Here is a 57,125-nt window from a genome sequence, read left to right on the forward strand (position 1 = left end):
AACATAATGATTAAACTGTAAAAAGTCTGTAGGGATTTCTATGCGTGGAAAAATAAGTACAATATTGATACTCTCTCTGCTGGTTCTGGCTGTTGCTTCCTGTGGGTGTGCAGAAAGTACGGGCCAGCAGGCTGTTCCGAACTCAAGCTCCGTGCTTCAGAGTTCAGATACCGTGCAGATTACCGACATGCTGGGAAGGCAGTTAACTGTTCCAGAATATATTTCCTCTGTCGTAGCCACTTCTCCTCCATCTACTATTCTTGTTTATATGCTCGCGCCGGATAAACTTGCAGGCTGGAATTTTAAAAATAATTTTACCCAACCTTTTATGGATGAAAATTACACAAGTCTGCCCGTAATAGGGGGCTGGTTCGGGACCCAGACAGGGAACTATGAAACCATAATCAACATGGATCCTGACATTGTAATTGAAGGGTACACCACTGACGGACAAATCGATGAAGCCATAGAACGCAGGCAGGAAAGTTTTGGCAGCATTCCGGTGGTTGCCATTGATGATTCTATTATCTTCGTGACAAAATCCGATCCTACTATCGAATACGCAGGTAAGCTGCTTGACTGTGAAGCTCAGGCGGAAAAACTGATCGAGTTTCGCAGTTCAATCCTCAATGAGATCAACAGCACTGTAAAAGATATTCCCGAAGATGAAAAAGTACGGGTTTACTATGCCGAAGGCCCAAAAGGCCTGATGACCGACCCATCAGGTTCTCAGCACTCCCAGGTCATTGATATTTGCGGGGGCATCAATGTTGCCGACTGTCCTCTTACTCCGGGGAACGGCATGACCCAGGTTTCAATAGAGCAGGTAATAGAATGGAACCCTGAGGTAATCATCACTTCCAATCCGCAGTTCTATTCAACGGTGTACTCTGACTCTCTCTGGGTAAGTGTGGATGCTGTTAAAAACAAACGGGTGTACCTTGCTCCTCAGAATCCTTTCTGCTGGATTGACAGGCCCCAGGGTCCTCATCTCATTATCGGAACTGCCTGGACTGCAAAAATGCTGTATCCGGACCTTTTCACAGATATGGATCTCTCCGAGCTGACCCGCGAGTTCTACTCGGAATTCTTCCACTACGATCTCACGGATGAAGAACTGAACACGCTCCTTAACCCTGCAGCAGAGGCCTGAACATGGACGAAAAGGGCAAATCTCCGGGTTTTCCTTATATTGCGGAGCATATTTTCGCTCCCATTTACCCCGTAATAGCAGCTCATATCGTCAAAGAAAGCGGGATAAAACGGGGCATTTGCCTGGACCTGGGATGCGGTATCGCATCCCTGGGGATCGCTGTTGCGGAACTCACGGATATGCAGGTTTATGGGGTTGATTTCTCAACGGAGATGTGCAGGCTTTCTAAGGACAAAGCTCACCGCTACTGCCTTTCAGGTAAAGTTATTCCTTTACAGGCTGATGTCCACCTGCTCCCCTTCAGGGAAAACTGTGCAGACCTGATAGTAAGCCGCGGCTCTGTATTTTTCTGGAAAGATCTGCCTGTGGCTTTCAGGGAAATTTCCCGTATCCTTGCTCCGGGGGGGCAGGCCTGGATAGGGGGCGGTTTCGGCACAAAAGAATTGAAGGCCATGATTTCTGAAAAAATGGTCGAAATCGACCCGGACTGGCATACCGCTTCAAAAAAGCGCCTCAGCTCGGAAAATCTTCGGGCTATGCAGGAAGCCGGGAGGCAGACTGAAATTCCCTATCGTGTAGTCCAGGACGATTCGGGCTTCTGGGTGATCCTGAGCAAGGATGAGTAAGGGAGGTTAAAAAAATGCAATGTAATGTGTGTGAGTTCGGGTGCGAAATCAATGAATACAGCAGGGGCAGGTGCGGGACTTATGTCTATACCGGCGATACCATAGTCCAGGACCCTGGCATGGGATATCTTGGAGCATATCCTGTTTCCATAGAAACTATTCCTTTGCTTCATTATTATTCCTCAGGTAAGTTCCTCCAGGTCTTCAGTACTGGCTGCAATTTCCAGTGTTCCGGGTGTGTGGCTCGCTTGCTGGCCTCAGGCAAACCTCTCTCCCATTCCACCTTAACTCCTTCCCAGGTCGTGGAAAGAGCCCTGCAGCAGGAGTGCCTGGGCGTGGTTTCTACACTTAATGAACCTGCTGCAAATTATTACCTCTTCAGGGATCTTGCAGTGCAGGCAAAAGAACAGGGTTTGCTCGCAGGCTGTTCCACAAACTGCTATTTCACAGATGAGACTTTGAACAAGCTTGGGCAGATTGTGGATTTCATGAATGTCGGAATCAAAGGTTATTCTGACAGGAGTTACAGAAGCTGCGGAGTCCCTTCATCAGCTCCTGTTTTCCGCAACATTTCCCGGCTTTTTGACATGGGAGTGCATGTTGAAATCTCAGTTGTTTATTCCAGAGGAAATGAGGAAGATGTGATAAAGGTTGCAGAAGCAGTATCAGATATCTCCCCTACCATTCCGGTTCAGGTCATGAGGTTCATTCCCTTCGGGGACGCTCCTATTGAGCTTGAACCTTCCATCGGAGAGGCGGAGAGCCTGTGCACCTCTCTGCGTAAACACATAGATCATGTCTACCTCTTCAATTCTCCTGGTACGGAACTATTGAACACATACTGTCCTGAATGCGGAAGCCTCCTGGCAGAGCGGGAATTCTACGGGCCCATGGGTTCAAGGCCTGTAAAACCCTGGGTAACTTACACATGTGATTGCGGGAAGACTGTGCCGGTTAAAGGGATAACTGCAACCGAATGCTTCAATGAGGAAGGTTTCATGGGCGGGTACAGGATAAGCCGGGCTTTCGGAATGGTCCATGGAGTGCTCACATGTCTGGAAGTATTGGACGATTCCAGGTTAATAGACACATGGGAGAAAATCTCCGATTCCGGAACCCTTATGCAGGTTCACCATATGATCCAGCAGCCATACGCTTATCTTGAGTTTGTCAGGCTTATCGCTGAAAAGGCAGGCGAGCCGGAAAAAGGAGAAGAACTTATTTCTTTTATCCGTACGCGTCTGGAGCTTGTCCATGCCCTTGCAGCAAAAAACAGTGGTCATAAGGTGTATTATTGTATGGGCTCTCCTCTCTTTGCCCTGAACGCTGGAAGAATGGAAAACAACCTTGTGACATTCTCAGGGAGCATGAGCATCAATAAGCAGCTTCAAAAGGAAGGAAAGCCGGGTGTAAATGTTTCTCCTTCTTTTATCAATGAAAATAACCCGGAAACCATTTTCATCTCCGGCTTCCTTTCCCGACCCCTTGACGAGTTCTATGCCCTGTGCAGGCAATACGGCATAGAGGCGGATGCTGTAAAACAGAAGCGAATTTATGCAGTCCCGCCCTCCTGGGATTTCGGAAATCCTCGCTGGATACTGGGGCTCATGTACATAGCAGATAAACTATATCCCGGAGATTCAGGAATCGACCTTAAAAGGGAAGCAGATGAATTCTACCTGCAGTTCTACAGGATGCCGTTTGGGGAATCCAAATCTAACAGGTCTTTTCACAGGCCAACTTCCGGGATCTGGCCCCTACATGTGACGAGGTGCACTCATGCCTGAATGCAGGTATCCCCGCATTGCTCTTGTGTATATGCTGCCAGTAGCCTTACTCATAGGCTCCCTTTTTGTAGGGAGATATCAGACTCCTGTCTCGGCGGTTGTGGATGAGAGTATGAAAGCTTTTTCATCTCTCTTTTTTGGCACTCCTGCTTCGGTTTCCACTCAACATACCGTACTGTTCAATGTAAGGCTGCCCAGGATACTTGCGGCTTTGCTTGTAGGAGCTGCACTTTCTACAGCAGGGGCATCTTTTCAGGGGATTTTTCGCAATCCTCTTGTCTCTCCCTATATCCTTGGAGTGGGCGCAGGTGCGGGTTTCGGAGCCTGCCTGGCAATACTGCTCTGGAACAATTATCTGCTTATACAGCTGATGGCTTTTGCTTTCGGACTGCTGGCAATGTTTCTTGCCATAAGTATGGGTAAAGCCAGTAAAGGTACGGGAACTCTGGTCTTCGTACTTTCAGGAGTAATCGTGAACTCTATTTTCACGGCGCTTACTTCACTGGTAAAATATGTGGCAGACCCTTATGATGAACTTCCCGCAATAGTATTCTGGCTCATGGGAAGCCTTGCTGCTGTCAGGTACGGAGATCTGCTCTACATACTGCTACCCATGTTTGTTGGGGCTCTGGTGTTGTTTCTTCTCAGGTGGCGTCTCAATATCCTGTCCCTGGGAGATGAGGAAGCTAAAGCCCTCGGGATGAACGTGGAAAAAATGCGCCTGATCGTCATTGTTTGTGCAACCCTTTTGACTTCAGCGGCGGTCAGCATCAGCGGTGTGATTGGCTGGGTAGGGCTGGTCGTACCTCATATCTCAAGGATGATAGTTGGTCCGAATTACAGCCGCCTGCTGCCAATGAGCATGGTTATCGGGGCCTCATTTATGCTGCTTGTGGATGATCTCTCAAGGACGATTGTTGCTACGGAGATTCCCCTTGGGATTCTCACTTCCCTTGTAGGTGCTCCTTTGTTTGCATATCTAATTCGAAGGGGGCGCATGGGATGGAACTGATGCTGGAAGTGAATTCACTTGCCTTCTCCTATGGAAACGGCCCGGTGTTTGAGAATGTATCTTTCTCGCTAAAAAAAGGCGAGGTTATGTGCATCCTGGGCCCGAACGGGGCGGGCAAATCTACACTGATCAAGTGCATTGCGGGAATTTTCAAACCTGCTGCAGGTTCTATCCGAATTCTGGGAGAGGATACGGCTTCTCTCGGAGAAAAGGGAATTGCCCGGCATATTGGCTATGTGCCGCAGCAGAATGAGGTGGTTTTTCCTTTTACTGTGCTGGATTTTGTGGTAATGGGCCGGGCTCCTCACCTCTCCATGTTTTCATCCCCCAGCGCAGAGGATATGGAGATTGCAAGGGAATCGCTTGAGGTGATTGGACTTTCTGACCTTGCGGAAAGGCCGGTCTCCAGTCTCAGCGGCGGGCAGAGCCAGATGGTACTGATCGCCCGGGCTCTTGTCCAGAAACCTTCTCTGCTTTTGCTGGATGAGCCTACTTCCCACCTTGATTTTGGCAACCAGGTCCTTGTACTGGAGGCCGTTCAGAGACTTGCTTCCCTGGGGATGTCGATTGTGATGAACACTCATATGCCGGACCACGCTTTCCTGGTAGGCAGCAGAGCTGCAGCCCTGACAGGGGGCAAGCTGGTTGCGCTGGGAGAAGTTGAAACGGTTGTAACCGGCAAGATAATGTCTTCGGTTTACAGGGTAAAGGTAGCTGTCCGGGAAATCGAAGATATGAAAAGGAAAGTGTGTCTGCCCTTACGGGGGAATCAGTATATTGAAACTGAATTAATACATTGAGAATAAATCAATAAACTTAGCAAGTCTTGTGTAACAGAAAAAAGGTGTGCAATCGCCTGAATTTTACTTTCACGATAAAAGTCCGAACATAGAAAAACAAAAATTAAAAGTTAGTGGAGAATTTTTATGACCTTAAAAAGATTTAACGCTGTAGCTCTGGCTATCTTTGTGCTAACGCTTATTCTGGCGCTGGCAGGAACGTGTACGGCTGCGTCGGTTGAGATAAGAGGCAATCCCTTTGATACCGGAAGTACGGATGCGCAGAATATTTCCTGGGATTTCAGAAGCTTCGGAGCTTTTTTCTTCAGTGCAAATAAGTACAGTAATTTCCTGAACGGGTCAGGAGAGCATCTTTATTTTGAGGATAGCGGGAACAGTCCTTCCATCGGGAAAGATAATCCTTCAGCCAGTACAATCGATGAAGGTGAATTGATTTACACTACCAGACAGCTCCCTTCGAAGTATAAGGTATTCTCTGAAGAAGAAAACGTTACAAAGGTATCTTTCTTTTATACGCTGCCACTGTTTGGTAAGTCGTACTGTGCTATTGACAATGATGCAACAAATCTCGCCAGGATACTGTACCAGCAGGATGAGAGTGAAAAGAAAACACTCAGGGCAGGAGAGACCTGGGATATTGCCGGAGGGTACAGCCTTACTCTGAACGGGATTGATATTGAAGGCGATAAATGCTATTTTTCGCTTTACAGGAACAGTACGGAGCTGGAAACTGCGGTAATCTCCACTGATGGCACTATAGATGACAGGATATTTACTGCAGAAGATGAATTCGGGGACAATGCTTCACATATTTATTTTTTGACCCTTGTAGATTCCGTTTTTGCAAGTGCTGATGCCGATTTTGCAGTGTTCAAATACACCTGGCTGATAGATAAGGACAAGCCTCTTTCCATCGACTCCGGGGATGAATTTGGCAGTTTTGAAGTAGACCAGGCTCTTGAAAACCTGATAGTAATGTCAAACGCCGACATAATAACAATCAATGTCGATGCTGATAGGAAGACCAACATAACAGACGAGTGGTATTTCAAGACCTCTGATGCGGGAAAAGGAAGCAATGGAGGATACGTAATCTACCCCGCAAAAACAATTATTGTCGAAGAACAAAAGCCCGGAAGTTCAGGAACCGGAGCTGCAGGAACTAATACTTCAGCCAGCACATCAGACGGCGTTCAAATGCAGGAGGGAAATAGCACTCAGACAAAAGCAATAACCGAAAACACCAGTGAGAAAAGCGAAGAGGTTTACAGCACTTCGTCTGAAGTCCAGAATGAAGCAGAAATGCCTGTAGCAGCCAGCAGTGAAGCTGCAGCAAGCTCTGGTTTCGGAGGATTTCTGGCTGTCTTCTCTCTGGGAAGTATAGCTTATTGTTTCAAAAGGAGTCGGATTTAAAAGAGAGCAGTAAGTTTCAAAGTCCTCTAACCTCTTCCTTTTTATTTTTTGATAGATACTTTATAGGTTTTTGATAGTGCTTTGATAGCGCTTTAAGTTAGTTTTTTTCAGGTCAATCCCCTATCGTGAAGTGAAACCTTTTTACCTGTATTTGTAGTCGGAACTTTATGTTCGTCTTTCTTAATCCGGACAGTTTCGGTCTATTTTTCCGGTAGTTTTGTCATATTTGAATACTCACCTCTTGTATGAGAAAACTATTTATACTTAAATACGGTAATAGGATTCCGTGTTCCTATAAGAACATAAGGAATTGCAAAACCAGAAAAGGAGATTCGGAATATGAAAGAAAAAAGACAGAGAAAGACTCCGGAACCCGTTTTGCATGGGTTTTTGTTTGGCAACGGAACTTTTATCACTCCCGCGGAAATGAGAATCATGCAAAGTCTCGGGGTTATTCCGGCAACAAAAGCATAAACTCAAAAATTGAACTGGGAAAGAACACATTTAACAGGGTCAGATAACTTATCCGTAAAAGCCAATCAACCTTCAGAATATCCAGCTGCCTATTAATTAACCTCCAGTATATTCAAATCCAATAAAACAACCTCCTAAAAGTTAAACCGATCTTCCAATAACCATTGATTTGCTCCAGACCTGACTTAAGCTCAAAAGAAAGAGATGGAAGCAAATCAATAAAGAAAGAACAGATTTAAAAACAGATTTAAAAACAGATAAAAAAACAGATGAAAATTTATCGATGGTTACTCTATTGACCTGTTAAACTTTGTGTTTCTTCTGAGTTCAAGTTCCTTTATTTTATATTTTTACTTTTCATTTTCTGTTTTTAGCATGTCTTTTAGCAGAATAGATATGTATACTTGCATAAATTGGCATCTGCTTATCAAGCCTCATCCTTCTTAAAGGAGTAAGTACTTTTACCTTTCCTTTTCAGCTTGAATAACCTTTTCCGGGTAGCTCCTTCCATTATTTCTTCTTCTCTCATGTAATGGTCTCTAAAAGAAAGAGTGCCTTCCGGTTTCAGGATCCTGTGCAGTTCTTTCATAACAAGTTCCGGTTTATTCAGGGCATGATAGGTGTCATAGAATAGAACTACATCCACGCTCGCTGCGGGCAGGCCCGTATCGTAGTCAGTAAGGATAGTCTCTACATTTTTAAGGCTCCTTAAAGCAGCCAGGTGCCGGACCATTTCAATAGCAATGGGATTGATATCCAGAGCATAGATTTTTCCTGAAGGACCTACCATTTCGGAAGCATCACGGATATAAGAGCCAGACCCGCAGCCGTAATCCAGAACTTTAAAACCAGGTTTTATCCCTACTTCTTCAAGGATTTTTCTGCGGGGAAAGAAGAAGTCCCGGAACTTGAAAATGAGGGCATTTGCGTGGAATCTAAAATCAGAATCTGGTTCTTCCATGATATTTTCCTCTTTATGGTCAGTTTTCTCGTCAGTAAGAATTCAGGTTTTTCTCTTAGTCAGCTTCTTCCTTCAAGCTACTTTAAAATTCACATGCTTTATATTTTTGCCTACGGGTTTTCACGATTTTCACTGTTCTATACAAATATTCTGATACATATATAATCAGATTATTGTCTGCAATAGCTATCAGACTTTCTATGGACTTTAATCACAGGTGTTCTGTTCCACCGTAACACAAAACTTTAATCCGGAATCAGAAAGTAGAATACTTACAAAGTATCATAAGTAAGGTAATGAAGTATCTAAATAAGATCTGTATTCTATGAACGGAAGGAATAAAAGTGACAAGCATTAAAGCCGCCTGTATCCAGATGAATATTTCACTTTGTTTGAAACATGAAAACCTTGAGCGTGCCCTTTCCCTGGCAGAAGAAGCGGTTTCAAAAGAAGCCGAGCTGCTTGTCTTTCCGGAGGTTTTCTCAACCGGCTTTTGTTATGACCTCATTGAAGAAGTTGCTGAAACTGCCTCTGGTCCCACACTCGAAGCTCTCGGCGACTTTTCCAGAGAACATGGCTGCATTCTTGCAGGCTCAATGATAGAAAGAAGAGAAATAAAAGATAGGGACACAGCTAATTTAGAAAAGAATGCTCCTTCCCAGTACAACCTCGGCTTCTGCATCGATTCCGGAAAGCTGGCCGGTATCCGCCGAAAAGTACAGCTTTACGGTCCCGAAAAAAAATATTTCGCATCCGGAAACAGCATAGCTCCTATCAGGCTGGAAAAACATGGGCTCTCCCTGGGACTTATAGTGTGCAATGAACTCAGGTATCCGGAAGTTGCCCGAAAACTGGCCCTTGAAGGAGCAGACTTTCTGGTCTCAGCTGCCGATATCCCGGATTTTTATATGTATCCCTGGCGTATTATGTCCATTTCCCGGGCGATTGAAAATCAGCTGCCGCATATAGCCTGCAATAGAGTAGGGAGAGACAGGTATTCGACTTATCCGGGCGGCTCTTTTATCGCTGACGGATGGGGCCGGGTTCTCGCAGAAGCCGGAAAAGAGGAATGTGTCCTCATCGGGGAAATTGATATTGAAGAGGCAAAGGAAATCAGGCAAACCGGCTCTATTCTCGAAGATCGCAGACCTGATCTGTATTAAGTGAAGATTGGAGCTGAGTGAAATCTAGATGTAAACTACTTCATGTCTGAAGGTTCAACAATTCACACAGGGATGTGTTTTCTGTTCTCTAATCATAGCTTCTTTATATGGCGGCAGTCAAGATCGCGCTGAGGTGCTGGATAGAAAAACTACAATTCTCTGTTCCGCAATTCCTGTAAGACTCTACCTGAATAAAGCTCTGGCTCCTGTAAAGGTCAAAAAAGACTTCTCTACCTTCCAAATAAAAAAGAAAAAATCCAAAAATTCAGAAATTCGAAAAACAAAAGATAATTAAAAAAGGTAGCCCTGCCGGGTTACCCTTTAAGTTCCTTTACAATCAGTTCACGTGCTGTTTTTGCATCTGCCGTGCCTTTTGTCTTTTTCATGACCTGTCCTACAAGGAAGTTCAGGGATTTTTCCGTTCCTCCGAGATAGTCCTGTACTGCGGCTTCGTTTTCGGCAATTGTTTCGGTAACAGCCCTGGTGACAAGGTCATCTTCGGCTTTAAAGAGGCCCTTTTCTTCTATGATCTGAGAAGGAGTCTTTTCCTCAGTTCCGTCCAGAATTGTACGGATAACTTCAACTGCAGCCCTGTCACTGATTTTACCTTCAGCAAAAAGGTTGACCAGCTCTACCATATCCGAGACCTTGAAAGAGTTCTCCACCTCAGGGTCTTTTGCATGGATGAAGCCGATTGTCCTGCCGTCATAAGAAGAAATTGCAAGGTCCCTATAGTTCAGCTCCCCGAGGAAGACATCAGCCGTCCATGTGGCTGCGATCTTCGGATCAACTCCTTTTGCACAGACTCCTTCGTAGAAGTCAGCGAGCATGATCTTTGAGGTAAGAGCTCTTGCATGCATATCTGTGATGCCGTACTGCTCCATAAAGCGCGCACGTTTGGCATCAGGAAGTTCGGGCAGGGTTTCTTTAATTGCAGGAATCCAGCCAGTAACGCGCATTGGCATAAGGTCAGGCTCACGGAAGTAGCGATAGTCTTCTGCCTCCTCTTTTGTCCTCATGGAAATAGTTACACCCCGTCCTTCATCGAAGTGGCGAGTTTCCTGCGTAATTTTTCCTCCGCGGCGGATCACATTCTTCTGGCGCATTATCTCGTAGAGGAGAGCCCTTTCCACTCCTTTGTGGGAGGAGATGTTTTTGACCTCAACACGCGTTCCCCAGTGGACCGAGACATTTGCATCGACACGCATGGCTCCTTCAAGGTTTCCGTCAAAGACATCCAGATATTCGAGGATATTCCTGAACTTGTCAAGGAACCTCCTGGCTTCCTTGGGGCTCCTCATGTCCGGCTCGGTAACGGTTTCAATCAGAGGCATGCCTGACCTGTTGTAGTCGATAAGGACACCTTTGGACTTCTCAATGCTACCTATATGCACAAGTTTTCCAGGGTCTTCTTCCATGTGAGCCCTTGTAATTCCAACCACATGTTCCCCATCTTCTCCTTCGATCACTACCTTTCCTTTACTAACAATCGGATAGTCATACTGGGTGACCTGAAAACCTTTGGGGAGGTCAGGGTAGAAGTAGTTCTTTCTGTGGAACTGTGTCTCTTCTGCAATCTCCCCTTCCAGAGCAAGTCCCACCTTAATTGCTGCTTCCACGGCTTTTTTGTTCAGGACCGGAAGTGCTCCCGGAAGGCCAAGACAGACCGGACAGGTATGGGTATTGGGGGGTGCATTGTGGTAATCGGTAGAGCAGCCGCAGAACATCTTTGTCTTGAGTTTGTTAAGCTGGACGTGGATTTCAAGCCCAATCCTTATACCGTCAGGGTTTTCGTAGACCATTTATTCCACCTCCGGAGGTCTCTTTGTGTGATGATCGGTATTTTGCTCAAAAGTATAAGCTGCACGCAGGACAGTAGATTCGTCAAAGGGCTTGCCCATTATCTGAAGTCCTATGGGCAGTCCGTCAGTAAAGCCGCAGGGTACGGAAATTGAAGGTACGCCTGCGAGGTTAATCGGGCAGGTGTTTACGTCCGAAAGGTAAAGGGTGAGAGGATCTTCAATCTTTTCCCCTATCTTGAAAGCAGGGTTCGGCATGGTCGGAGCCATGAGAAGATCTACTTTTGAGAGAGCCTTGTCAAAGTCCTGCTTCACAAGAGTCCTGACCTTCAGGGCTTTAAGATAGTATTTGTCGTGATAACCTGCAGAAAGGGCATAGGTTCCGAGGAGAATTCTTCTCTTGACTTCTGTACCGAAACCCTCGGCTCTGGTCTTTGAAACCATGGCATGCCAGTTCTCGGCATTTGCTCTGAATCCGTAACGTGTTCCATCGAAGCGGGCAAGGTTTGAGGACGCTTCACTCATTGCAATGATATAGTATGAAGCAAGGGCGTACTTTATGTTGGGCATTGAGACTTCTTCCCAGGTCGCTCCGAGGCTTTCATATTTGTGTATTGCACCCCGTACTGCCTTTTCTACGTCAGGATGAATACCTTCTCCGAAAAACTCCTTCGGGACCCCTATTTTCAGGCCTTGCACATCATTAACAAGAGCTTTCTGGTACTCGGTTTTGCTGTCAATTGAAGTGGAATCTCTCCGATCATAGCCGGCTATAACATCCATCAGGACTGCGATATCTTCCACGTTGTTTGCGAGAGGTCCGACCTGCTCAAGGGAATTTGCATAAGCCACGACCCCGTACCTTGAGACTGCCCCGTAAGTTGGCTTAAGCCCCACAACACCACAGAAAGCTGCAGGACAGCGCACAGACCCGCCCGTATCGGATCCAAGGGCAAAAGGAGCTTCTCCGGCTGCAACAACTGCTGCACTTCCTCCGGATGATCCTCCAGGTACTCTTTCGAGGTCCCAGGGGTTTGCAGTCGGCCCGAAATAACTTGTTTCCGTAGAAGATCCCATGGCAAATTCGTCCATATTGGTTTTTCCAAGGATCACGGCTCCGGCAGCAAGAAGTTTTTCAATTACATGGGCATTGAAAGGAGGAACATAGCCTTCAAGAATTTTCGAGCCGCAGCTGTTTGGCAGCCCGACGACGGAGATGTTGTCCTTTATCGCGATAGGTACGCCTGCAAGGGGTCCCTCGTGCCCTTCGGCATCGATTTTTTTTGCCTGCTCAAGGGCTTTATCGGAAACCGTTACATAACCGTTGGTTTTGCTCTTTCCGATAACTTCAAGGTATCTGGCTGTTACTTCTTCGGCTGAGCTTTCTTTGATTTTCTCTTTAACCTGTGCAACACTCATCCATTTTGCCATCAAAACATCTCCTCAGCCGATTTTCGGGACCCTGAAAGCCCCGTCCTGCTTGTGCTCGGTGTTTGCAAGAACAACTTCCTGCGGGAGGCATTCTTCCGCCACATCTTCCCTGAATACATTATAGACCTCAGCAACGTGGTATGTAGGAGCAACATCTTCAGTAGGCAGTTCATCAAGCTGCCCGAAGTACTCCAGAACTGAGTTAAGTTTTTCCATATACTCGACTGTTTCCTGCTCATTTATCTCAATACGGGCAAGCCAGCCGATGTGTTCTACATCTTCTTTTGTGATCATGAAAATTCCTCAAAAACAGAATGATTCTGAATAGAATGCCGTTGGTAATGCATGTTGGTAATGCATAATAGAAACAGTTTATGAAATAAATATATATTCTTCCTATTCTCAAAGATCAGGATAAGCCGAAAGAGTTTTCAACACTATTTAACGCAATATTTTCTTGAATATGAATGCATTATTGAAGTTTTTTAACAAATGCGAGGAGAATATATCTTTTCAATAACTTCCAAGCCCTGATATCCTTCTGGCAGAATTTTATTTTACGTTTTTCCCTGTCCGTTTTTATAACTGTATCCTGGTCACGGATAATCGGTATTTTTTAGGAACGAGATGTATAAATAATCATTAATTTATATTCTAATTGTTTTATATTAATTTATTAATGAAACGGGGAAGGGTCAGATCAGAAGCGGGGTGGTAAATTGATAGTAAATAGAGTAGAGGTAGATCAATTCAATGAAACTCTTCAAAAAGCAAGAGATGATTCTTCAAAAACTAAAAAGGTAATTGAGTTTGAAGGAAATTGGGAAATTGGCAAGATGGGACCTCAATTTTCAGCAAATATAAATATCGAAAGCGGTGGAGAGTTCTTGATTCAATCTGATGAGCCCATGTCTTTAGGAGGTGGAGGAACTGCTCCCAATCCCGTGCAATATGCCCTTTATGGAATAGCAGCCTGTTTTGCAGCTACTTTCGCCAAATGGACTGCAATGGAGGGTATAGTGCTCAACCAGTTTAAGATAAAGGTCAGGGCTGACATGAATTTAGGCGTAAGTTTTGGAATTTATCAGGAACCTGCAGCCCCTATTTATGAACGTATTAAGTTCGATATTATAGTCGATTCGGAAATGAGCCCGGAAGAAATCGAAAAGTTTAAAGAGATCACGAAACAGCGTTGCCCATGCTATTATTGTTTGACAACGTCAATCATTCCAGAAATCATATTTACAAGGGTTGATCGGGAACTTTAATCCAGGGGGTTATTATATTTTTCTTGTAGTTGCGATGTAATCGCAACAGCCCGCTGTCCTTTTCATCCACTTCGCTCGTTAAAGAGGACTATTTTATGGGTACAAACTTCCATCTTCTGCCTAAAAAAAATCAGAAAGATGAGCAAGCCAAAGATATAAAGCTGCTTGCTCAGTGAATGACTTTTGAATTTTTATGCTTTCTGTCTCATGTGCAGTGCGTACATCTGTACCACCCGAATTGCGCCTCGGAAGTACGCAGTCCTTTTCGCTTCGCTCAAGAGGACTAATTTAAGTTATAGAATGAATCTGAGCTCAAGAGGAATATTCTTACATTTTTGAATTTTATGCTTTTTGTCTCATGTGCAGTGCGTACATCTGTACCTTTTTCATCTTGGCCAGGTTGAGGACTCTTTCCAGTTCGTCGTCCGTAAGTTGTCGGGCTTCGATGTAACCGTTGTCTACAGCTTCGTTGAAGATTTCATAGCCTATGGCTGAACGGGCAAGAACTGTGGTGTAGCCTTTGGGGCTGCCAACTCCTCCAAAGGAGATGTCTGAGTTTTCGGCGGTCAGGTCTGTGCAGAAACGGCAGGAGGAGCTTCTATATTCGTCAAAGTCACTGAGTTCGAAGACGTGTTCTTTTCCGTCTTTCAGGGTAACTTCGAATTTTCCTTTTCGGATTTTCATGGCATCTACATTATCTAATGTGATACCGTAGCTTTCCAGCACTGCTTTGATTCCTTCATAGGAAAAAGTGTCCATACAGAAGAGCCCCAGTTTGAGAACTTTTGCTCTCATGAAGAGGTGCAGAAAACCGTAAGAACTTCTTTGCATTTTTGTTACGGCATCGATATTGCAACTTGTCCCTACAAATGCAACGCTGTTCATTCCCTGTTTGACTGCACTCATAAGGGCTTCGAGTGTCATTGAGTGAGAGTAAATACTGCCGCTACTCTTCAGGATTTCCTCCCTGGTTCTTGCAACTATGGGTATTGGTTTCCAGGGTTCTTCTTCTGAACGGATTGTAACCACAGCGCAGTCAATAAGTCCCTCATCCAGAGCATAGAGAAGAAGAGAAGTCACAACTCCTCCGTCCTGGCCCTGTATTTCCGGTATGGCAGATTTTGCAGCATAGGCATATCTGAAGCTACCTATCAGTCCTTCTTCTGTGGTGATGGTTCTTGGGCACTGGTAGTAACAGACTCCGCAGGCTTTACAGGGGCCTACCAATTCAGGTTTTCCATCTTTGATGGTTATGTATTCGCAACTTGCTGCACAGGCTCCGCAAAGAGTGCAGATGCCCGGCTTTATGATATCACGCTTTAGTTTTCCAAAAGAAATCTTCTCTTTTTCGCTCAGGCTGCGCTTGAGCCGAATAACGCTTTTTTCAAGTGTATCGAACTTGTGCTTGCATTCAGTACTGCAGAAATAGTAATGTTTTCCCCCGTAATCCGAAAAGTATTCAGTATTGTCAGATATAATTTTCTTGCAAATAGGATCTAGTGGCATTAAAGTCCTCCGATGATCATTCATCCCAAATTTCAGGACATTTCATATGCGCAATTCCTGAGAAAAATCTATATTGGTTCATCAACCTATAATTATTATATTTTATAAGTATATATTAATCATCGCATATTATTATAATTATGCTCTTTATAATTTATGTTCTTTATAATTACGTACTATAATTTATTCTTATGGGGCGAATAATTTCAGGTTTGATCGAAAATATGAATCGGAGTAGAAATATCTGTTACAAAAATTATGCTGAAGGATGAACGGAGAAAATGAGTTAAAGATGGCTATCGCAATAACAGTGAGTAATATAATTGTGGGTTACGATAAGTAAACATAGAATAGTTTTTAGATGGTAAAAACAGATGTGAACACAATAATCAGGATAGATAGACACAGTACGTAAAGATTTATGACCACTGGTAAGCCGTGAATAAATCAACTATAACAATTAGTGAAAATGAACTGACAATTTGATGCATTTTAGCAAAGGTTATTATAGGCTTTGATTAATACCTTCTTCAAACTTCAGATAAATTGTGTTCTTGTCACGTATGTTTATTGAGTCCTGGAGATAGATCTTCCAAATAGTCCGATATTCAAAATCCGGTTTTTAATTGTTATCATCTCTAAAATGAACTTCATACTTATATTCTATAACATAAACTCAATTAATTCTGTGTCTGCAGATTCAATCGTATAAGATATTAATTCGATCTAATCTATGTATGTAATCTATGTATAGATCCTCAGGAAGGGACAAAAATGGCTCTGAAACCCAGAATTGCAGAATCTCCTCAGGTTCGTTTGATTGACCTCAAGTCAAAACCGTTCTTTATTGTAGCTTCAGTAGAAGTAGGTAATACCACAACCAAAAGTATCCTTACAGCCACAAATATGGATACTGGCAGGACGCACATCATAAACAAGGTTGTGCGCATGACAAGGGACGTCCGTCCTCCAAAACCCGGAGAAGTCGTGTTCGGAAAGACACTTACGGGTGTGGAACTGACACGCGAGTCCGTTGCAGAACTGGTTAAAAGCACACTTACCGAATCCATGGAGAAAGCCAGCCTGGATATCAAAACCGACCTGAATTTCGTGGTACGTTCCACAGGTGTAGTTGCAGGCTTTGATTCCCCTGAAGAAGTCGGCGAATTTATCAAAGCCTTGGCAGACGGATGTCTGATGGCAGGAGTCCCTCCTAAAAATATGACCCCTCCAATGTCTATCTCCAACATTTCTAAAAAACTCCAGAAATACAGCAAACTGGAAAAGGTGATTTTTGATGGGGCTGTAGCTGGCGTTGTGCCTCCGATCGGCTCTACAGGTGTTGAAATTGTTGCAAACGAAATGGAGGGAGAGCTTGCAACAGCAGGAATAAAGGAAGCGGCTAAACTGACGGATGTTGATTTCAGGAATCCCTGCATTTCAATTGATTTCGGGACTACCCTTGACGGCAGGATCACAAGCCCAGACCAACCATATGCAAAAACAATTGGAAACTTCTGCGGATACGCAGGTGCAATTCCTGACGCTATTATTAGGGGCTCGAAGATTGTTGATTCGAAAGTAGGAACTGCTCTGGAAGTTTTTGAAAAACAGAAACCGCCTTCTTTCATCACTCTGAAGATGAAAGCTAAAGCCATAGAAGATTATTCAAGGCGCATTCATGAGCTCATTATCATTGAAAAAGTCCCTGGAGACCGAAAGAGATACGGGAGCGTTCCTGTCAGGCCGGATGCGGCTGAAGAGATAGGTGTAACACTTATAGGCTGCGATGTGGGAGAGAACGGCTCAAATATGGGAAAACTGAGTGCAATAGGCATGGAGATTTGCAAAAGCCATGGATTACCTATTGTTTATGCTGTGATTGATGAGGTAATGGCAGGAGTGGTTTGCAGGCTTATAGAGGTTGCAAAGAAAGAAGGTCTCATTTTTGAAGACAGCACTTTCGGAATCACAGGCAGAGCAGGAATTACCGGGAACAAACCTAAGCTGATTTTGAGCTGCCTGGAGAAAATGAATCTTGCCCCTAAAATCGATGAGAGAGTGGTCTTTGTAGACGATGGGCTTGCCAGAGGTGCAGCTGTTATGGCCCGTTGTATGAACTCTTTGGGTTCACCGCAAAATCCGCTTGGCGGCAGGCACGGTGGAAAATGTATTCTTGCACAGCGGATGAAAATGCAGGAAAAATGAAGGTAGAAATGGATGGTAGTCTGTAATAAACTACCATTTTTCTATAATAAAGAAAGAGTGTTAAAATAAAGGTATTGAAATAAAGGTATTGAAATAAAGGTATTGGAAACTTGAGAAAAAAGTTGTGTAAAGTAAAGGCAGGATAAATTAGCCTCCTGCCCCTCCTCCTCCGGCTTTTCCAAGGTCGAAAGCCTGCATTGTTTCTCTTTCTTTCCTGAACCTTTCTTCCAGTTCTTCGGCAGTAAATTCTCTTTCTTCTTTCTTTTCCGTGGGTTTGAGATCTGTATATTCCAGAGTTTCTTCTTTATACCAGAGATCTGTACTCTCGAGCAGGGCCCAGACTTTTCCCTGTTCATCCTTTTTGATCTCGGTCACACGACTTACAGTATCGCTATTTACGTATTTGACAGCATCTCCCACTTTGATAGTCTTCTTGTTCCGCCCTATCGCTGTGATTTCCTCAGCATCAGCCATGCTTTCACCTCGAGGGCTTCCAGGACGCTGGCATTTTAGGCCCTGCAAGTCCACTCCTTCTTTAATAACTGCTTATAGGTTATTCAGGCCCTTTAATAAAGTTTGTGTGGTTTTACCTTTAAAGTCTCTAAAAAGTCCTGATAGACTTAATATGGATTTTAGACTCAATAGAGACTTCACTGTTTAAGAAATAGAAAGAAAGTTTAAAGTTTATTATTTTCTCAGTAACTGACTGCTTTTTTGTCATCAGTCACTTCTTTTTTTTTAACTACATTTTTACTGACTAATTTCTTTCCTGAGATCTCCCATGAGGGCTACCCTTTCGGCAAATGCATTGTGTCTGTGTATGCTTTCCTCATTGATTTGCTTGATAGTAATTACAGCATTATCGGGAAGGTTCGGGAATTCTTTTACTACATTATCTGCCATTGCTCTTACACAGTCTTCCACAAACTTCGGGTTCTTGTGTGCAGTTTCGACAACAACCTTCTCGTCTGAGCGTTTCAGGACTTCATACACGCTTGAACTCATGGAACGCTCAATAATCTTGATTATGCTTTCCAGGGAAACATCAAAATCGTGAGCTACTTTGATTGAGATAATGCCTCTTCCGCGCTGGTTATGGGTAGCCATCGGGACTCTTTCCAGGAATTTTATTATTGTATCTCTGTCAACCCCAAGGTCGGCAAGTTCATTTGCGGCTTTATCTCTCATAATTTCCTGAGCGCAGGGGCAGGCAGTCATTCCCACAACTTCAGCTCCTATCAGCTTTTTCACATCAAAGTAATCTCTATCGCCATTGCCCCTTACAGCTGAAGCTTCGGCAAAGATATTAACTACTTCCTGACACTTGATCCCTGTGGAAGGAGAGGCTCGCCTTATCATATATTCGCTTTTCATCCTGACTTCAGCCTGATTTGCATATTCATGGCGGCCGAGAAGGTTATGTGCAATATCGCTGCATAATTGTTCTATTTCATACACCGGTGTGCTGAGGACCTTTTCCAGAACTTCGTCTACGGCTTCAAAGTTCCTCGAAAGGTTTGCTCCCTTACGGTCTGAAGGCAGGTCAACAAAGACATCAAAAGTTGAAATCAATACTATTGGACGCTTGTCTTTACGTTTGATTTCAACCAGCTTTTTCATATTTGTTACCCCAACGCGGGTGAGGTTAATAGCTATGCTTGGTTTGCTGGCCTGGACATCCGGGAGATTGAAAGTGCAGTGTTCCATATTTAACCAGATCCGTGAAAAGATGAGTGTGTGCTTGATTTGTTGAGTAAATACTTAGCAAATACATAGTTCTATTATATGCATTTGGAAAAATATAGTGACCATAAGAAGTTATAGCATGTAAAGTTTGTGCTTTCCGGCTCTTTTCCAAAAGTACAATAGAATATATTTTAAAAGAGTATCTAAAAACCCTTTCCTGAATACTATTTTGAGTTACATTTTCAACAAGAAATAAATATTTAAATATTTCCCATTTTGATGACAATTTTGAAAAATTTAGTTTATATACCTGTGCAAATTAAAGGCAATTTTCGATAAACCAATAACTATAGGCAACATCCGAAGAAAGATTTTATATACTTTAAAAATTAATCAGTGTCTAGCAATACAATTTGCGAGGTGACCTTTATGTCCAACACAAGAAATTTTGTTTTACGAGACGAAGAAGGCAATGAACACGGAGTTTTCACTGGAAAACAGCCTCGGCAGGCTGCCCTGAAAGCTGCAAACCGGGGCGCCGGGACCAAATCCAAACCTGATATCATCCGCCTCAGGGAACGCGGGACAAAGAAGGTGCACGTTTTCAAGGCATGGAAAGAACTTGTCGCAGCCCCAAAAAACAGGCCTGACTGGATGCCTGAGAAAATCAGCAAGCCCTTTGTTAAGAAAGAAAAGATCGAAAAACTCGAGTAAGCCTTTATTTTCATATACCCTGGAAAACGGGGTTCTTTCTTTTTATTTTCGAGATCCAGATACGAATTAGCCTGGACGGGTCTTTATTTAATACTATCCGGGCTGGCTTATTTCTACATTGATACTTTATGTGAGCTTTCTATATCGGCCCTTTTGGAGAACCTTTCTTATTTAACTTTTGATATTCAACGATAAGTTTAAAAAGAGATTTTCTGATTCCTAAATCATGGAACTCAAAAGAGAGAATGTGCTTATTGAAGCCCTGCCTTACATGCAGGAGTTCTATGATTCAATCATGGTTATCAAAGTGGGTGGAAACGCAATGGTCAGCGCCCAGATCATGGAGGATATCATAAAAGATATTGTCCTTCTGCGTTATGTGGGAATCAAACCCGTTATTGTACATGGGGGCGGGCCTGAAATCACTGAAAAAATGGAACGCATGGGCAAAAAAGCTGAGTTCTTCCAGGGGCTTCGCATTACGGATGACGAAACCATGGAAATTGCCAGGATGGTTCTGGTAGGAAACATAAACACAAAGATTGTTTCTCTTATTGGAGTATTCGGCGGCAAAGGTGTCGGATTTACAGGTTATGACGGAAGGATGATACTCGGTCATAAACAGGCTGCAAAACGCGTGCTTGTCGATGGCGTGGAGACTGAAGTGGACATAGGCTGGGTTGGGGAAAGTGAGGTCATAAATCCAGAAATTCTCCATATTATGCTTGAAAAGGGCTATATTCCCGTTATTTCTCCGGTTGCTGTGGATGCAAAAGGCAATGCCCTGAATATTAATGCTGATACGGTTGCAGGAGACATCGCAGCGGCTTTGAAGGCTAAAAAACTTATCCTCATGACCGACGTTTCCGGCCTCCTGAGGGATATGAAAGACCCGAACAGCCGCATTTCCCGTGTAAATCTGGATGAGATTGACCCCCTTATCGAGGAAGGAGTTATCAGGGGCGGCATGATTCCTAAACTCAAAGGTGCCGCTGTTGCTGTTAAAAGCGGGGTAGAAAGAGCACATATTATAAATGGTAGTGTTTCCCATTCCATGCTCCTTGAACTCTTTACTGACGGCGGAGTCGGAACAATGATCTACGGGCCAGATCATCCGCTTGAGTAATTGGCAGCACTATAGATCCAGACTTTTGAAAGAAAAGTCCATAATTCCGGAGTGAAGGAAGCCGTGAATTTACTTATCAGACCTGTTAGATTAAACGATTCCGAGGCCATTAATGAGATGAGAAGGCAAGAAGATGTCAGGGCGAATATGCTTGCACTGCCAACTGAAACTATTGCCTTTACCGAAGCTTTTCTCAAAAACATGGGTACTGATGACCTATAATGGTAGCTGAACTTGAAGGGAAAGTAGTGGGGATGGTAGGAATCCATCTCCTCAAAAGTGCGAGGCAGAGGCATACTGCCTGCCTTGGCATGATGGTAAGGACCGAATATCAGGGACAGGGAATTGGAAAGAAGCTGCTGGAAAACATCCTTGACCTTGCAGACAACTGGCTCATGCTTGTAAGGATCGAACTGGATGTAACTTCGGACAATGAAAGGGCTATCCACCTGTATAGCTCATTTGGGTTCGAGATTGAAGGGAAAAAGAAGTATTATAAAGAGAGGGAAGTATTCTGACCTCACTATGATGGCCAGATACAATATTCCCGCTCAGTTTAAATAAAAAACGGATTTTTCTCAAGAGAAATTCTTCCGCGGTTTCAGTCTAAAATGGGCGTTCCGTAGGTGAAGTCTTCAATCTCCAGGACTTTTTTCCAGAGCTCTTTACAGCCGCAGTCTGTTGTGCTGAGATCTGCGGGATTCTGGGTGAGTGAGAAAGTCCTGAGGGAATCGGCAACTTCCGAGCTGCACTCTTTACAGTTATGGGGGCCGCGTTTCGAGCCTGCACCGACCGGATCGGACATCAGGGGAAGATCGGGGTGAGCAGCTTTTGCTCTCTGGAGAATCTCGATTATGCTCCACAGCCACGGTGGGCGGTACTGACCTTTTTCCCATAAAGTTTCTACAAGGGTGCCTTTCTGGACATTGCAGAGGTTGATGGATATGGTGTCTGCATATGGGGCTGCATCGTCTATGGAACGAGTGATGTCTTCCATTGCCTGTTTTTCTGAGAGGAAGAGAGGTTTGAGCATAAGGTAGGCCTTTACTGTTATGCCATACTTTTTTGCAGTTTCTGCTGCGCGGACGAAGTCCTGGAATGTGAAGCCCTTATTGATGGAGTCTTTTCGGATTTTGTCCGAACTCGTCTCGAGCCCGAATGCGAGTTCGAATGGCTTGTTTTTCAGGATGTTCAGGCAGGCCTTCACGTTTTCTTCGGTTACATAATTGGGCCGTGTCTCGACGAGCACCTTGATGACCCTTGGATCTTCTGCAAGGGTCTTAAGAATAGCATCTCTGGCTTCAGGCGGGACTTCTTGTTCGTCAAGGAAACTGCCTGAGGTAAAGATCTTAACCATGAATTCGGAAAACTTTTCAGCTTTCCTCATTGCTTTTGCAAGCTGGGATTCATAGTCTTCAAGGGTGGGTGGCTCACTTGCACAGTCATAGACATAACCGCACATTGTACAGCCTCCGGCTTTTCCCCAGCGGCAACCTGCGCTCCTGAAGATTACGGTGAGGGTTTTTGTTTGAACCCTGTCTACAAGGTCTGTTCCGGTCCAGCTTGCCGCAGGCTCGTCCGTAGGTGAAGGCTTTACTTTGATCCGCTGCCGGATATCCAGTACTGCTTTATTAAGGGACATGGGCTTAAAACTCGCTTTGTGAATTAATGTTTGTGAGTGAACTAATATTTGTGAATTAATATTTCACTTTATGATTTATATTCAATTTGTAAAAAAAGCTGATTGAAGCCTTTTAAAGATAAGGGTTCATTTATCTTGTGTTTTCCTTTGCCTTATCTTTTCGGTTATCCTGCACTTTTCTGTTTTATTCGAACTCGATTGTTGCAGGCGGCTTGGGAGTAATATCATATACTACTCTGGCTACCTTCGGGATCTCGGAAGTGATTCTCGATTCAAGCTGCTTGAGCACATCCCAGGGGAGTTCGAGGGCTTCTGCAGTCATTCCGTCTCTTGACCCTACAGCCCTTACAGCCACAATCCAGCCGTAAGCCCTTATGTCTCCTTTTACTCCTGTGCCTTTGCCGAGCACGGCAGCAAAAGTCTGCCAGGGGCAGAATCTCTCGAGAAGTTCCTCTTCGACTATGAAGTTTGCTTCCCGTGCTACCTCAAGCTTTTCTTCCGTAACCTCTCCGAGAACCCTTACAGCAAGCCCCGGACCAGGGAAAGGCATCCTTTCGCAGATCTCGTCAGGCAGCTGAAGAGCCCAGGCAACTTCCCTTACTTCATCTTTGTAAAGGTCCTCGATAGGCTCAACGATTTTCTTGAAGTCCATTACGCTTGGAAGCCCTCCTACATTGTGATGTGACTTGATGCCGCCTTCGGACTCGATCCTGTCAGGGTAAATCGTGCCCTGGATAAGGTAATCGGCTGCCAGTTTCTTTGCCTCTTCCTCAAACACCCGGATGAAAGTCTCACCAATAGCTTTTCTCTTCTCTTCAGGATCCGTAATTCCTGCAAGGGCTGCAAGGAATTTGTCCTTTGCATAAACAACATCCAGGTTCATGTGGGAGAAAATATACCTTATTCTTTCGGTCTCTCCTTTTCTCATAAGCCCTGTGTCTATATAAATCGGCTGCAGCCTATCCCCAATTGCCCTGTAAGCCAGTTCAGCACAAACAGAACTGTCCACACCACCGGAAAGTGCAATAATTGCCTTCCCATCCTTTATCTCCTGGCTGATTTTCTCAACTGCTTTCGGAATGAATTTTTCGGGTTTTACCATTGAAGTGCTCCTTTGAGTGAATCTTTCCTTTGAAAAAAATGATAGTGATTGGTAACTGTGTGAGAATTATAATGATCTGATTATATTTTGTTGTGATATATGAGTCTGTGCATGGGGGTTTTGATATTTAAAGGTATAGTAGAGAACGTTTATTGAGCTCTTTACTCTTTAATTCAAGAAATTTCCAAAGTAGTCCTGTTTTTTCGAAGATCAGATATTTGTCTTTCTTACTGCTTTTCATAACTTTATTTTACTGTCCAGTAATTTACTGGCTGGTAAGCTCTTTTAGGACGGCGTAAATTTCTGTTTTTCAACAGGCATAAAGAGGATACTATAATTAAAGGATATTAATTGCAATTGGAAATACGGACCCGAGAGCAAAATCGAGCAAAAAGGTAAGTGAAAGAAATTATATGTCAATTTTTAAACCGTGAAATTGCTCCACCTTCTCCAGAAAACCAAAAATTAGAATTATATATTAAGCTTTTCCAAAATATTGCTATTAAAAAGACCGAACAGGAGTTAGTGATAGGAATGGGCAATGAGGATTATGAGATAGTTGATAAACTTGAGAGTATTGCAAAGTCTCTGGAGAGCATGGCAGAGTCTCAGAAGAGAATGGTTGAGGTTATAGAAATGCTCGTACAGGAAAAAGGGGTTATGGATCTAAAGAAATGAAGGCTATTGGAAGTATAGGATTAAGTGAAAAATATCAAGGCCATAAATATCGATTTTATCTGACTTAAAGGCTTCTGCTTTCGACAGTTAGAAGCTTTTTCGGGGGGATATACTGTTAAGCGTCAGGTTTGTTTTAGGGCTGAACAGATAAGAAAACTTAATAAAGGAAGAGTAAACTTCTAGGAAAAATAAACTCCTTACTTATTTTTTCTAGAATGTATGTTTGATATCCAAAACTTTTTCTGGACATCTTTTTTGGACTCTACCTGACTGTTTTGTTAAACAGATTCTCATTACGGAATTAAAAGAGGCTTAAGCAAATCCAATAATTTGATCTAAAAGCTGAAATAATACCTAATATGGCATTATAATATAAAGATGGGACTATAATAATCCAACTCATATGAAATATCTATGTTTCTGAATATTTATTCTTACATTTATAAATCAGTACAGTTCAAATTAAGAACAGGGGACTTGGAACTTTGGATACGGAAAAAGCGCTAAAGTTATGGATGGTTCTGATGTTTTTGCTGATGCTTGGAGTGCTATTTATTCTACTTATGATCGTTGCCGGTTAATTATGAATAGTTCTGAAAACAATTCTGGCTGAAAAATGTTTTCTTATATTAAGGATAAGACAGCGAGTGATATCCTCTTCAAGACGTAATTTCATACCAGTTTCTTTGAATGTTTCTTTAAAATTTATTCCTGAATAATCATATATAGAGGGGCAGTGAATACATAGTTAGCTGATAATTGGCTTGGCTGGATACGATTGACATTCTACATTAAAAACAACCAGCTAAGTAAGGTATTTTGCAAATGATGGAAGTAAAGATTAATACGTGCGGCTATATTTCTTCCCCCTCCTTCTCTTACCTCTAACCAGGTGCTTATTCCCAGGCGCTGAGGATGCCTGATCTTAGAGGCTATAAAACCGCTTCATTCCCCCTTCTTTACCTCCATATTTGCTTTCCCGCCTTGGCGGCCTCACCTTTTCTTCCTAAGTCCTATCAGCTCATGAAGAAAGGTACCATCATCGTTACTTGGGAGTTTTTCCATATTTTAGGGTTTTAAGCGTCAAATTAGCTGGAACAGGAGCTCTTTGTGTTCAGGACTTTTTTGCATAAATATCTGGATCGATAAATCGCCTGATCTGTGGCTGTTTACCGCTTGATCTATGGTTGTTTACGGTTGTTTACTATAGTTATCTTCTCTAATTGCAGCTGTGAAATTAACTGGTTTTAAATTTGGGGTGTTATCCACATAATTTATTTATTAGTAAAGTTAAACATCTTCATTGCATAAATTTCTTTCTAGAGTAAGTATCTCAATCACCGCGGTCAAGCAGGTGGTTTTCATTTAACCATATTTTTTAAAAAGAAGCTTCTATATAATTCAGAAAATTCTTTATAATTTTTTGTTTGGCTGAATATTTTTCTGGATATCTGATTCACAATACTTTCATCCTGCATACCCGCAACTTAAATAAGATGAATCTGAAACATCACAGCATTATGGGTACACAAATAATTCTAGCTATTGTGCAAGTGTTATAATCGACTTTATCGGAATCTTTCATACACACAGCTTCCAGGGAATTCCTCGGAGATTTATTTTATACTGGCGTGTACGAATTCCACAAATTCAGAGATGAGAAAAATGGGTACTGGTTACGGAGCATTGAAGGATAGCAAAAGTGAGCTTGAGTCCAGGGTACTTGTGTCTGCCAGAATGCACTCGGTACTCCACCAGTACTTCGGATATACTGCTTTCCGGCCTCTACAGGAAGAAATCATCAGAGACGTTCTGGACCGAAAAGATGTATTTGTGCTCATGCCTACAGGAGGGGGTAAGTCTATTTGTTATCAGCTGCCCTCTCTACTTCTGGATGGAGTTACTGTTGTAGTTTCTCCTCTGATTTCCCTGATGAAAGATCAGGTGGACGGGCTTGAAGCAAACGGAATTGCCGCAGCCTGTATGAACAGTACCCAGAGTGCCAGAGAAATCCGGGATATTAAAACAGCTTTTCTGGAAAACAGATTGAAAGTACTATATATTGCTCCTGAAAGGCTTATGATGCCCGGAACATTTGCTTTCCTGAAGAAAGGTAAGGTCAGCCTCTTTGCAATTGACGAAGCGCACTGTATTTCGGAATGGGGGCATGACTTCCGGCCTGAGTACCGGAAACTGAAACTCCTGAGGGACTCAAAGACCGGTTTTCCTGATGTACCTGTTATTGCACTCACGGCTACGGCAACAAACAGAGTCAGAAAAGATATAATAACCCAGCTCGGACTTGATATCGACCCTGAGAAAGGACCTTACGTTGCCAGTTTTAACCGGAGCAATCTTTACTATGAGGTAAGGCCAAAGAAAGATACTTTTTCAGAGATAACTGACTACCTGCTCAGGCACAGGGGTGAAGCCGGGATCATTTACTGCCAGAGCCGGAACAATGTGGAAACCCTTACAAGAAAACTGAACCTTGCCGGGTTCAGAGCTCTCCCCTATCATGCAGGGCTTTCAGATTCCGAACGTTCCCGAAACCAGGAGATGTTCATAAAAGACGACGTGGATATAATAGTGGCTACAATTGCCTTCGGGATGGGCATCAACAAATCCAATGTCCGGTTTGTAATTCACTACGATCTTCCCCGGAATCTTGAAAGTTATTACCAGGAAACAGGACGTGGGGGTAGAGACGGCAGTCCATGTGAATGTATCCTTTTCTTCAGCAGGGGAGACCGCTTTAAAATTGAGTATTTCATAGCGCAGAAAACAAACGAGAAAGAAAAGGATATCTCCCTTGTGCAGTTAAGGCAGATGGTAGCTTATTGTGAGGGAAATAAGTGCAGACGTCAGACTCTCATGGAATATTTCGGTGAAGAACTTTCAACTCAATGTGGAAACTGCGATACCTGCCTCAGACCTAAAAATACTTTTGACGGGACTGAAGCTGCCAGAAAACTAATTTCCTGTATCCAGGAACTGAACCAGCGTTTTGGTACTAACTACATTATTGATGTGCTCACAGGCTCAAAGAATAAAAAGATTAAGCAAAACCGCCACGAGAAACTGAAAGCCCACGGCAGCGGCAAAGAATTTTCAAAGGAACAGTGGAGGTCGCTTGCCTCTGAGATGTTGAACACCGGATTTCTTGAAGTCAGTGGAGCACAGTACCCTGTCCTGAAACTGAATGCTATGAGCAGGAAAATTTTAAACGGCTCGGAAAGAATTGAACTTGTCTGTCCTGAGGGTTTCATACCCGGAGCTGAAGAGAGTTTCACGCTGCCAGCACCTGCAGGAAAATCTCCAGGAAAAGCAGAAAATGATGTGCAGACTCCTGCCTGTGAACATTCGACTGTTACTGATATTCTTAAAAAAGAAAAATCCGGAGGACTTCCAAAATCGGGAACAGAGCATGATCCTATCCTCTTTGAGCGGTTAAAAGCCCTGAGAAAACAGATTGCTTTAAACAAGAATCTTCCTCCATACATTATTTTCTCCGATACAAGCCTTAAAGAAATGGCTGCAAAACTTCCACGTACTCCTGAGGAGTTCCATTCGATTACAGGGGTAGGAGATCATAAACTCCGGAAATATGGAGATGATTTCCTCAAAGAGATCAGAGACTACTGTAAGGACTATGACCTGATGCCTGTGGCGGAAGTTGAAGTTGGGATTGAATCCACTTCTCAAGAAGCCGATAAAAAGAAACCATTAGCAGCCTCGTCTTCCGTCACATTTCCAGAAAAACTTTCAGGTGCACACAGCCTGCCAGCAAAGAAAATAAGGTATCTGGATATGAGTATCCAGGACTGGTCGGAAGCAGACTCATCTGACAGTTTTAATAGTACAGGACTTGAAAGAAATTCTCCCGAATTAACTGTTGGGGTGTCCGAAATAGACCTTCCTGAAGACGATTCTCAAAGCTGTTCTCTTGAGGCAGATTTCTTTGAAACAGGTTCTTTTAAAACAGATTCCTTTAAAAAAGATCCAGAAGAAATCGAATTTTCCGAAGTCAGTTCTCTTAATTCGGATATCTTTGAAGAGTTTTCCCTTGAAAAGACTTATTCACTCTATGTACAGGGGCTGAATATTGGTGAGATTGCAGAAATCGAAGGACTGCCTGTAAAAGATGTTTACAGGCAGTTTGAGAAATTAATACTTGACAGGAAGGTCAGTAAAATTGAAGGGCTCGTACCTCCGGAAAGGTATAAGCAAATCTCTGCAGCTATGGAAGTACTGGAAACTGAAATTGACTACCTGCTCAGAGCGAAGCTGGGAGAGGGATGTCAGGAAGATGAACTTAAACTTGTAAAAGCTCTCCTCCTGTCAAAATTGCTTTTTTCAGCCTGAAGCAGGCGAAAGCAGCTCTTTTCTATAAATTATTTTGTTTTTCCTCTCGTTTTTTATGAGGATAACTGCCGAATTTCCCTCTTTCAGTTCAATTTCTTCAGGCAGGGACAGTTTCATGTTATTTGCCACTTCCAGAACAACAGGAGGATCAGGGCTAATTTCATACTCAATCCCATTATACTCGAGATAGATGATCGCGCTTTCCCCAAGTTTAATCGGGTCTCCTCCCTGATGTTCTATTTTCAGGTTCTTTGAATCGAGTATCTGAACATCGAGCTGTGTAAAAGTTCCTGACTTCAGGGCTCTTTCCGTACTTCCCCCAAGGAGAACTGCTCCTCCCATAAGAGCAAGAAGTCCCATGCACATCATCGCGAGGGCGACGACCACAATGCGATTTACGGCTTTCTCATCACACTTGAGTTTATTCACGAATCCGTTAAAGGATTTAATTAAGGACCCATTTGTGAATTCGCCTGAGAATACTGAACCCAAAATAGCTCCCCCGTCTAGAAACAATTTTTAATAATTCTTCACGTTAATTTATTAACATTGTTATGTGTTTTTATATATAAAAAAGTTTCATAACTGTCCCAACCTTTAAGCCGTATACAAATATAGTTTCTTATAACAGTTCTATAAGAGAGTAAAACTGAGTAAGGACCTTTGTCACGAGATAATAAATAAGGTCTCCCAATACCACTGCCAGAACAAAACTCGCTGTCATGGGGATCATAAACGGAAGTCCCGGAGTTACCCAGACAATACTGTCAAGCAACCCCTGCTCTTCGTGTGCTTCAAGCCTGGAGAGAATATTATAGTTTACAATAATTCCTCTGCCTGCAAAAGAAGGGTTTAACTTCCCATTATTCAGCTCAAAACGTTCGGCTAACCGGATATGTTTGCCATTTTCCAGAAGTTTTCTCAGATCCTTAATCTCTATCCTGTATGCGAATAACATATAAAATGGCTTTTTGAGCATCTCAGGAGTAAAATGCAGAAGGTTGTAACAGAAAATTCCTAAAGGAACAGCAGCGGTAAGAAGAAAAGCATTTTCAAGGACGGTAAATGAAAAGAGCCCTGCAGGCGGTACTCCCAGTAAAGGAAAATAGTAATCGTAAATCTTCAGGATAGGGTAAACAGGGAAAAGAGTCCCTATCACTATCAGGGCTTTTGCGTCCGCACCCCCAAAAATTCTGATCCTGAAAAGTAAATAAGCTAGAAAAAAACTGGAGAAAAAGGAAAAAACTAATTGAAAAAGAAAAAAAGTTTCTTTATTCACAATCTCATAAAGCAGGAAACCTGAAAGGGAAAGAAGCATAAGCTTCCATAAATGGTTTGGAACCCTGCGAGTTTTCAGGTCCAGGTAAGAAGAGTAGATAAGAAAAGGCAGGCAAGCTGCCAATTTCAAAACTTCTATCATGTGTAGTGTTCTGCTCTCTTGTTTTCTATACTTCTCCGTTTATAACCTTTTTTTCCTGCTAGTTTTTATTATTTTCTGTAACTTTTTTATTTCAATTTTATTCCTGGGTTTGATCCCGGTTTTTATCTTTGCTTTCATCTTCTGTTTCTGTTTTTATTCTGCTTACTTCTGATTTTCAGAAGTTATCCCGAAAATTTCTTTTTTCAATGTTTTTCCCACTTTTTAAGCTCAAGGATCTCTGAAAGAGTTCCGCCTCTCCGGATCTCATCGAAGAGTCTTTTTTCTGTCTTATTAACTTCCTTTGCCCTTCTTGCGAGTTCATAGCCGCGTTCCTTCGGGACAACTACAACCCCGCTTTCATCTCCTATTATATAATCCCCGGGTTTTACAGCCTGGCCTCCACATGTGATTTCAGCGTTGATTTCTCCAAAGCCTTTTGGATCTCCGGCATTTGGCACTGTATTGCTGGTATAGATCGGAAGCCCGAGATTTTCCACTTCGTCAATATCTCTTACAGCACCTTCTATTACTACACCTGCAACTCCTTTGTTCAGGCTGCTCAGGGTTGCAAGCCCTCCCCAGCAGGCAATATCCTTGCTTTCGTTATAGATTACTATTACATCTCCCGGTTTTGCAATATCAATGGCTTCTACTGTCTTTGCCCAGTCCCCGGCAAAAGCCTGTACTGTAACCGCAGTTCCTACCATTTTTCCTCTTACCAGCGGATGGATGCCTTTCATTGCCCCTTTTCTGTGCATTGCATCCGAGATATTTGAGGTGGAGACTTCCCTAAATATCACCCTTATTTCCTGGTCCACAGTCCCTCGGTCTCGAACATCTACAGACTCCGGAGAGTCTACACTCTGCCTTACTTTTCTTGCAGCTTCGGTTACATTGTCAGAGCGGGTTATGTTTCCTCCCACTATCACAATCCTGGCACCTGCCCTGACTGCCTGAGCTGCACTTTCTGCATCAAGCCCTCCGGCTACTGCAAGCTGTACACTCACTTTTTCTGATATTTCCATTAAAATGGATATAGGGTCTTTTCCCATCATTTGCTGGTCTATGCCTACATGAACATTTACATAGTCCACACCCAGGGCTTCGAGGTCCACTGCCCTTTTTACAGGGTCCGGAGCAGAAATCAGGTCCGCCATCAGCCTGACTCCGTATTTGTGGGCTGAGCGGAGTGCATCAAGAACTGTAGAATCATCTGCACTGCCAAGAACAATAACCACATCTGCACCGGCTTTTGATGCCATTTCTACTTCCATGGCTCCGGTATCTACGGTTTTCATGTCGGCAAGAATTGTTCTGTCAGGAAAAGCTTTCCTCATGGTACGGATTGCGTCCATACCTTCACTTTTGATCAGGGGAGTGCCTATTTCTATCCAGTCCGCACCTCCTGCGACTGCTTCCTTTGCAATCTCCACTGAGCGGTCAAGTTCCAGAAGATCTAGTGCAACCTGAATTATGGGAACGATAGTATCACCTCTATCGGGAAACTGAAAAGTGTAAAAAACTGATTTTTTATCGGTTTCCCTTCTGTTTTTGTTTTTTAAATTTAATTAATGCTCAAATCTGCTGTACTCTTAAATTTTACTGGATATTTATTATCCTTTTTAGCTCATTTATTAATCCTATTCATTTGCTGCTATCCATTTTTTGGTATGTGAGTTCTTCATTATCTATATTACTTTTTATTCCGATTTTTTTCTTTTGAAAGTCTTTGCCTTCGATTCCATCTCAATCGCCGAAAATCCGGGATTAAACAGCTGCCGCAAAAAACTTTTGATCAGGAAGAACAATTTAGTTTTCGGGGATAGATTATGGAAAATAGCTATAAAATAAACGAGAGCGAAGACTTTTCCCAAAAGTATATCACAGAAGCGGAGCGCAAACAGCTGTTATCTGCTTTACACTGCCGCCTCTTCTGGGTAGGGCAGCATATTCCGGATTACGTGGAGTTTGAGGGAGAGAAATATCCACTTCATGACTATGTGTGGGAATTGGTTCAGAAAGATACCCTTACTCCAGGAGAAAAGTCCCGAATAGATAAATGCATCGATATTATTTCGGCAAAAGAAAAGGAGGACGAAAAAGATCTTGAAGAGAAGCCTCTTACAGAGGAAGAGGCAAAATCTCTATACCATGAGACTGCAGGTCTTCTGCGTGCAATAATGGATCTTAAAGAAATTGAAAGCGGAGCTCTTAAAGAGAGCACAAAACGCTTTCAGGAGCAGTTTGTAAACCAGAGGGTCAGGGATGCCAAGCTCTGGCTTGAATTCATCAAGAACGTATCAAAGTAAAACCATACAGCTCAGATGTAACTCAGAGTTACTGCTGCAGTACTGATGCCGAAAATTTCCGGAGCAAAGGTTATATCTCTGGGCATCGTTTATGAAAAACGGATGTTATTCAAGAACCGGCACGTCATCTCAATGAAAGATTTTTCGCGGGAAGAGATTGATTATGTCCTGGATACCGCAGAAAAACTTGAACCTGTAGCCAGGGGCGAAGAAAGGTCCAGGCTGCTGGATGGAAAAATTATTTCTCTTCTTTTTTTTGAACCGAGTACAAGGACAAGGCTGTCTTTTGAGGTTGCTACAAGGAGGCTTGGGGGCCAGGTTCTGAACCTTGGCTCAGTTGAGGCAAGCTCTGTTATGAAAGGGGAAAACCTTGCCGATACTATCCGTGTAATCAGCAAATATGCTGACCTTATCGTGCTGCGTCATCCTCTTGACGGATCGGCACGGATGGCTGCGGAATTTGCAAGTGTTCCTGTAATCAATGGCGGAGACGGGTCTGTCCATCACCCTACCCAGACTTTTCTTGACCTCTATACAATCCGCAGGGAAAGTCATCTTGAAGGCTTGAAAATTGCCATGGCAGGAGATCTGAAGTACGGAAGAACCGTTCACTCCCTTTGCCATGCCCTATCTCTTTATGGAGCAGAAATGACCTTTGTTTCGCCTCCAGAGCTCAGGATGCCTCCGGAAATCGTTCGGGATTTGCAGAAGAAAAAAATTCGGGTAAAGGAAACGGATTCTCTTGAGGAAATAATAGGGGATGTTGAGATTCTCTACATGACAAGAGTTCAGAGAGAGCGTTTTCCTGACCCTGAAGAGTATGAAAAGGTTAAAAACAGACTGAGGGTTACAGGCGAGCTTTTAAAAGCCGCAGATCCCGGACTTAAAATTCTTCATCCTCTCCCCAGGGTAAATGAGATTTCTCCTGAAGTGGATTCAACTCCTCATGCACGCTATTTCGAGCAGGCTTTCTACGGAGTCCCGATCAGGATGGCTCTGCTTGCTCTGGCAATGGGGGTGATTGAGTGAAAGAAAAAAGGGACCTGAAGATCCAGGCAATTGAGAACGGGACCGTAATTGACCACATAAAAGCCGGAGAGGCTTTAAATGTCCTGCGCATTCTGGGAATTTCCAGTGCTTTTCGAGCAACCGTCAGTTTTGTGATGAACGCTTCCGGAGCTCGAGGTAAAAAAGACGTTGTTAAGATTGAAGGCAAGGAACTCAGTGTTAAGGAACTTAATAGAATAGCTCTTATCTCTCCTAAAGCTACAATCAATATCATAAGGGATTTTGAAGTAGTTCAGAAAAATAATGTCGTGCTCCCGTCTTATGTGGAAGGCGTTGTCCGCTGTACGAATTCAAACTGCATCTCAAACAGCAGCGAGCCTATAAAGTCCAAATTTTCAGTGCTGCAGTCCGAAGAAGAAGGAGTTTCCCTTCACTGCCTGTACTGTGAACATGTAATTTCCGAAGAGATTGCGGAAAATCTGCTGTGATTCTTGCAAACTGAGAAAAGGAAAAGTGCTGAGTATCAAGAGCCAGATATTTTCAGCACTTTTCAGCAAAAGGAATTTTTCAGCAGTGCAGTTGTTCTGCCGAGAAACATGAATCTCTTTTTATTGTCAGTTTTTGGTTTCTTTGAATTTCTCTGGTTTTTATCGAGATTATCCTGGACCGGAATAGAAAAGAATATGAGATCGGGCGGATAAATCATAAAAGTACATCTGGATTTGAGGAGAAGTTTATGCTTAAAGATGAGAAAAAAACAAACAAAACCGAAACAGAATATCTTGGTTACCGGGAGCGCAACAAACTCCTCTGGAGCCTCAGGAGCGACTTTGCCTGGGCAGGAAAGAAAATTCCCGAAAGTGTGGAGATAGATGGCGAGGAATACAGGCTGCGCGAAATGGTCCGGGAACTTGGAGAAAAAGAACACCTCAGTCCGGATAAAACTGCTGAAATCAGAGCTCTTATCCCTGAATTGAAGGAAAAAGCAAAAGATAATGAAGAGCTGCTCGAAACCGAAGAACTTACAGTGGCAGAAGCAGAAACCCTCTATGAAGAAGCAACCGGGCTTTTACGGGCGGCAATGGAGCTGAAGGATAAGCTTGAGGGAAAAGGCGGGGAAAAAGGTGCAGATGAATTTAAGAGAATGCTCAATGTCCAGAAGATAATGGATGAAAAACGCTGGCAGGAACTTATTAAAAGTCTGAAATAATGAGTATGTTTATGTTTTCTCCAGATATTTTTAGTCTCCTGAGAATTATAATTTTAGAATAATTCTTCTATTTCTTCTTTATTTTCAATTTTCTACTTATTCTTGTTTTTGAAGGTCGCCATAATTTCTTCCGGTTCGTCAGTGTAGAATTCCAGATTCACGTTTGAGCGTGTAGTAATTTTAAGGACCTGTTGATAAGGCACAGTGAGCTCGAAGATATAAAAATAAATAACAAGGACATATGCAACTATCCAGAAATCTACCATAACCGAGCTGAGTATTACGAAAGTCGGAGCTGCTTCCATCTGCAAATCTCTGGCTATACTTTCTACGATACGAGGTAATTGAATTGCAAGGGTCACAAGAACCAGCAAACGTAGCGGCCAGCGCAAAGAATTGCCTTTGTTCTTCGATACTGAGGTCTGCACGATATCCTCTTTCCTTAACACAAGGGACCTGAACAGATGCCTGCGAATAATTACCTTTTCAGGAGTTAACATCACAGTAGTACGATTATAAAGAATTAAAGCTAAAAGGGTCAGATAAGGAATTAAGGAAGGAAAGAGATGAAAAAAAGAACCTGCAGGACTGCATAATCCCAAAATTAAACTGATTACCAGCGCTGTAATGATTATTTTTACGATTCCGTAGCCTTTATTCAGAAACTTTCCTTTCAGAACTTTACCTTCCTGCAAACCTGCGGAATAGGGTGTTAACTGACTTTCGTTTTCCATTTTGGAACTGGAAAAGCAGTTTTCTTGCTTTTCATTTCTGAGAGAATTTTTCATCGGGCACCAGCCCACCAATTTTCGGAGAGATTCGATAAAAGCCATTTCATAAACCCTCACAATGTCTTTCATTAGACGATTTCAGCTCCACAGCCGAGGCTTCTTACGTGATTACTTTTTGGTTTTGATGTACAGTTTCGTATTCAGATTCTAAAATTGAGAAGCTTTGTAAGCTCTTCCGGTTCTTTAGTGTATATCCAAAGTTTCACGTTTGAGTATGTGGTCACTTTAAGAATCTGTTGATAAGGCGCTCGGAGTTCGAAGTTGTAAAAAAACACAAGGAGAAATGCAGCTACCAAGAACTGCGAAAGAAATAAGCTGAGTTTTGCGGAAGCTGGGGCTGCTTCTTCCAGCTGCAGATCCCTGATAATCCTTTCTATAGTACGAAGCAATATAATAGGAAGAGTAGCTAGGAAAACTAAGCGCATCGGCCAGCGCAGGGAACGGTTTTCGTTCTTCTCTATCGAGATTTGCCTGATATTTTCTTTTTCGATCACAACAGGCTTACGCAAAGGTCTTTTGATTATGATTTTTTCAGGCATTACCGTAACAGTACTGGGATGATGGGAAAGTAATAGCAGTATGAGGGGTAAATACAGAATAAGCTCTGAAAGGATAATTAAAAAAGAGCTTTCAGGACTATATGTCCATAAAACTAAGGAGGTTATTAATGTGAAGACTAAGATTATTACAGCCCACCGTTCTGGAAATAAGTTTATCTGCACCTTGAAAATTCTACTTTCCTGAATGCCTGCGGGAGAGGAACCCGACTCAAGAATCCCATTTTCCAATTTAAACTCAGAGAAGCAGTCTATCTTCGTTCTTTTCCCCAGAGAATTCTTCATCGGACACCAGTCCATCTTTTTTAGGATAGATTCGATAAAAGTCATTTAGATGCCTTCACATTGCTTTTCAATAAACGATTTAACCTCTTCAACCTAGGCTTAATTTGTGGCTATGAAATAGTAAAAGTCTATTCATGCCGTTTTTATTACTTCTCGTTTTTGAGAAATCCTGTGAGTTCTTCCGGTTCTTCAGTATACAACCAAAGTTTCAGGCTTGAACGTGTGGTTACTTTAAGGGCCTGCTGATAAGGCGCTATGAATTCGCTGTTATAAAACATTATAAGGAACATTGTTAGTATTGCAAGCTGTCTCAGAAATTGACTGAGTTCAACGTAGTCTGGGAATGATATTTTCAGGTCGCATAAAGTTGTCATTACCTCTTTTATAAAGTAAAGCGGTATCCAAACGATGTAAATTAAGCGCATCAGCCAGCGAAGGAAATGATTTCCTGTCCTTGTTACCGAAATCTGTATGATATCCTCTTTTTCGATCACAACTGGCTTACGCATAGATCTCTTGATTATGATTTTTTCGGGTGTTACTGCAGCAGCACTTGGACTGTTAAGAAGTAACATGAGAGGCATAAGGAACATTACAAGGCCTGAAAATACGACTAAGTAAGAGCCTTCAGGACTACATACCCAGAAAAACAAGGAGACTATTACTATGAAAAAAGTAATTATTAATGCCCATAGTACCCACTCTCCATCAAAGATGCTAACCCGTACCTTAAGAATTCTACTTCTGTGAGGATCCGTGGGAGAGGACAATAGTTGAATGTTCCTATTTTCTAATTTAAATTCAGAGAAGTAGTCTTCCTGCCACCCTTTCTCGAGTGAATTTTTCATCGGACACCATCCATTAGTTTTCGGAGAGCTTCGATAACAGTCATTTCATAAACCCTCGCAGTGCCTTTCAATAGATGATTTAATCTCTGCAGCCGAGGCTTCATCCGTGACTAAGGAATAGTACGGGGTCCATTCATACCATTTTTTGTGTCTGGTCTTGATATACAGCTGCGTATTCAGATCCCAGAACCGGGTTTTTTGTTTCCTTTCTAAAAACAGTAGAAGAGGAAACAAGGAGACCAATAGCAGAAGTGGTTTCCATTCTCCTTCTGTGACAGCTATGTAAACAAAGAATCCACAAAGGGCAATGCCTCCAATAATCAGGAACAGGGACATTTTCTTTGAGCGCTTTTCAAGCCTGTATGAAGCCACACTTTCAATCTCTTCATAAGGAATTTCAAAATTCTTCAGTCTGAAGGCCTTCAAGTGTACTCCTGATTTGTCTACAAGAACTGCTGCCTTGAGAGTTTTGAGATATAGAAAGTAGTAACAGGTGTTAAGCAGGAAGAGACCTGTCAGGAAGAGTGTAATGTCTTCCGGATATCTCAGAAGCAGGCTGATACTTATATAAACAGGTACAAAAACCAGAGTTGTATTTGCAGGAAAAATCACATTTGAAGTTTGGAACTCCGGGCGATTCTCTGCCTTTCCGGAAACAGGAACTGGGTTTGAATATTTACAGGGCTGTTTTGTTTGTAATGCCATTTTCCTGCAAGCTGGGCACCAGCCCATTAGCTTTTTGACATACTTCAGATTCAGAGCCATTATTTTTTTCCTTCAGTTGTTTGCATTGTAAATTTCTTTCCGATGGAACAGGTAGATTGCCATGGTGATAACCCCGCCTACGGCCGTCACCGCTCCCCATGATATCGGCCGCCAGGTAACGATATCTCCCAGAAAAGTCTCTTTCTCGAAGCTGCTCCCGGCACGAATATTCTGTGCATCACAATACATGGCAGCGGCGCTCAGGATAATGAAGATCGGAAGTAACTCTCGTTGATACGCTATTGGGAGCAGCCAGACCAGGGCAAGGAGAATCAAGAGTATATTCTCCCTGTAACCGGGATGATCTCTTCCTGCAGTACCGTCAGGATTCGGAGAAGGTTCAGGTCCGGGAGCACGGGCCACCTTCCGTGCATTCTCATACTCTGCTTTCGTACTCATGCACCGGGGTGCCTTTGCATAAGGGCACCAGCCCATCAGTTTTTTGACATGTTCAAAAACAATAAGTTTGGAAGTTATTATCTCCCCTCCCTGATGATATACGAGTTTTTCCACTTCCCATACCTTTTATCTAAATAGATTGTTTTATGGTTCTTTTTCTCCCAGTATATTAGCTGGAAATAGCTAAGCCACATCCCAACCATGAGACCTCCCACAAATGAAAACATTGCCTGCAGTGCAGGTTCGTGTTCTTTAATGTAAAGAATATATATCAAAATCAAAAATGCGTACCCAAATGTGTAGTATAGTTTTTTCTTATCCGAATAGTCAATTACCGGATGTTTAACCATAGCATCATATCTTTGCATTTGTTTTTTCCAGTCAAATATAACTATAAACAGGACAATGAAAAGTCCGACAAGTAAATGAATGAGGTTTACACCCAGAATTAAATTTATACCTAGTTGATTAATTACCAGAAAATAAGCAAATGTAAGGGATGTGTTAATTAAAAGGGTTTGGATACTTGTTTTCCGGAGCCATCCCGGATTTTCCAGACCTCCGTTTTCTCCCCCTGCTCTTTCAGGAATATCAGAATTAAAATTCTCTAAGTTAACACTTCGTCTGGCTTCAGCTGCTCGGGCGTCAGGACACCAGCCCATAAGTTTTTTAATGTATTCAGTATTCAGGTTCACAGTTCCCTCTCCTTTTCTCCAAGCGCATACATCTTCTGGAACCCCTTTTCACTTTTTATGTAAATTTTCATTTGTTTTTTCCGTTCCCAGCAAATGAGCTGAAGATAGCTTCCCCACATCAGGATCAAAGCCCCTGCAATGAAAGAATACATTGACTGAGCGTTAAGAAAATGGAGCATATGAGATAGATGAGACAGTAAAACCATAAACAAAATCAAGCCCAAAATTATGACTGAGAGAACCCAGATGAATGTTTTTTTAAAGGAAGAAGCAACAGCAGGTTTTTTTGCCAGAGCATCGTACTTATTCATCTGCTTTTTCCAGCCGAGCAAATAGGTAAGTAAAGAAAGTGAAAGGCCTAGAAGGAAAGCCTCTGAGTTTATACCTTTTTGGGATAGCAAATTTATGAGATAAAAAGTAAAGAATACTGTTGGTAGAAGAATTCTAACGTCAAACCTGGAAAAGAGCCTGGAGAATCGGCTCAGAGCCTCAGGCCCACTGGCTTTTTCTCCTCCGGATTGAGTATATGCTTCAAAATTAGCGGGGCTAATTCGGGGTCCGGTTTCGAACGTTTTTGCATTCGGGCACCATCCCATCAGCTTTTTGATGAATTCTCCTGTCCCATTCATTCCAGTCCCCTCTTTCCCTCAGGGCATATTTCCCTGGAATATGTTTTCCTGAACTCGCCTTCGCTTTTCGTACAAATTCTCATATTGTTTTTCCGCTCCCAGTAAATAATTTGCAGGTAACTGGTCCACATGAAGAATATTGCGCCTGCACCGAATGAATAGAGAGTTTGCATGTTATGGAAAATAGTTCGAACAACATAAGGCAAAAAGACCAGAACTGAAACCATAAGCAGAATTATTGCAAAAAATATTCTGAGGAGCTTATTCTTGCCGAAACTGCTGACCACAGGTTTTTTTGCCAGGGTGTCGTAATAATGCATTTGCTTTTTCCAGAAAAGGGCTGTGAATAGCAGCGAAAGGCCAAGCCCTTCAAGAAAAGCTTCCTGGTTTATTCCCCATCGGGAAAGCAGGGCAAGATAAAGGAGTGTGAGATAAATGCTTACCGTAAGGACCCGGTTTCTCAGCCTGGTAAATTGCCTGATAAATTGAGAAATGGTCCCCTTACTTCCGGTTTTTCCTCCCCCTGATTGGGTAGGCGCTTCAAAATTATCAAGGCTAATTCGGGATCCTGCTCCCGCAGTTTTTGCATTCGGGCACCATCCCATAAACTTTTTTATGTTTTCAACTTTAAGGCTCACATTTCTCCCTCTTTTTCCCCAATAGTATACGTCTTTTGAAATCCGTTTTCATATGCTGTACAAATTTTCATATGATTTTTCTTCTCCCAATAAATTAGCTGAAGACTTGTTCCCCACATAGTAAGAATCCAGATTCCTGCAATAAAAGAATACATTGACTGAGAGTTAATAGAGGGGGGCATATGATAAGACCGGAAAACCATAAACGGGAGAAACGAAAACCAGATTAGAGATAAGAAAACATAGAAAAGTACTATTTTTGAGACATAACGAACATCAGGTTTTTTTACAAGGGCATTGCACTCCTGTATCAGTTTTTTCCAGCAAAGTGAATTTAGCAGTAAAGAAAACAAAATACCCGAAAAGAAGAACTCTGAATCTACACCCTTTCTGGAAAAAAACCTGGAAAATTGGCTCGGAACTTTCGGACTCCCGGCTTCTTCTCCTCCTGATCGAACATATTCTTCAAAATTAGCAGAGCTTATTCGGGGTTCGACTCCGGTGGTTTTTGCATAGGGACACCAGCCCACCAATTTTTTTATGTATCTGGCTTCCCGGATCATAGTTCTCCCCTCTTTTCTCCAAGGACATACAGTTTTTGCTGTCCCTTTTCTCTTCTTACATACATTTTCATATGGTTCTTCTTTTCCCAGTAAATTAGCTGAAAATAGAAACCCCACATTAGAATCAGAGTTCCTGAAACAAAAGAGTCCAGTGTCTGATGTTTAAGAAGATAAGCTACATGAGACGAGATATAAGGCAAGAAAGCCAGAAGCAAAGTAAAACCCAAAAATAGGAATAAGACCACACAGGCTAATGTCTTTCTAAAGGAAGGAGAAATAACAGTTTTCTCTTTCGCGGCATTGTATTGATGTATCTGCTTTTTCCAGCCAAATAAATAGATCGGTAAAGAAAGTGAAAGGCCAAGAAGGAAAGCTTCTGTATTTATGCCTTTTTGAAACAGGTTTATATAAATAGGAGTAAAGAAAAGTGGTAGCAGGAGAAGTTGGGTATCAAGCTTGGAATGCTGACATGGAATATTCGGAATTCTTGATTTTTCTTTTCCCGATAGATCATATGCTTCAATATTAACAGAGCTAATTCGGGGTCCAGCTTCAAGTTTTTTTGCATTCGGGCACCAACCCATTAGTTTTTTTATAGATTCCAGAGTCATGGCCATTACTCCGCTCCTGCATTTATAACGTAGATCTCTGGTGTGTAATACCCTTCCAGAATAACGATTTTTTCATTTTTCTTTTCCCAGTATACATCCATAAGATAATACAGAAAAGCTGTCAAACAAAAGCCGGAGGCACAAGTCAAACTGAACGTTAAAACGAATTCCCATCCAAGTGATGAGGATTTTATAAGTAGTAATGTCAGGCCCAGTATTCCAGCCATAGTTATCGATTTATTTTTCGTCTGAACCTTTTTGTTGGAATTCTTTAATTTATTCAGGAAATGCCAGTTCCAGATGCAAAGAAGCGGGTTAAAAATAATTCCGATAATTAACCCCGGTATAAAAGCTTCATTTCTGAAAGATTCTACCTGGAATCCAATCCAATATATGGAAAAGATAGTAAGCATGGAGGACATTATTAATAGCCTATTATGACGTTTGTTCCACCAGTCGGGAGATGAAATCGGAGAATTTCCTGCATCTTTTCCCCTGGATTGGTTCTCAGCTTCCAAATATTCAGGGCAGATGGAATGCCTGGTTTTAAGTGTTTTTGCATTCGGACACCATCCCATCAGCCTTTTAATGTATTTAGTGTTCAGGTCCACAATTTCCCCTCCTTTTCCCCAATAGCATATATCTTTTCGAGGCTATTTTCAAATTTTATATAAATCTTCATATGATTTTTCTTCTCCCAGTATACATCCGTAAGGTAATACAGAAAAGCTGTCAAACAAGTGCCAAACATAAATCCCATAACTGCCATGATTCGTGAACCGAAGTAAAGAAGCAACACTAGGGGAGATAAATCAAGCTTAAAGTAGTACAGCAAAGCTATCAAACAAAAAGCAGAGATTAAAAACAAGACGAATCCCCAGTTAAATTGTGAAAATAAGAGATACAGTAATGCCAGGAATATTATTAGATTTATAACTCTCAATTTCGACGGTACGGTTATAATTTTTATTTTTCTGCTTGAGTTCTTTATGTCGTCCAGATATGACCAGTTCCAGATACAAAAGAGCAGGTTAAAAAAAATTCCGAAAATTAACCCCGGCATAAAAGCTTCATTTTGAAGAGATTCTCTCTGGAATGCAACCCAATATACGGAAAAGATAGTAAGCACAGAGGACTCTATTAATGATCTATTACGGCGTCTGTTCCACCAACCAGAAGGTAAAAGAGGGGTGTTTCCGCCATCTCTTCCCCGGGATTGGTTCTCAGCTTCCAGATATTCAGGGTAGGTGGAATGTCGGGTTTCAAGTGTTTTTGCATAGGGGCACCAACCCATCAGTTTTCTTACGCTTTTAACTAATACATTCATCGCTTTTCCCCCATTCGCTGCTTATCTCTCTGCTGGGATTGCGAACAAACACTTTTTAGCTCATCACAAAACCTGTGCCTCATAGCTATTGCTCACTCATAGTTGTTGCTTAAGACCTGATGTAGAGGGTGATACCAATTAAAAATAAGAGAGCCCCTATTCCTATCATGAGTCGTGATATCAGGATTTCATTACTGGTTGAGACTACTTGTATTTCCAGGACGAGTGTCAATGCCGAAATAAAAGCACCTATACTTGTAAGTAACAATCCTATTCTTTTCATATGGCTAAGAGTGTTTCCGGTTTTTTCTCCTCTGGATCGATCGGCTTTTTCCCCCTCGGATCGATCATATGCTTCAAAATTTGCAGAGCTAACCTGAGATCCGGCTTTAATAATTTTTGCATTCGGACACCATCCCATCAGTTTCCTTATACTCTTTACGAATACGTCCATCTTTTACCCTTCCTTCAATTTCATCTGCCTTAAGTCAGGCCTGTTCCACCAATTCTTTCAATTTTCCAAACAATTCGTCCGCAATCTTTGTAGGGTCTTCCGTACTCTTGAGTTTGAGCTGCATTTCCTCTGCAAAGTCCCAGAGGAGTTCGATACATTCCCTGTACCGGTCGCAGGACCCACATTCTCCTTCATGTTCGTACCAGACCTGCATCCCGTGTTTTGCCGAAACGAAGATTATTGCGTTAGCTTTGAAAGGGATTGATTTTCCGAAGAGAATTCCTTTCTTTGAGTCCAGCTTTTCTACTTCTATCCGGTTTGCCCTGGCCATCCCAAGCAGGATCTCTTCGATGCGCTTATCCATACTTAGTAGGGCTCTTGAGACTGCCTGCCTGGAGACTCCGAAATGCTTTGCGATATTGATATTCGGGAGCCCGTTTCGACGCAGAACCCAGAATTCAAACTGTTTTTCACCTTCCGGAAGGAACATAAGTAAACATTTCTATGTTGACTATATATAGCTTTCTACGGTCTGAACTTTTTAAGTTCTTTTTCCTGGCAATCTTTGTTTCTCTGGTGGAATTTTTGAGATTCTGCAAGCTTGTTCGATGATCTGGCCATAAAAGATATATTGAAAAACGTTAGACTTAGTTTCCAGGTAAGAATATCTAATGAAAAATATATAAATAAATAATATGCATAGATAAAAATTTCTTAAAATTGGAGACAAATGAGGCCCGATATGCAGAAAGAAGACAATGAAAAAAAGGATTTAGAGGTACTATTTCTTTCAGAAAATTCCAGAAAATTAGTGCAGGCTCTCTCCAATGTAAATTCAATAAAAATTCTGCAGCTTCTGGGGAAAAAAGACATGTCAGCAGGCGAACTTGCAGAAGAGCTTGGTTTAGGCCTGAATACACTCAAATATAATCTTGATTCCCTTATAGAGATAGATATGATCCGGGTCTCAGAGGTAAAATGGAGCCAGAAAGGCAGAAAAATAAAGGTTTACAGGCCAGTTGAAAAAATTATAGTTCTTATGCCGGGTTGCAGGAATAGCTGTAAGGAAGAAATCCTTGGCACGTTCCTGAAAAATACGCAAGGAACTTTTGCGTCGACGGAGACTATTGACAGTAAATTAAATAAAATTGACATGGATATAAAGAGGTTGAGTTTTGACTAAAGGATCAAATTCTCTTGTTAAATTGATAATTTTAGTATTTATTGTGATCTCCCTATTTTTTTATTTATATTTCATGGGCCAGCTCCTCTTGGGTATTATAGCTGCGGGAATAATTATTCTGATTGCAGGTATGCTACTTCTTTTGCCGAGTATTACAGATCCTTTGAGCTCATCCTATTACAGAGGAGATGAAAAATCCGAATCCTTTGGTGTTGAATCCACATGTCTGGGTGATTCCAGAGTTTATGAAAGGCCATCTTTCTTCATCGGTGTGCCTTTCATAATCACGTTTGGAGGTGTGTTTTCTAAGTACGAGAGCATATTTTCCATAGCATACGAGAGTGGAACAACACTAGTTCTTTATCATGGACTCTGTTTTGTTTCAAAAGACGATAAACTTAGCATTAGCGGTAAATGGTATCGGGGGAAAAAACTCGGAATACAGGGAGATATTATTGTTGCAGACAGAGTTGAAAACCTGAGTTCCGGAATTATGTTTGAAAATGTGTGATATTTTGAGTTTCAGGTCATTTTCAAGGTCAAGGTGAACTACCCGCTAAATCTAAGATTTAACGGGCTTCCTGAGTCATCCTCCCAACCAAAGCTGTCAGTAAGGGTGACACTGTAGAGCTGGAATGATTCGAAAAACAATTCAGTACTCGACAAAAAGTACGAGCTTTCAGAAGGAAAGGAAATCTACTATGCCAAACCTTTCAGATTCCATATTCCAGGGTTTGAAATTGGGGCAATTCATATTGTTATAAGTTAATTCCTGAAAAACACACTTTTAGCAGTTTACGGATTAATTAACAAATCTCCAATAATTGTGAGTTCCCCTTTGCATATTCTAAAAACACACACAAGCGAGTGTTTCCAAATGAAATTGGAAAAATATTTCCAACAAGTAAAGGTCTTTTTTTTGGAATTTTTGTCAAAAATCTATATCATCAATGCCATCCAAGAGGAAATTGCCCAATAGGCGGGCTACTTCAGTCTCCCTCTGGCTTGAAGTCTGCAGACAGATGTGAATGAGTGTGAGAAACTGCTTGGAGATGAACTTTCATGAAAAGGACTTTAGAATACACACAAGATGAATGGAAGGACCTCCGTACTATTGTCTGTAGCATACCGACCCTCTTCATGCTGGTCTTCTGGTTTTTGAAAGCCAGACCCCGTACTCTTGCATGTTGCATTCTGGCTCTCTGCTTCCTGCTGCCTGTATCCGCAGGATCTGCCTTTGCAAAAACGGTTACTGTGGATGCGCAGGGTTGGGCCGATTCCCGCAGTATCCAGGCTGCAGTGGACCTGGCAGAAGAGGGAGACACAATTTTCGTATATGCAGGGGAATACAATGAAAATGTGGCTGTGGACAAACGTCTGATGCTGATTGCAGAAGACAGGGCTGTTCCCTCCGAATTCCCGGAGGCTGGGGATTTTGATATTTCAGAGGCCAGCAAAGTGGTGGCAGAGGCCGATAAAATCAAGGAAGAATTTGGCTTTGACCCCGAGTATGAAACCTTAATGTACATTTCCCCCTCAATTAAAGAAGCAAGTTCTGCTCCCCTGCTGCTTATTCTTGACGCTTCCGGGCAGATAGACCTGCTCGGGGAGATCGAAAACGGCCCCTTTTCGGAATCAGAAAAGCTCGTACTCGAAGAATCGGTTCGGGAAATCAGGAGAAAATGCCCCATCGGTTTTGTTAGAAGAGACAGGGTTGTTTACTCTTATCTTATTTCCTCCGACAGAGAGTCTGAAAACAGGACCTATCTCCCTTCAACTGTCAAATTGTACCTGACAGAAGATGAAAACAGCACTTTGAACAGGATTCAGGGAGTAAGTACGGCGTACCGGGATTTTTTTCAGAGGATCAGAGAGGTAGATTTAAAGGGTACAAATTTCGGGCAAGAGGAAGTTGACGATAGGGCTGCCGAATATGAAAACCCTGTACCGGGTGGTAATTCCGGGGAATTTGTAATTTTCCAAACCATGGTGTTTGATAATGTAATCCTTATTCCTGCCGAACCGGATGTCCCTGCTCTTGAAATAAGTGCTGACAATGTAATGGTCCGGGGTTTTGTGGTAAAACCCGATTGGGGAGAGAGGCCTGAGGCAGGTCTTCTCCTGCGGGAAACCCGAAACTGCACACTTTCAAAAAACAGGGTCTCGGGTATGGAATGCGGGATTTTTCTACGGAACTGCACGGACTGCGTTTTGGAAAGTAATCTCCTTGACTCAAACACCGATGCTTTCGTAATCGAAAACTCAAAAAGAAACCATCTCAGGGCCAATAGCATGGAAGGAGGAAATAACGGAATTTATCTTAAAGGTTCGGACGAGAACCGGCTCTTTGAAAACCGGGCCGAGGACTTTTCCTCAGGATTCAGGATAGAGGAAAGCAGGGGAAATACAATAGAATCCAATACCGCTGCCTTCAGCATCCAGGCAGGCTTTTACCTGCTAAAAGCGGAGGAAAATCAGCTTGATAATAACAGTGTCAATAATAATTTCCAGTACGGGATAAGCCTGGAAAACTCTGTCGGGAATACCATTGTCCGGAACGATGTATGGGCAGATATGCATGGAATTTCCCTCGAAGACGCCAGCAGCAAAAATACCGTACATGACAACCGGCTCTTTGAATGTGAAAAAGGGCTTCTTGTGAGCAAAGATTCTACCGAAAATCGCATCTATAACAATACAATCCGCCTCCGGAAAATACGGGATAAATCCTGGATTGAGGAGATCCTGGACCATATCTTTATTCAGTAAACAGGGATAGTGAAAATATGGACAATGATTCCGAAGAACAGTTATTGAAAATCCTTTCAAATCCCATCAGGGCCACAATCATAAAAAAGCTCTATGATGACAGCCTCACATTCACGCACCTTATGCAGCTTACAGGCTGTAAAACCGGGCAGCTCAGCTTCCATCTTAAGAAACTCGATTACCTTGTGGAACAGGACGAGCTGAAACGTTACAGGCTCTCCGAAAAAGGAAAGGAGGACGTAGAAATGATTCTTCCCATGCTTGGAAACGGCGAGAAGGAAAAAAGCAGTTCCTGGGACAATTTCTCCGGAGAGGAAGATGGAGTTCAACTGGGATGCGCCTTTAAACAGTTCTGGGACTCACTTGGTTTACTTATTTTCAGTTCCCTGGTTGCTGTAAAAAGGGGCATCCTGTATGCCCTGGACGGCCTGAAAACAGGGACCCTGATGCTCGCTGAAAAAAAGAACAAGTTTTTCAGTTTTGCAAAAACAAGCCTTACGGGAGAAAGCTCCGGAATCCGTGCTGTAGAGAGGAACGGAAAGGCTGGACTCCGCAGTGTAAAATGGAAAATAGGCAGCTTGTTTTCAATTATTCGAGCTCGCGGGACCTCGGTCCTGAAAGCCGGTCGGAAGTCCTTAAACCCGATTTTTTGCTACTCCTTCCTGATACTGGGGTTTCTTCTCTTTATTCCGGCTGTATTCACCCTTATGCATCCCGCATTTGACTCTACCCTTGATTCTGCGGCCAGGATAAGCCTTAATGAGCTGACTCCTGAAGAGATCAGCCTTGCAAATGAGCTCTATGAAAAGGAAATGCTTCCCAATCAGCGAAATTTCCAGGGAAATTATGATTCGTTAATGTTTGATGCAATATACTATGAGGACACAGTGGGTTTCCCTCTTTCGGCCCAGAAAATCAAATCCTGGAAAGAGGCCAAGGCGTTTGCAAGAGTTCAGTTTGTAAGGGATTCCGTGCTTTCAAGCCTCAGTCTTTCCCTGGTTCTGCTGCTGCTCGGGGGAATCCTTGCCTACGGGCGAAACTCTATGCTCAGGAGAGTTCTTAATTCCGCAATCAACGCCTCAATACTCCTGATCTTGATTGCAGTATTCGTACTCCTGAATATAAATGCGGTTTTTGCATCGGAATACAGCTATCCAGACTCTGTATTTAATAGCGTTCCTCTTATGCTGAAACACCTGATTGGTCTGCTCCTGTTGCTCCTATTCTCATCAGCAGCCGGATTCCTGTTCCTGGTAAAAAAGGAACGTGCTGGCCGCACGGAGGGTTCACCCTCCGGAAGTAATAAGTCCTTTCCCTCAGGTTCCGAAGAAACCCCTATAGTAGAGGCTTTCGATAAGGACGGGAGGCCCAATGGAAAAAGTCAGGCTGATCTGGCAGAGATAAATCCCGAAGTGAGATGGGCTACCTGTCCTGAAGAGGCTCTTGCTGCAAGTGAACTGGAAGATGAAGGTGATTTGTATCGCTGTCACGAAAGAGAAGGGGCTGTAAATAGCTGATGAAAAATGTGCATGTAGACAGGTAAGAAGGTGCTTGTCCTTCCTTTTTCCGGTGAGTCCAAAAAGCTTACCCGACTCCTTTTCAGTGAGACCTCGATAAGGGTACTTGAAGCCCTTGAGGAAAACTACCTCTCTGCAAGCGAACTCTCTGTAAGGCTTGGCCTGAGGCTAAATACTCTCCAGTACCACCTTGATTCTTTGCTCGAAGCCGACTTTATAAGGGTCTCGAGGGTAAAATGGAGACGAACGCGTTTTATATCTATTCCGCAGACATAATCCTTCAGCCTTAAGATCCGGTTTCAAATAAATACCTGAAACTAAAATTAGATTTAACAGATTTAAGAAACTTATAATACAGGTGTCAGCCCTAAAATACTGTTGAATAGAACTTTATGATGATTATGCAGAAGGCCAGCCTCTTCTCAGTGAAGAAGTAACTGTCTAAGATCCATTTAGGTTTGTTTTCAGCAAAAAATAAATTTTTTCGGGTTTTGCAGGACTCCTTCTGGTTCACATGAGTTTATTTTTACTTTCTGTTTTTAGGGTCCTGCATCCCCTGGATGGTGGTCTTATATGGGAACTGCTTGCAGGTAACCGTGTCTGTGTTGTGGGATGATATGGTGTTTCAGACTTCAGGGGCCGGATACATGCAAGCAAGCACCATCCTATTTCCTACTTAATATAATTTATAATTTTCGCTAAAGTTGTTGTAAGTAGTCTCTCAAAAAGACACACTAAGTTCTGATAATCCGAAATTTGCCGAAGAATAGAGGAATAAAGGTACAAAAAATAATGTAAAAAACAGCACAAAATATAATAGATTGAGAGTAAAGGCTGATTGAATAGTTTCAAAGGCCAACCTTTACAAATAATTATTTCAAATCATGCCTTACAAGCCGAGCACATCATCCATAGCATAGATCCCAGGGTTCTGCCCGCAGACCCATTCGGCTGCACGGACTGCACCTTTGGCAAAGATCTGGCGGGAATGAGCCATGTGCCGAACTTCGACTCTTTCGGAATTTCCTACAAAGAGTACGGTGTGGTCTCCGGTTATGTCTCCTCCGCGCACTGCATGAATGCCGATTTCTTTTCCGCGGGGAGCAATCCCTTCTCTTCCGTATACGTACTCTTTGCCGCCCAGAGCTTCACTGATTACATCAGCTGCACGAAGAGCAGTCCCGCTTGGGGCATCTTTTTTCTGGTTGTGGTGAGCTTCTATAATTTCAACATCGTAATCTGCAAGATACTTTGCAGCTTCCCTCACTATCTTGAAAAAGACGTTAACGCCTACGGAGTAGTTAGGTGATATGACTGCACGTACCTCGTTTTCTCGGATAGCTCCATCAATTACTGCCCGCTGTTCTGGAGTAAGGCCTGTAGTACCTATTATAAGGTTTACTCCGCATCTTGCTGCAATAGGCGCGTTTATAACGGTTGCACCGGCTGCAGTAAAATCAATAAGGACATCAGCCTGAGTCTTTTTCAGGACTGTTTCCAGATCTTTGACATCTGAAATCTGGATTCCCAGGTTGCCCACATGGGCAAATTCCCCTGCATCCTTTCCGACATTGCCTATATCAAAAGCGGCAACAAGCTGCATATTTGCGGAACAGGTGATGTTTTCTATGATTAAGGACCCCATCCTGCCACAGGCTCCGAGTACTGCTGCGTTGATCATTCAATTACCCCCAGTTTCCTGAGCTCAGCTACAAGCTTTGTCTGATTGGCATCACTAATAGGAGCGAGTGGAAGCCTCAGGTGTCCGCTTGCAAGCCCGGCAAGCTCTGCAGCTTTCTTAACAGGAATCGGGTTTGTCTCAAGGAAAAGGGCGCGGATCAGCGGAGCTATCTCGAAATGGATCTTTCTTGCAGTCTCGTAGTCTCCTTTAAGGGCTGCATTAACCATTCCCGACATTTTGTCAGGTACAATATTTGCAGCAACTGAAATGACTCCCCTGCCTCCCATGGAGATAATCGGAAGAGTCAGTCCGTCCTCGCCTGAGAGAACTACAAAGTCATCATCTATAGTATTCTCAAGGATCTGAGAAACTTTAGCAGCGTTCCCGCTGGCTTCCTTGATTCCCACGATGTTTTCTACCTTTGCAAGTTTGGTAATCACATCTACAGGCATATCCTGCCCTGTCCGGGATGGGACATTGTAGAGGATCATAGGGATATCTACTGCTTCTGCAATTTTCTTGAAATGGGCAAGAAGCCCTGCAGGATTGGGCTTATTGTAATAGGGAGAGATAAGAAGTACGCCGTCAACACCCGCATCTGCGGCGTGTTTTGTGAACTGGAGGGCTTCTCCTGTGTTGTTTGAACCTGTTCCTGCAATCACAGGAACTTTTGCGCATTCCACTGAAATGTCAATTACTTCTTCATGTTCCACTGCGGAAAGGGTCGCCGATTCTCCGGTTGTGCCGCAGGGCACAATTCCTGAGACCCCTCCCTCTTCAACAAACGCTATGTTTCTCTGTAGACCTTCCCCATCAATCCTGTCATCTTTTGTAAAAGGAGTGATCAGGGCAGGCATTGCTCCTTCAAACATATAGATATCCCTGCCTGTTTCCCGGAAATAAGTTCTTTATCTATTCAGCAAATTTATCAGTAGACTTTCATGCGTGCAACTTTTCTTGTGACGTAGCCTGCAACCCTGTTTCTGATTATTTTGCTCTCAATGGTTGTATACTTTGTCACAAGTGCTTTGTTGGTCTCAAAGTCCTTTGTAAAAACGTCTCCGTAGTTTTCAAGCAGGCTGAATGCTGTTCTTTTGATGTTTGTCTCTCTTATATTTCCCATCGTATCTCCTCTTGGTTTTTTATTTTTTATTCCAGTTATTCAAGTTTTTGCGGTTTGTCCAACCATGTTTCCCTGTGAATTCTGGTTAATGCGAAGTTGGAAAAAGAAGCAGTTCCATCATTTGGGTTTTCTTCTATCTCCGGTTAATGAATTAGCGGAAACTGGATACAAAAATTTGACTATACTGATTTTGTCGACTAATAGGTAACTTGAGATTTATAAGTTTTGGGGTGAAAAAATCTTTTTGGGAAACGCTCCTGCTTTTTCTCTGGACGTTTTTCCTTCCGTAAATTTCTCTTAACCCCTGCCCTCTAATTCTACCTGTTCCTTTTTATCCTTTATTTCTGCTGGGTTCTGCTTTTTTGCTGTTTTTTCTCGACCTGCTGTTTTTTACATAGTCAGTTTTTCCCAGAAAGCGGTCAAGTGTTCCCGCACTCGTGAAAACAGGCTCTCTTGCCCCTTTACGGTTGACAGTAAGTCCGAGTAAAACAATGAGCAGACCAATTTCCGGTTTTGCCTCAACACTAATTGCTCCTAACAGGATCAGGGAAGAAGCTGCAAGCCCCTTGAGGGCGCCCTTCCTGTAGGAAAAATAGCCTGTCCTTTTAAAAATCCGGATATCCCGAATTGTCAGGAAAAGAACTACGAAATAGGCAAGCATTGCAATTTCCAGATACATTCTTTTCTCCATTCTTTTTTGGTCTCTGCACTTTCTGCTCCTATACAGGTTTATTCCAGGAATTTTTCCCCATAATCGGATAGTATAATCGGATTAATAAAATTGACGAATTTTCAGGAGCAAAAGCAAAATAGCCTCACAATAAGATTTTTCAATATTGCGATATGGGTAATAATATTATCTGTGAGTAATATTATTATCGGTATGTAGGATTACGGATGGATATTGTTAGTAACCATAATACATGCAAACATCATGTACTCTAAATAGTATATAAAATTAGGTGACTGCTCCCCTCATTTTAATGAGGGATATCTATCGGTTTTACGAACAGACTGCAATCCCAGTCTGAGAATATTAATAGAAGCATTAAGATCACGGTCAATAGACAAGCCGCAGAAAGGGCAATTATGAATTCTTTCTGACAGATCTTTTTCTACCAGCATTCCACAATCTTCAAAACAGATTATATCGTAATTATCTACAAGATTTTTACTGAGTTTTTGAACAAAATCTTCTCTTTTGTTAGAAATCTTTTCATAGACTCTACGTAAAGTTTTAAGGCATTTCTTTCTTTCAGGAGTTCCTTTTTCCGCTTTTGATAATCTCTTATTAGCTCTCGCCAGTTCTTTTTCTTCTTGAACGTAGAATCTAGGTGTTAGGAACGCAAGTTCCGTTTGATAATGTAGCAAAGGAGAGAATACCAACATCAATGCCTACTGACTTATTAGAATGTTCAAGCGGTTTTCTCGCGAATCTTAGTAAGTTTGCTCGAAGATATTTATTTTTGTTCTGGAAAGTTTCACAGCATATCCGGACTAAGGAGCCCGCTCAGAAGCAAAAGTCCGAGGAAAAGAGGCTGATGGATGAAATATATGGACAGGGAGTGTTTTCCTATCCAGGAAAAGGGTTTCTGAAGCAAGAATTTGTCGGCCTCAGGGGCCTTATACTGTCGGTTTCCGCCTTTATACATGGAGTTCCCCAGGAAAATTCCTGTAAGCAGTACTCCAAACCAGGGAAATATAGGAAAATAGTCAAGGGTTACAAAGCCTTCAGGCCTTAAGCCGAGCCAGAGAAGAGCAGAAAACCCGAAGGTCCTGTCTTTGAGGTATAGTCCAACAAGCACGAAAAACAGGCCAAAGAACAGGTTTTCTTTTCCATATTTCAGGAACGGATAGGCAAGCACTGCCGATACTCCGAAAAAATGGAGGATACCAAAGAGAATATATTGCCCGGGAAAGAAAATTCGGGTTATCACTGTAATTATAAGTCCCATCGAAAAAAGTCTCAGCCCTCTTTTAAGGTACTTCGAAAAATTTTCCGTATTTTTTCCTGAAGGTTTGCTCTCAAGAGCTCTTGAACGGCTGATAGAAAGGGCAGTTCCGGATATCAGGATAAAAAGGAAAGCTGCACCTCTGCCCATATAGTAAAAAGTGCCGGACCTTAACTCAACGTCGGCAAGCCCGAAAAAATCGAGGTCATAGAGAAAGTGATATGCAAGCATTAAAATTACGGCTAAACCCCGCAGACAATCAATTTCCCAGAAGCGGCTTGAGCGCTTTTCCATAGATTTTTCTCCAAACTGCTGAATCCCGTTAATAAAAAACTTCGACTTCCTTTAAAGAAAGCCACATTTTATATAATCTACGGGATACAGGGTCAAAGAAGGTACCGTTTTTACTTTTTCCTTCTGATAGCCAGTAAACATCCAAATCCTGCTAAGATTCCTGCAAGCAAATAGAAAAAATCAATGACTTGCCTCTCATGTTTCTGATTTTTCTGCTCTTTTACTACTCCTTTTGAAGGGACTTCTCCAACAGTCGAAGCTATAGTATTATTTTTATCCCATGAACTTTCGTTCAGGTAAATGCTGCGTTTTTTCTCATTTTCTCTGTCCATTGGTTCCGGATCCTTATCTATGGACTCCATATCTGTAAATGTTATCAGTTCTGAAGTCTTCCTATCCTCAGATTCTCCGGATATCTGGGAAGAAGCTGAAGGAATCGACAGAACAGGGGCATTTCCTTTTGAATCAAATATAATTTCCCTTTCCGAATTATCCAGTCTGATTTCAAGTTTTCCTGAAGGAACTGACTCTGTTTTGAATATATAATTAAACTTCCCGTCTTTTCCAGCTTTCAGTTTTTGAACTGCTGTAACCTTCAGGTTAACACTTGAAGCTCCATCTTCTGCCATGCCTTCTACCCTTACTTTATACTCTCCCGGAGAAACCCCGGAATAGGACACGGTAGCAATTCCGTTATCTGCCCATGTGCTCTCTGTCTTTGGGAAAACCATTTTCATTTTTACTTTAAGGCCTTCTACTCCTTCTGCTCTTACAGTAAAAAGATTATTAAAATTAAGAAACTCGATATTTTCAAACTCGTAAGCGTATTCTCTCAGGTAAACAGGTACTGTCTTTTCAAAAGAAACCGAGACTTCCACTTCTTCTTCAGGTGAAGCAACCCCACTGATTAGGAGTGTGTCCCCGCTCTTCGGGTTTTCAGGGACTACTTCCCAGCCTGTTACCTTAGCATTTGCAGAAGAGACTGCAGTCCCGAAAAGCAGGAGAAATATGACGAGAAAACAGAATAGAAGATTTAATCCACTCCTGTTCAGTTTAAGCACGAAAGATTTCATAGGTTTTCTTCCGGATTTTAAATTTAATTAACTTGCTTAAGTTATATATTCCGTCCTATATAATTTCTCTTTCAATTTTTGAACAGTCTCTTAAAACAGTCTCTTATATCAGTCCCAGTCCCGGGCCCAGGTGTGGAATTATTCCGAACAAAAATATATTTATAAATCCGTGAATCATCACTATGAGAGGAAGACTTTTTGTTTTATAAAAGAAATAGCCGAGTACACCTCCTGCAAAAAAAGTATATACTATCTCGTAAGGAGTGCCATAACTTGAGTGCATTACCCCAAATAAGAAGCTTGCAAGTAAGATTGCCCATGCAGGACCCAGGAACTCTTCAAGTCTTGTCTGGATAATTCCTCTGAAGATAAATTCTTCTATCAGGCTAACTACAAAAATCATTATAATTGTGAGTTCCAGAAGGTTAACAGGCGAAAGATCAGGAATAAGCGGTCTTGTCTGGATAATTAAATACTCTAACTCTGCGAAGATCAGACCTGCAACGAGAGAGAAGGGCAGATAAATTCTCATTTTCTTGAGCAAATCTGCTTTTCTCTGTCCTGGGATTTCCTGATGAATGGATATAATGATTGCCGGAATTGCCATAGGTACATATATAAATATGAAAGAGTAGAGGTCGGTTTCAAAGAAGACAGGCATTGAAAGGTTTATCAACCGAAGAATTGGAAGTAGTATAAACGCCTGGTGAAGTTTACGTATTTCCATTTTTTTTGAGACTATTATTGAAACTGAAAGGATAATAAGAAGCAGCGTATAGGCTACTGCTGCCTCTGTCACCCTTCCGGTAAAAATTAACAGTTCGGCAAAAGTAATTGCAACAACAGGAGCTCCTGCAGAAAACATTTTCTTTAAGAACCCCATTTTTTCATCAGTCTGCGTTTTAAACGTTTTCCCAATCCCCTGCAAAGAAATCTGTCCTGCTTCCGTTTCAGATGATGGATAGTCTGTGGACACTATCTTCAGGTCTCCTTTGTGACGTTTATCCAGAGATGTGTGCTCCTGTAAGGAACATTTTTTTCAGTTTCGTTAAAAAGTAGAAACTCCAGTTTCATGTTATTTCCCTCAACAGGCGGAGTAAAAGTGACTGGCTGTTCCCAGGATTCGTTATGGTCAAGTCTGATATATTTCTGATTTTCCGGAAGAGGTAGGGAACGGTTTTCAAGTCTTATTTCCATTGTATAATCCATAGCCCTTTGTTCATGGTTCTTAATCCCTACAATAACTGTCCCGCTGTCACTGGGCGCATATTCTGTTGGGTAGTTCTCAGCCACTCTGTCAGGACCCAGGATGTAAAACTCAGTGAATGACTCTCCTTCTCTGGGATTTCCTATGACATAAGCAAGGCTGCCAAGAGAAACCAGCATAGAAATTATGACTAATGATGCAAGGATTTTGTCGGCTTTGGAATCAGTTTCTTCCATAAATTCTGTTTTCAGAGTGGAGATAGAGGTTCTGACTGTGACTTCAAACGCTTCAGCTTCAGGTAAGTGCAGTCTTCTGTAATACGCAACCCCACACATAAGAAGCGTAAAAGCTGAAAGGCCTGTGAGTACAGGAACTTCCCTGATTCCCCAGTCAGTATAGTTCATTCCCAGTCCCATGAGTGGGACTACGGCAATGCTTAACCCTAAGGAAAGCAGAGCTCTTTCAATTCCTTCCAGGTCTTTTTTTGCAGGAAGAAGAGCTCCTGTCAGTGCATATCCTGGCAGGAGTAGAACCATAAGAAGTCCAAGAACTGTGCGCAGAAAGCTTACGCTGAGTGCGGGCACAAGTACGAAAATATCAGTAAGAATCACAAGACCCGCTACAAGCAGCAAATCTAGAGGAAGTAGTCTATTTCCAGCCATTTTTATCACTGCGAAAATATTTAGTAAATTCTCTTTCTGCAATTTATATTTATGTTAGCTTTCCGCCAATTTTCTCGAATCATTCTCTTTATATCTATTTTATATACTATTCTTCTTATTTTTCTCTTTATATTTATTCATACACTATATTTTACTTATTTATATCTTTTCTGCGTTTTCTCCCATTTCTTCAGCAGTATTCCACTTCCAGATGCTGGTTTAGTAAATTGTGAAGAACTTA

60 protein-coding genes are annotated in these 57,125 nt (G+C 42.4%); 25 read left to right on the top strand and 35 right to left on the bottom strand.

The window, feature by feature from the left end:
• Positions 1-40 precede the first annotated feature (40 nt).
• The 7 genes from MSHOH_RS00495 (at position 41) to MSHOH_RS25495 (ending at position 7,265) form a co-directional block, all read left to right on the top strand.
• Positions 41-1,153, top strand: coding sequence for an iron ABC transporter substrate-binding protein (locus MSHOH_RS00495; RefSeq protein ID WP_048136670.1), 1,113 nt, complete (start codon positions 41-43; stop codon positions 1,151-1,153).
• A gap of 2 nt (positions 1,154-1,155) precedes the next feature.
• Positions 1,156-1,779, top strand: a complete 624-nt coding sequence (locus tag MSHOH_RS00500) for a class I SAM-dependent methyltransferase (protein WP_048136671.1) — start codon at positions 1,156-1,158, stop codon at positions 1,777-1,779.
• Between the two features lie 14 nt (positions 1,780-1,793).
• Positions 1,794-3,566: a radical SAM protein gene (locus MSHOH_RS00505; RefSeq protein ID WP_048136672.1), complete on the top strand. Its 1,773-nt coding sequence runs from the start codon at positions 1,794-1,796 to the stop codon at positions 3,564-3,566.
• A complete protein-coding gene (locus tag MSHOH_RS00510) occupies positions 3,559-4,578 on the top strand; it encodes a FecCD family ABC transporter permease (protein ID WP_048136673.1) in 1,020 nt (339 codons plus the stop codon). The genes MSHOH_RS00505 and MSHOH_RS00510 overlap by 8 nt, the downstream gene beginning before the upstream one ends.
• Positions 4,569-5,378 (top strand): ABC transporter ATP-binding protein, encoded by an 810-nt coding sequence (locus MSHOH_RS00515; RefSeq protein WP_048136674.1) that lies wholly within the window; start codon positions 4,569-4,571, stop codon positions 5,376-5,378. The genes MSHOH_RS00510 and MSHOH_RS00515 overlap by 10 nt, the downstream gene beginning before the upstream one ends.
• 126 nt (positions 5,379-5,504) lie before the next feature.
• Entirely contained in the window at positions 5,505-6,791 is a 1,287-nt protein-coding gene (locus MSHOH_RS00520) for an S-layer protein domain-containing protein (RefSeq protein WP_052730645.1), read from the top strand.
• A 339-nt stretch (positions 6,792-7,130) separates the two neighbouring features.
• Positions 7,131-7,265, top strand: coding sequence for a hypothetical protein (locus MSHOH_RS25495; RefSeq protein WP_275425544.1), 135 nt, complete (start codon positions 7,131-7,133; stop codon positions 7,263-7,265).
• Between the two features lie 427 nt (positions 7,266-7,692).
• Here MSHOH_RS25495 and MSHOH_RS00530 read toward each other — a convergent pair whose 3' ends face one another.
• Complete coding sequence (locus MSHOH_RS00530; protein ID WP_048136676.1) at positions 7,693-8,226, bottom strand: class I SAM-dependent methyltransferase; 534 nt, start codon at positions 8,224-8,226, stop codon at positions 7,693-7,695.
• 344 nt (positions 8,227-8,570) lie between these two features.
• Between MSHOH_RS00530 and MSHOH_RS00535 the strand changes: the two genes are divergently transcribed.
• Entirely contained in the window at positions 8,571-9,389 is an 819-nt protein-coding gene (locus tag MSHOH_RS00535) for a nitrilase-related carbon-nitrogen hydrolase (protein ID WP_204245368.1), read from the top strand.
• Between the two features lie 314 nt (positions 9,390-9,703).
• On the opposite strand, the gene gatB is transcribed toward MSHOH_RS00535, so the two are convergent.
• Genes gatB through gatC form a run of 3 tightly spaced genes read right to left on the bottom strand, consistent with a single transcriptional unit; the run spans position 9,704 to position 12,913 of the window.
• On the bottom strand, positions 9,704-11,191 hold the full coding sequence (gatB, locus tag MSHOH_RS00540) for an Asp-tRNA(Asn)/Glu-tRNA(Gln) amidotransferase subunit GatB (protein ID WP_048136677.1): 1,488 nt from the start codon (positions 11,189-11,191) through the stop codon (positions 9,704-9,706).
• Entirely contained in the window at positions 11,192-12,619 is a 1,428-nt protein-coding gene (gene gatA, locus MSHOH_RS00545; protein ID WP_048136678.1) for an Asp-tRNA(Asn)/Glu-tRNA(Gln) amidotransferase subunit GatA, read from the bottom strand.
• Positions 12,620-12,631: 12 nt separating this feature from the next.
• Entirely contained in the window at positions 12,632-12,913 is a 282-nt protein-coding gene (gene gatC, locus MSHOH_RS00550) for an Asp-tRNA(Asn)/Glu-tRNA(Gln) amidotransferase subunit GatC (RefSeq protein ID WP_048136679.1), read from the bottom strand.
• Between the two features lie 425 nt (positions 12,914-13,338).
• Here gatC and MSHOH_RS00555 point away from each other — a divergent pair, with 425 nt between their 5' ends.
• Positions 13,339-13,887, top strand: a complete 549-nt coding sequence (locus MSHOH_RS00555) for an OsmC family protein (protein ID WP_048136680.1) — start codon at positions 13,339-13,341, stop codon at positions 13,885-13,887.
• Positions 13,888-14,229: 342 nt separating this feature from the next.
• Here MSHOH_RS00555 and MSHOH_RS00560 read toward each other — a convergent pair whose 3' ends face one another.
• Positions 14,230-15,393 carry a Coenzyme F420 hydrogenase/dehydrogenase, beta subunit C-terminal domain gene (locus MSHOH_RS00560; RefSeq protein WP_048136681.1) on the bottom strand — a complete coding sequence of 388 codons (1,164 nt, stop codon included), beginning with the start codon at positions 15,391-15,393 and terminating at the stop codon, positions 14,230-14,232.
• A gap of 774 nt (positions 15,394-16,167) precedes the next feature.
• Between MSHOH_RS00560 and MSHOH_RS00565 the strand changes: the two genes are divergently transcribed.
• Positions 16,168-17,601: a methanogenesis marker 14 protein gene (locus MSHOH_RS00565; RefSeq protein WP_048136682.1), complete on the top strand. Its 1,434-nt coding sequence runs from the start codon at positions 16,168-16,170 to the stop codon at positions 17,599-17,601.
• A 147-nt stretch (positions 17,602-17,748) separates the two neighbouring features.
• Here MSHOH_RS00565 and MSHOH_RS00570 read toward each other — a convergent pair whose 3' ends face one another.
• A complete protein-coding gene (locus MSHOH_RS00570; RefSeq protein ID WP_048136683.1) occupies positions 17,749-18,075 on the bottom strand; it encodes a DUF2098 domain-containing protein in 327 nt (108 codons plus the stop codon).
• Positions 18,076-18,351: 276 nt separating this feature from the next.
• The gene (mptA, locus tag MSHOH_RS00575) at positions 18,352-19,308 is read right to left on the bottom strand and encodes a GTP cyclohydrolase MptA (RefSeq protein WP_048136684.1); all 957 of its coding nucleotides are present in this window, start codon (positions 19,306-19,308) and stop codon (positions 18,352-18,354) included.
• Between the two features lie 408 nt (positions 19,309-19,716).
• Here mptA and MSHOH_RS00580 point away from each other — a divergent pair, with 408 nt between their 5' ends.
• From MSHOH_RS00580 to MSHOH_RS24905, 4 genes are all read left to right on the top strand, one after another.
• A complete protein-coding gene (locus MSHOH_RS00580) occupies positions 19,717-20,001 on the top strand; it encodes a non-histone chromosomal MC1 family protein (protein ID WP_048136685.1) in 285 nt (94 codons plus the stop codon).
• A 226-nt stretch (positions 20,002-20,227) separates the two neighbouring features.
• Positions 20,228-21,127, top strand: coding sequence for an acetylglutamate kinase (gene argB / locus MSHOH_RS00585; protein ID WP_048136686.1), 900 nt, complete (start codon positions 20,228-20,230; stop codon positions 21,125-21,127).
• Between the two features lie 51 nt (positions 21,128-21,178).
• Entirely contained in the window at positions 21,179-21,349 is a 171-nt protein-coding gene (locus MSHOH_RS24900; protein WP_239451119.1) for a hypothetical protein, read from the top strand.
• A complete protein-coding gene (locus MSHOH_RS24905; protein ID WP_239451120.1) occupies positions 21,349-21,645 on the top strand; it encodes a GNAT family N-acetyltransferase in 297 nt (98 codons plus the stop codon). The genes MSHOH_RS24900 and MSHOH_RS24905 overlap by 1 nt, the downstream gene beginning before the upstream one ends.
• An 83-nt stretch (positions 21,646-21,728) precedes the next feature.
• Here the strand turns inward: MSHOH_RS24905 and MSHOH_RS00595 are convergent, their stop codons facing one another.
• Together MSHOH_RS00595 and guaA are read right to left on the bottom strand one after the other, a co-directional pair.
• Positions 21,729-22,769 (bottom strand): archaeosine biosynthesis radical SAM protein RaSEA, encoded by a 1,041-nt coding sequence (locus MSHOH_RS00595; protein WP_048136687.1) that lies wholly within the window; start codon positions 22,767-22,769, stop codon positions 21,729-21,731.
• 184 nt (positions 22,770-22,953) lie between these two features.
• Positions 22,954-23,871, bottom strand: coding sequence for a glutamine-hydrolyzing GMP synthase (guaA, locus tag MSHOH_RS00600; RefSeq protein ID WP_048136688.1), 918 nt, complete (start codon positions 23,869-23,871; stop codon positions 22,954-22,956).
• 399 nt (positions 23,872-24,270) lie between these two features.
• Between guaA and MSHOH_RS00605 the strand changes: the two genes are divergently transcribed.
• Both MSHOH_RS00605 and recQ read left to right on the top strand, forming a co-directional pair.
• Complete coding sequence (locus MSHOH_RS00605) at positions 24,271-24,549, top strand: hypothetical protein (protein ID WP_048136689.1); 279 nt, start codon at positions 24,271-24,273, stop codon at positions 24,547-24,549.
• Positions 24,550-26,214: 1,665 nt separating this feature from the next.
• Entirely contained in the window at positions 26,215-28,914 is a 2,700-nt protein-coding gene (gene recQ, locus MSHOH_RS00610; protein ID WP_052730646.1) for a DNA helicase RecQ, read from the top strand.
• Here recQ and MSHOH_RS00615 read toward each other — a convergent pair.
• From MSHOH_RS00615 to hxlA, 3 genes are all read right to left on the bottom strand, one after another.
• Positions 28,906-29,406: a hypothetical protein gene (locus tag MSHOH_RS00615; RefSeq protein ID WP_082089182.1), complete on the bottom strand. Its 501-nt coding sequence runs from the start codon at positions 29,404-29,406 to the stop codon at positions 28,906-28,908. The two genes, recQ and MSHOH_RS00615, sit on opposite strands and share 9 nt — an antisense overlap.
• 130 nt (positions 29,407-29,536) lie before the next feature.
• Positions 29,537-30,334 carry an A24 family peptidase C-terminal domain-containing protein gene (locus MSHOH_RS00620; protein WP_048136690.1) on the bottom strand — a complete coding sequence of 266 codons (798 nt, stop codon included), beginning with the start codon at positions 30,332-30,334 and terminating at the stop codon, positions 29,537-29,539.
• A gap of 203 nt (positions 30,335-30,537) precedes the next feature.
• The gene (hxlA, locus tag MSHOH_RS00625) at positions 30,538-31,767 is read right to left on the bottom strand and encodes a 3-hexulose-6-phosphate synthase (protein ID WP_239451121.1); all 1,230 of its coding nucleotides are present in this window, start codon (positions 31,765-31,767) and stop codon (positions 30,538-30,540) included.
• A gap of 396 nt (positions 31,768-32,163) precedes the next feature.
• On the opposite strand from hxlA, the gene MSHOH_RS00630 reads away from it, so the two are divergent.
• The 4 genes from MSHOH_RS00630 (at position 32,164) to MSHOH_RS00645 (ending at position 34,861) form a co-directional block, all read left to right on the top strand.
• Positions 32,164-32,643, top strand: a complete 480-nt coding sequence (locus tag MSHOH_RS00630) for a DUF5788 family protein (RefSeq protein WP_048136692.1) — start codon at positions 32,164-32,166, stop codon at positions 32,641-32,643.
• A gap of 102 nt (positions 32,644-32,745) precedes the next feature.
• Positions 32,746-33,672, top strand: a complete 927-nt coding sequence (pyrB, locus tag MSHOH_RS00635) for an aspartate carbamoyltransferase (protein ID WP_048142946.1) — start codon at positions 32,746-32,748, stop codon at positions 33,670-33,672.
• Entirely contained in the window at positions 33,669-34,139 is a 471-nt protein-coding gene (gene pyrI / locus MSHOH_RS00640; protein WP_048136693.1) for an aspartate carbamoyltransferase regulatory subunit, read from the top strand. The genes pyrB and pyrI overlap by 4 nt, the downstream gene beginning before the upstream one ends.
• A gap of 248 nt (positions 34,140-34,387) precedes the next feature.
• Positions 34,388-34,861, top strand: coding sequence for a DUF5788 family protein (locus MSHOH_RS00645; protein ID WP_048136694.1), 474 nt, complete (start codon positions 34,388-34,390; stop codon positions 34,859-34,861).
• A gap of 92 nt (positions 34,862-34,953) precedes the next feature.
• Here MSHOH_RS00645 and MSHOH_RS00650 read toward each other — a convergent pair whose 3' ends face one another.
• From MSHOH_RS00650 to MSHOH_RS00715, 14 genes are all read right to left on the bottom strand, one after another.
• Positions 34,954-35,721, bottom strand: coding sequence for a DUF1673 family protein (locus MSHOH_RS00650; RefSeq protein WP_048136695.1), 768 nt, complete (start codon positions 35,719-35,721; stop codon positions 34,954-34,956).
• A 71-nt stretch (positions 35,722-35,792) separates the two neighbouring features.
• The gene (locus MSHOH_RS00655; RefSeq protein WP_048136696.1) at positions 35,793-36,539 is read right to left on the bottom strand and encodes a DUF1673 family protein; all 747 of its coding nucleotides are present in this window, start codon (positions 36,537-36,539) and stop codon (positions 35,793-35,795) included.
• Positions 36,540-36,640: 101 nt separating this feature from the next.
• Positions 36,641-37,342, bottom strand: coding sequence for a DUF1673 family protein (locus MSHOH_RS00660; protein ID WP_048136697.1), 702 nt, complete (start codon positions 37,340-37,342; stop codon positions 36,641-36,643).
• A gap of 45 nt (positions 37,343-37,387) precedes the next feature.
• Entirely contained in the window at positions 37,388-38,107 is a 720-nt protein-coding gene (locus MSHOH_RS00665) for a DUF1673 family protein (RefSeq protein ID WP_048136698.1), read from the bottom strand.
• Positions 38,108-38,119: 12 nt separating this feature from the next.
• Entirely contained in the window at positions 38,120-38,620 is a 501-nt protein-coding gene (locus MSHOH_RS00670) for a hypothetical protein (protein WP_048136699.1), read from the bottom strand.
• Entirely contained in the window at positions 38,584-39,201 is a 618-nt protein-coding gene (locus tag MSHOH_RS00675; RefSeq protein WP_048136700.1) for a DUF1673 domain-containing protein, read from the bottom strand. The genes MSHOH_RS00670 and MSHOH_RS00675 overlap by 37 nt, the downstream gene beginning before the upstream one ends.
• Entirely contained in the window at positions 39,198-39,830 is a 633-nt protein-coding gene (locus MSHOH_RS00680; RefSeq protein WP_048136701.1) for a DUF1673 domain-containing protein, read from the bottom strand. The genes MSHOH_RS00675 and MSHOH_RS00680 overlap by 4 nt, the downstream gene beginning before the upstream one ends.
• Positions 39,827-40,468 (bottom strand): DUF1673 family protein, encoded by a 642-nt coding sequence (locus tag MSHOH_RS00685; protein ID WP_239451122.1) that lies wholly within the window; start codon positions 40,466-40,468, stop codon positions 39,827-39,829. The genes MSHOH_RS00680 and MSHOH_RS00685 overlap by 4 nt, the downstream gene beginning before the upstream one ends.
• Entirely contained in the window at positions 40,465-41,031 is a 567-nt protein-coding gene (locus MSHOH_RS00690) for a DUF1673 family protein (protein WP_048136702.1), read from the bottom strand. The genes MSHOH_RS00685 and MSHOH_RS00690 overlap by 4 nt, the downstream gene beginning before the upstream one ends.
• A complete protein-coding gene (locus tag MSHOH_RS00695; RefSeq protein ID WP_048142950.1) occupies positions 41,028-41,642 on the bottom strand; it encodes a DUF1673 domain-containing protein in 615 nt (204 codons plus the stop codon). The genes MSHOH_RS00690 and MSHOH_RS00695 overlap by 4 nt, the downstream gene beginning before the upstream one ends.
• A 5-nt stretch (positions 41,643-41,647) precedes the next feature.
• Positions 41,648-42,253, bottom strand: coding sequence for a DUF1673 domain-containing protein (locus MSHOH_RS00700; RefSeq protein WP_048136703.1), 606 nt, complete (start codon positions 42,251-42,253; stop codon positions 41,648-41,650).
• On the bottom strand, positions 42,244-42,969 hold the full coding sequence (locus MSHOH_RS00705; protein WP_048136704.1) for a DUF1673 domain-containing protein: 726 nt from the start codon (positions 42,967-42,969) through the stop codon (positions 42,244-42,246). The genes MSHOH_RS00700 and MSHOH_RS00705 overlap by 10 nt, the downstream gene beginning before the upstream one ends.
• Positions 42,970-43,078: 109 nt before the next feature.
• Positions 43,079-43,423: a DUF1673 family protein gene (locus tag MSHOH_RS00710; RefSeq protein WP_048136705.1), complete on the bottom strand. Its 345-nt coding sequence runs from the start codon at positions 43,421-43,423 to the stop codon at positions 43,079-43,081.
• Positions 43,424-43,457: 34 nt separating this feature from the next.
• Positions 43,458-43,913 carry a hypothetical protein gene (locus MSHOH_RS00715; protein WP_048136706.1) on the bottom strand — a complete coding sequence of 152 codons (456 nt, stop codon included), beginning with the start codon at positions 43,911-43,913 and terminating at the stop codon, positions 43,458-43,460.
• A gap of 252 nt (positions 43,914-44,165) precedes the next feature.
• On the opposite strand from MSHOH_RS00715, the gene MSHOH_RS00720 reads away from it, so the two are divergent.
• From MSHOH_RS00720 to MSHOH_RS00740, 5 genes are all read left to right on the top strand, one after another.
• Positions 44,166-44,606: an ArsR/SmtB family transcription factor gene (locus MSHOH_RS00720; protein ID WP_082089184.1), complete on the top strand. Its 441-nt coding sequence runs from the start codon at positions 44,166-44,168 to the stop codon at positions 44,604-44,606.
• The gene (locus tag MSHOH_RS00725; protein WP_239451123.1) at positions 44,599-45,117 is read left to right on the top strand and encodes a hypothetical protein; all 519 of its coding nucleotides are present in this window, start codon (positions 44,599-44,601) and stop codon (positions 45,115-45,117) included. The genes MSHOH_RS00720 and MSHOH_RS00725 overlap by 8 nt, the downstream gene beginning before the upstream one ends.
• A gap of 551 nt (positions 45,118-45,668) precedes the next feature.
• Positions 45,669-47,375, top strand: a complete 1,707-nt coding sequence (locus tag MSHOH_RS00730; RefSeq protein ID WP_048136707.1) for a NosD domain-containing protein — start codon at positions 45,669-45,671, stop codon at positions 47,373-47,375.
• 17 nt (positions 47,376-47,392) lie between these two features.
• Positions 47,393-48,892 (top strand): ArsR/SmtB family transcription factor, encoded by a 1,500-nt coding sequence (locus tag MSHOH_RS00735; protein ID WP_048136708.1) that lies wholly within the window; start codon positions 47,393-47,395, stop codon positions 48,890-48,892.
• A 30-nt stretch (positions 48,893-48,922) separates the two neighbouring features.
• Positions 48,923-49,168, top strand: a complete 246-nt coding sequence (locus tag MSHOH_RS00740) for a winged helix-turn-helix domain-containing protein (protein WP_052730647.1) — start codon at positions 48,923-48,925, stop codon at positions 49,166-49,168.
• Positions 49,169-49,781: 613 nt separating this feature from the next.
• On the opposite strand, the gene dapB is transcribed toward MSHOH_RS00740, so the two are convergent.
• The 9 genes from dapB to MSHOH_RS00785 all read right to left on the bottom strand — a co-directional run bounded on the left by dapB (position 49,782) and on the right by MSHOH_RS00785 (position 56,884).
• Positions 49,782-50,573 (bottom strand): 4-hydroxy-tetrahydrodipicolinate reductase, encoded by a 792-nt coding sequence (dapB, locus tag MSHOH_RS00745; RefSeq protein ID WP_048136709.1) that lies wholly within the window; start codon positions 50,571-50,573, stop codon positions 49,782-49,784.
• Positions 50,570-51,445 (bottom strand): 4-hydroxy-tetrahydrodipicolinate synthase, encoded by an 876-nt coding sequence (gene dapA / locus MSHOH_RS00750; RefSeq protein ID WP_048136710.1) that lies wholly within the window; start codon positions 51,443-51,445, stop codon positions 50,570-50,572. The genes dapB and dapA overlap by 4 nt, the downstream gene beginning before the upstream one ends.
• 56 nt (positions 51,446-51,501) lie before the next feature.
• Complete coding sequence (locus tag MSHOH_RS00755) at positions 51,502-51,696, bottom strand: 30S ribosomal protein S17e (RefSeq protein ID WP_011024348.1); 195 nt, start codon at positions 51,694-51,696, stop codon at positions 51,502-51,504.
• Positions 51,697-52,027: 331 nt separating this feature from the next.
• Positions 52,028-52,375: a hypothetical protein gene (locus tag MSHOH_RS00760; RefSeq protein ID WP_048142957.1), complete on the bottom strand. Its 348-nt coding sequence runs from the start codon at positions 52,373-52,375 to the stop codon at positions 52,028-52,030.
• Between the two features lie 296 nt (positions 52,376-52,671).
• Positions 52,672-53,085, bottom strand: a complete 414-nt coding sequence (locus MSHOH_RS00765; protein ID WP_052730648.1) for an RNA-guided endonuclease InsQ/TnpB family protein — start codon at positions 53,083-53,085, stop codon at positions 52,672-52,674.
• Positions 53,086-53,177: 92 nt separating this feature from the next.
• Positions 53,178-53,942 carry a heparan-alpha-glucosaminide N-acetyltransferase gene (locus tag MSHOH_RS00770; RefSeq protein WP_048136711.1) on the bottom strand — a complete coding sequence of 255 codons (765 nt, stop codon included), beginning with the start codon at positions 53,940-53,942 and terminating at the stop codon, positions 53,178-53,180.
• Positions 53,943-54,052: 110 nt separating this feature from the next.
• Positions 54,053-55,015 (bottom strand): hypothetical protein, encoded by a 963-nt coding sequence (locus MSHOH_RS24465; protein ID WP_204245369.1) that lies wholly within the window; start codon positions 55,013-55,015, stop codon positions 54,053-54,055.
• Between the two features lie 103 nt (positions 55,016-55,118).
• Positions 55,119-55,991 (bottom strand): CPBP family intramembrane glutamic endopeptidase, encoded by an 873-nt coding sequence (locus tag MSHOH_RS00780; protein WP_239451125.1) that lies wholly within the window; start codon positions 55,989-55,991, stop codon positions 55,119-55,121.
• 5 nt (positions 55,992-55,996) lie between these two features.
• Positions 55,997-56,884 carry a DUF1616 domain-containing protein gene (locus tag MSHOH_RS00785; RefSeq protein ID WP_048136713.1) on the bottom strand — a complete coding sequence of 296 codons (888 nt, stop codon included), beginning with the start codon at positions 56,882-56,884 and terminating at the stop codon, positions 55,997-55,999.
• Between the last annotated feature and the right edge of the window lie 241 nt (positions 56,885-57,125).

Source organism: Methanosarcina horonobensis HB-1 = JCM 15518 (assembly GCF_000970285.1).
In the GTDB taxonomy this organism is placed as follows: Archaea; Halobacteriota; Methanosarcinia; order Methanosarcinales; family Methanosarcinaceae; genus Methanosarcina; species Methanosarcina horonobensis.

Coding starts and splice junctions, on each gene's coding strand:
- MSHOH_RS00620 (WP_048136690.1), bottom strand. CDS start 30,334: ATGATAGAAGTTTTGAAATTGGCAGCTTGCCTGCCTTTTCTTATCTAC.
- MSHOH_RS00630 (WP_048136692.1), top strand. CDS start 32,164: ATGGAAAATAGCTATAAAATAAACGAGAGCGAAGACTTTTCCCAAAAG.
- MSHOH_RS24905 (WP_239451120.1), top strand. CDS start 21,349: ATGGTAGCTGAACTTGAAGGGAAAGTAGTGGGGATGGTAGGAATCCAT.
- MSHOH_RS00765 (WP_052730648.1), bottom strand. CDS start 53,085: ATGTTGGTATTCTCTCCTTTGCTACATTATCAAACGGAACTTGCGTTC.
- MSHOH_RS00735 (WP_048136708.1), top strand. CDS start 47,393: ATGGACAATGATTCCGAAGAACAGTTATTGAAAATCCTTTCAAATCCC.
- MSHOH_RS00515 (WP_048136674.1), top strand. CDS start 4,569: ATGGAACTGATGCTGGAAGTGAATTCACTTGCCTTCTCCTATGGAAAC.
- MSHOH_RS00760 (WP_048142957.1), bottom strand. CDS start 52,375: ATGTATCTGGAAATTGCAATGCTTGCCTATTTCGTAGTTCTTTTCCTG.
- MSHOH_RS00680 (WP_048136701.1), bottom strand. CDS start 39,830: ATGAATGGGACAGGAGAATTCATCAAAAAGCTGATGGGATGGTGCCCG.
- MSHOH_RS00495 (WP_048136670.1), top strand. CDS start 41: ATGCGTGGAAAAATAAGTACAATATTGATACTCTCTCTGCTGGTTCTG.
- guaA (WP_048136688.1), bottom strand. CDS start 23,871: ATGGTAAAACCCGAAAAATTCATTCCGAAAGCAGTTGAGAAAATCAGC.
- pyrB (WP_048142946.1), top strand. CDS start 32,746: ATGTTATTCAAGAACCGGCACGTCATCTCAATGAAAGATTTTTCGCGG.
- mptA (WP_048136684.1), bottom strand. CDS start 19,308: ATGGAACACTGCACTTTCAATCTCCCGGATGTCCAGGCCAGCAAACCA.
- MSHOH_RS00770 (WP_048136711.1), bottom strand. CDS start 53,942: ATGGAAAAGCGCTCAAGCCGCTTCTGGGAAATTGATTGTCTGCGGGGT.
- MSHOH_RS00650 (WP_048136695.1), bottom strand. CDS start 35,721: ATGAAAGACATTGTGAGGGTTTATGAAATGGCTTTTATCGAATCTCTC.
- gatA (WP_048136678.1), bottom strand. CDS start 12,619: ATGGCAAAATGGATGAGTGTTGCACAGGTTAAAGAGAAAATCAAAGAA.
- gatC (WP_048136679.1), bottom strand. CDS start 12,913: ATGATCACAAAAGAAGATGTAGAACACATCGGCTGGCTTGCCCGTATT.
- MSHOH_RS00645 (WP_048136694.1), top strand. CDS start 34,388: ATGCTTAAAGATGAGAAAAAAACAAACAAAACCGAAACAGAATATCTT.
- MSHOH_RS00500 (WP_048136671.1), top strand. CDS start 1,156: ATGGACGAAAAGGGCAAATCTCCGGGTTTTCCTTATATTGCGGAGCAT.
- argB (WP_048136686.1), top strand. CDS start 20,228: ATGGAACTCAAAAGAGAGAATGTGCTTATTGAAGCCCTGCCTTACATG.
- MSHOH_RS00690 (WP_048136702.1), bottom strand. CDS start 41,031: ATGATCCGGGAAGCCAGATACATAAAAAAATTGGTGGGCTGGTGTCCC.
- MSHOH_RS00665 (WP_048136698.1), bottom strand. CDS start 38,107: ATGGCTCTGAATCTGAAGTATGTCAAAAAGCTAATGGGCTGGTGCCCA.
- MSHOH_RS00530 (WP_048136676.1), bottom strand. CDS start 8,226: ATGGAAGAACCAGATTCTGATTTTAGATTCCACGCAAATGCCCTCATT.
- MSHOH_RS00660 (WP_048136697.1), bottom strand. CDS start 37,342: ATGAAAAATTCACTCGAGAAAGGGTGGCAGGAAGACTACTTCTCTGAA.
- dapA (WP_048136710.1), bottom strand. CDS start 51,445: ATGTTTGAAGGAGCAATGCCTGCCCTGATCACTCCTTTTACAAAAGAT.
- MSHOH_RS00785 (WP_048136713.1), bottom strand. CDS start 56,884: ATGGCTGGAAATAGACTACTTCCTCTAGATTTGCTGCTTGTAGCGGGT.
- MSHOH_RS00755 (WP_011024348.1), bottom strand. CDS start 51,696: ATGGGAAATATAAGAGAGACAAACATCAAAAGAACAGCATTCAGCCTG.
- MSHOH_RS00655 (WP_048136696.1), bottom strand. CDS start 36,539: ATGACTTTTATCGAATCTATCCTAAAAAAGATGGACTGGTGTCCGATG.
- MSHOH_RS00570 (WP_048136683.1), bottom strand. CDS start 18,075: ATGGCTGATGCTGAGGAAATCACAGCGATAGGGCGGAACAAGAAGACT.
- MSHOH_RS00565 (WP_048136682.1), top strand. CDS start 16,168: ATGGCTCTGAAACCCAGAATTGCAGAATCTCCTCAGGTTCGTTTGATT.
- MSHOH_RS00595 (WP_048136687.1), bottom strand. CDS start 22,769: ATGTCCCTTAATAAAGCAGTACTGGATATCCGGCAGCGGATCAAAGTA.
- MSHOH_RS00510 (WP_048136673.1), top strand. CDS start 3,559: ATGCCTGAATGCAGGTATCCCCGCATTGCTCTTGTGTATATGCTGCCA.
- MSHOH_RS00710 (WP_048136705.1), bottom strand. CDS start 43,423: ATGGACGTATTCGTAAAGAGTATAAGGAAACTGATGGGATGGTGTCCG.
- recQ (WP_052730646.1), top strand. CDS start 26,215: ATGGGTACTGGTTACGGAGCATTGAAGGATAGCAAAAGTGAGCTTGAG.
- MSHOH_RS00730 (WP_048136707.1), top strand. CDS start 45,669: ATGAAAAGGACTTTAGAATACACACAAGATGAATGGAAGGACCTCCGT.
- MSHOH_RS25495 (WP_275425544.1), top strand. CDS start 7,131: ATGAAAGAAAAAAGACAGAGAAAGACTCCGGAACCCGTTTTGCATGGG.
- gatB (WP_048136677.1), bottom strand. CDS start 11,191: ATGGTCTACGAAAACCCTGACGGTATAAGGATTGGGCTTGAAATCCAC.
- dapB (WP_048136709.1), bottom strand. CDS start 50,573: ATGATCAACGCAGCAGTACTCGGAGCCTGTGGCAGGATGGGGTCCTTA.
- MSHOH_RS00720 (WP_082089184.1), top strand. CDS start 44,166: ATGCAGAAAGAAGACAATGAAAAAAAGGATTTAGAGGTACTATTTCTT.
- MSHOH_RS24465 (WP_204245369.1), bottom strand. CDS start 55,015: ATGAAATCTTTCGTGCTTAAACTGAACAGGAGTGGATTAAATCTTCTA.
- MSHOH_RS00560 (WP_048136681.1), bottom strand. CDS start 15,393: ATGCCACTAGATCCTATTTGCAAGAAAATTATATCTGACAATACTGAA.
- MSHOH_RS00695 (WP_048142950.1), bottom strand. CDS start 41,642: ATGACTCTGGAATCTATAAAAAAACTAATGGGTTGGTGCCCGAATGCA.
- MSHOH_RS00505 (WP_048136672.1), top strand. CDS start 1,794: ATGCAATGTAATGTGTGTGAGTTCGGGTGCGAAATCAATGAATACAGC.
- MSHOH_RS00580 (WP_048136685.1), top strand. CDS start 19,717: ATGTCCAACACAAGAAATTTTGTTTTACGAGACGAAGAAGGCAATGAA.
- MSHOH_RS00520 (WP_052730645.1), top strand. CDS start 5,505: ATGACCTTAAAAAGATTTAACGCTGTAGCTCTGGCTATCTTTGTGCTA.
- MSHOH_RS00705 (WP_048136704.1), bottom strand. CDS start 42,969: ATGAATGTATTAGTTAAAAGCGTAAGAAAACTGATGGGTTGGTGCCCC.
- MSHOH_RS00715 (WP_048136706.1), bottom strand. CDS start 43,913: ATGTTCCTTCCGGAAGGTGAAAAACAGTTTGAATTCTGGGTTCTGCGT.